Raw genomic sequence first — 56781 nt, 5'->3', positions numbered from 1 at the left:
ACCGCCCATGTGGGCGATCCAGACCTCCAGCCCGGCGCCGGTCCGGCGGTAGAGCAGCAGGCCCGCGCTGTGGACGGTCACTTGGCTGCCGGGTCCGCTTCTTTGCCGGTCCCGTGTTCCGGCGCGGCGTCCTTGAGCGCGGCCACGGCCGACCGCACCGCGTCGGGCATGGTGGTGGCCGGCCGCCCGATCAGGGATGCGAGCTGGCCGGAGGTGACCAGAAGGTCGCCGCGGGCAATGCCGACGTCGGAGTCGGCGAGGATGCCGACGAAGTCCGCGGGGACCCCGAATCCGGCGAGCATCGCGGCGTAGTCCGCGGCAGGGAGGTCCTGGTAGGCCACAGGTTGTCCGGCCACCGCGCTGATCTCGGCCGCCAGTTCCGCCATGGTGAAGGCCTGGTCGCCGCCGAGTTCATAGACCTTGCCGGCCTGGTCATCGGCCAGGAGCACGGCTGCGGCCGCGTCCGCGTAGTCGGCACGGGCGGCGGCGCTGACCTTGCCGTCACCGGCGCCGCCAGCGAAGCCGCCCTGGGCCAGGGTGCCCGGCAGCTGTTCGGTGTAGTTCTCCAGGTACCAGCCGTTGCGGAGGAGGACGTGGGGCAGTCCGGACTCGGCGAGGAGCTTCTCGGTGGCCTGGTGTTCGGCGGCGAGCTTCATCCCCGTGCTGTCCGCGTTGGCGATGCTGGTGTAGGCGAGGAGTTCCACGCCCTCGGCCCGGGCGGCGTCGATGACGGTCCGGTGCTGTTCGAGGCGCTGCCCGACGGCGCTGCCGGAAATCAGCAGCACCCTGGACGCACCCTTGAGGGCCGCCGCGACCGACCCGGCGTCGTCGTAGTCCATGGCCCGGACCTGGACGCCGCGGCCGGCAAAATCGTCCAGTTTGTCGACGGCGCGGCCGACGGCGACCAGCTCGCCGGCGGGGGCGCCGCGGCGGAGCAGGGATTCCAGGACGAGGCGGCCCAGGTGGCCGGTGGCGCCGGTGACAACGATGCTCATGATGGTTCCTCTCGGGTGGTGTGCTCTTCCGAGGGCTTCAACACGCGGGTGGCACCGGATCATCCCGGCGCCTCACGCAGTCCAACCATCCGGCCCGGGGGAGCGGCTGACCCGGGAGGCCGGGCCCGGACCGCTACCAGTTCTGCGGGTCGTTGAGCCGGCACAGCTGCGAGCTGCACTGCCGGTCGCTGACCTGCCAGTCGGGTTGCCGGGCGGACGCCTGCCGCTGGTCGGTCCAGTTCGGAACCACCCGGGATCCGCACGCCGGACAGGGCGGCTCCACGTGGGCGCGTCGCTGTGCCTTATTCATATTTCCCCCAAGAAATGTTGAAACGTACCCGCCACGGTAGCAATAACTCCAGTGACGTTACAAAACCCGGGGGCGGGGGTGGGTCCTATGCGTCGTCGTCGGTGAGGCGGCGGAAGTCGCGGGAGAGATAGAACGCCAGTGCGGCGAAGTTGCCGCTGTCCACCGTAACCGCCACCGTGTTGCGGCCCTGTATCTGGAGGGTGTCGAGGCAGTGGCTCAGCAGTTCGTCGGCCAGGCCCTGGCGGCGGAAGTCGGGGTGGGTGAAGAGTTCGGCGATCACGGCGTCCCATTCCCCGTCGCTGCCGGGGGCCGGTTCGGTGACGATGATGGCCGCGGTCAGCTGGCCCTCTGGTCCGGTCAGGACAGCGGAGGCCTCGGGGAGGTGGGCGCCCTCCGCTCCGGCGAGGAGCGCGTCGATCCAGCCGGTGGCCCGCTCGGGCGGCTGGGGCAGGCTCTCCGCGTACGACTCGTGGTACATCCGTGAGAGTTCGTCGACGTCGTCGGGCTTGATGGGGCGGAGGGGCACGCCGCGGCGGGTGGAGCCGCCGGCGGCCGTTTCTGCGGTGAGGACGAAGAGGGGATTCACGGCGACCTGCACTCTCTCCTGGGCGGAGTCCGGGGATGCCCGGGCCGGGGCGGTGCGCTCCGGCCTTCCATCCAGACTGTACCGCCAATATTGCGCCCAGGTTTCGGGCCGGTGATATTTGTGGAGATCTTTCGGCTGCCCTGTAGCCCGGACACAGGAACGGCCCGGCGGCACAGGGGATTCCTGCGCCGCCGGGCCGTCTGCCGGCACGGTGGACGGGCCGCGCGCGGCGGACCGTCCCGGGTGGAGGGTGTGCCTAGCTGAGCGTGGCCGTGTCGATGACGAAGCGGTAGCGCACGTCGGAGGCCAGAACCCGCTCGTAGGCCTCGTTGATCTTCTCGGCCGGGATGACCTCGATCTCGGCGCCCAGGTGGTGCTCGGCGCAGAAGTCCAGCATCTCCTGGGTCTGGCGGATGCCGCCGATCATGGAGCCTGCGAAGGAGCGCCGGCCGCCGATCAGGGCGAACGCGTTGACCGGCAGCGGCTCGGCGGGGGCGCCGACGTTGACCATGGTGCCGTCGAGGCGCAGCAGCTGCAGGTAGGAGCTGATGTCGATCGAGGCGCTGACCGTGTTGATGATCAGGTCGAAGCTGCCGGCGAGCTCGCTGAAGGTGTTCTCGTCGCTCGTGGCGTAGTAGTGGTCGGCGCCCAGTTTCAGGCCGTCTTCCTGCTTCTTCAGCGACTGGGAGAGCACGGTCACCTCGGCGCCCATGGCGTGGGCGATCTTGACGGCCATGTGGCCCAGGCCGCCCAGGCCGACGACGGCGACCTTCTTGCCGGGGCCGGCGTTCCAGTGCTTCAGCGGGGAGTAGGTGGTGATGCCGGCGCACAGCAGGGGAGCGGCGACGTCGAGCTCGATGCCCTCCGGGATCCGCACCACGAAGTCTTCGGTGACGACGACGTGGGTGGAGTAGCCGCCCTGGGTGATGGTGCCGTCACGGTCGACGGCGCCGTAGGTGCCGGTGTTGCCCTTGAGGCAGTACTGCTCTTCGCCGGCCTGGCAGTTCACGCACTCGCCGCAGGAGTTGACCATGCAGCCGACGCCGACGCGGTCACCGACGGCGTGCTTGGTGACGGCGGAGCCGACCTCGGTGACAATGCCGGCGATCTCGTGGCCGGGAGCGAGCGGGTAGGACTGGGGGCCCCAGTCGCCGCGGACGGTGTGGATATCCGAGTGGCAGATGCCGGCGAACTTGATCTCGATCAGGACGTCATGGGGTCCGACGTCGCGGCGTTCGATCGTGGTGGGGACCAGGTCGCCGGTGGCGGACGGTGCGGCATAAGCGTTAACGGTAAGCATGTATCTCCAGTGTGTATCTGTGATTCGTTAGCGGTCTGGGGAGAATCAACAACAGCTGCCGGCGGGGGATCAGCCCAAGGCTGCGCCGGAATGTGCCCCCGGCCGGCGAACCGATCGGAGCCACAGTGGGAGACAACAGCGCACCCGGCGGGATTGTTCCGCAGTGTGCTGATTAATTTTTTTGACGTCCGACGCCGGTGCCGCGTGGAAGGCGGGTCAGGCGCGTCCGCGGGCCATGTCCGGGTAGACGCGGACGAACTCGATCCGGTTGCCGGAGTTGGTCCGTGCCTTCGGTGTCCGGGAGAAGCCCTTCGCGTCCAGGTTGTTTCCGGCCCGGAACTCGGCCAGCGACCGGTCGTAGGCGGCGTTGAGGTCCCGTCCGGTGAACTCCGCGGTGGAGCCGTCGCTGAAGGTGATGGTGACGGGGGTGCCGGCCGGAAGGTGCCGAGGCATCCGGATGAAGCCCTCGTCGTCCTGCTGGAAGTGCATCAGGGGGTCTGCTCTCTGTGGGGGACGGGCTCAGCGCCAGCCCAGTTGCGGGGCGACGTGCTTGAGCACGGACTCGATGACGTGGGCGTTGTAGTCGACGCCCAGCTGGTTGGGGACGGTCAGCAGCAGGGTGTCGGCCGCGGCGATCGCCTCGTCCTCGGCCAGTTTGGCGGCAAGTTCGTCCGGGGCTCCGGCGTAGGAGCGGCCGAAGATCGCCCGGGTTTTTTCGTCGATGTTGCCGATCTGGTCCGAGCTGCGCCGGTCACGGCCGAAGTAGTGCCAGTCCCGCTCGTCCGTCAGGGCGAAGATGCTGCGGCTGACCGACACACGGGGTTCGCGCTGGTGGCCGGCGTCCTTCCAGGCCTGCCGGTAAAGCTCGATCTGTTCGGCCTGCTGGATGTGGAAGGGCTTGCCGCTCTCGTCGTCCTTGAGCGTGGAACTCTGCAGGTTCATGCCGAGTTTCGCGGCCCAGACCGCGGTGGCGTTGGAGCCGGAGCCCCACCAGATCCGCTCACGGAGCCCCGCCGAGTGCGGCTCAATCCGCAACAGCCCCGGCGGGTTCGGGAACATCGGCCGCGGGCTCGGCGCGGCGAAGCCCTCGCCCTTCAGTACCTCGAGCAGCCGTTCGGTGTGGCGGCGGCCCATGTCGGCGTCGGATTCGCCGTCCGCCGGGGTGTAGCCGAAGTGCCGCCAGCCGTCGACGACCTGCTCGGGTGACCCGCGGCTGATGCCGAGCTGCAGCCGGCCGCCGCTGATCAGGTCCGCCGCCCCGGCGTCCTCGGCCATGTAGAGCGGGTTCTCGTAGCGCATGTCGATGACGCCGGTGCCGATCTCGATGCGGCTGGTCCTGGCGCCGACCGCCGCCAGCAGCGGGAAGGGAGAGGCGTACTGCTGGGCGAAGTGGTGGACGCGGAAGTAGGCGCCGTCCGCGCCCAGCTCCTCGGCCGCGACGGCGAGGTCGATCGCCTGCAGAAGTGCGTCCGAGGCGCTGCGGGTGCCGGACTCCGGGTGGTCGGTCCAGTGGCCAAAGGACAGGAAGCCAATGTTTTTCACATCAGCCCCAACGCGCCACCGGGGGTTCCTATTCCGTCCGTCGGGCCGTTCTGCGGGTGGGGAACGGCGGCGTGCGGCCCGGTGCGCCGGGGCGGGGAGAATGGAAGCGTGACTGCCCCCGCCAGGAATCCCCGCCTCCATCGCCGTCCCTTTGACATGGGTGCCATCGGCGCGGGCCTGGTATTCGCCGGGTCCCTGGGAGAGCTGACCGGTGCGCTGGCGGCCGGTGGCCCCGGGGCTGCCGCGGTGGTGGAGTCGCCGCCGGGGACCGGAAAGACCACGCTGGTGCCCCCGTTGCTGGCGAACCTGACCCTGGCCGGCGCCGCGGCCGCCGACACGAACGGGGCGGCCGCCCGGATCGTGGTCACCCAGCCCCGCCGGGTCGCCGCCCGTGCCGCCGCCCGCCGCCTCTCCGCCCTGGACGGCAGCCCGCTGGGGGATCGGGTGGGCTACGCGGTACGCGGCGAGCGGCGGACCTGCCCGGACACCCTCGTGGAATTCGTCACCCCCGGGATCCTGCTGCGTCGCCTGCTCGCCGACCCGGGACTGGAGGGGACCGCCGCCGTCGTGCTGGATGAGGTGCACGAACGAGGGCTGGAGACGGACCTACTGCTGGGCATGCTGGCCGAGGTGCGCCAGCTCCGCGGCGATCTGGCCCTGGTCGCGATGTCCGCCACCCTGGACGCGCGCCGCTTCGCCGAACTGCTGGGGGACACCGACGGCGGCCCGGCCGTGCCGGCGCCCGTCGTCGGCTGCCCCAGCGCGCTCCATCCGCTGGAGGTGCAGTGGGCGCCCGCGCCGGGACCGCGGCTGGATGCCCGCGGCGTGACCCGCTCCTTCCTGGACCACGTCGCGGACACGGCGGCCGCCGCGCACGCCGCCGCCGTCGCCGCCGGGGACGATCTCGACGCGCTCGTCTTCATGCCGGGCGCCCGGGAAGTCACGCACGTGGCGTCACGGCTGCGGGGACGGACGACGGCGGAGGTGCTGGAGCTGCACGGCCAGGCCGACCCCGCGACCCAGGACCGGGCGGTGTCCGGGCGCGTCCCCGGCGTGCAGCCGCGGATCATCGTCAGCACCGCGCTCGCCGAATCATCCCTCACCGTCCCGGGCGTCCGCCTGGTGATCGACTCGGGCCTGGCCCGCGAACCGCGCCGCGACGCCGCCCGCGGCATGACCGGCCTGGTCACCGTGTCCTGTTCCCGGGCGTCCGCGGGCCAGCGGGCCGGCCGTGCAGCGCGCCTGGGCCCGGGCCGGGTGGTGCGCTGCTACGACGAGCGCAGTTTCGGTGCCGCCCCCGCGCATGTCACCCCGGAAATCACCGTCGTGGATCTCACCGGGGCCGCCCTGGTGCTCGCCTGCTGGGGTTCCCCCGAGGGCCGCGGCATGGCGTTGCCGGATGCCCCGCCGGCCGCGGCGATGGCCGACGCCGTCGCGGTCCTGCGGGAACTGGGCGCCGTCGGACCCGACGGCCACGCCACCGGCCTCGGCCGCACCCTGGCACGCATCCCCGCCGACCCGCGGCTGGGCCGCGCGCTCCTGGAGGGCGGTACCGCGGTGGGCCCCCGAGCGGCCGCCGAGACCGTCGCCGCCGTGTCCGGCGGCCAGCGCGCCCCCGGGGCGGACCTGCCCGGGCTGCTGGCGGCACTGCGCTCGGGCAGGGATCCCGGCGCGCGCAGTTGGGCCGACGAGGTGCGGCGGCTGGAGTCGATCGCCCGTACCGCGGGCGCGGGTGGCCGAATTGCGCCCGAACCGGCGCCCTCCGCCGCCGCGGAGACCGGGAAGAAACCGGCCGGCCCGAGGGCGGCCGGTGAGGAGGCCGGCCACGTCGTCGCCCTCGCCTTCCCCGACCGGGTGGCGCGCCGGGTGCCCGGCCCCGGCGACCGTTACCTGCTCGCCTCCGGCACCCGCGCCGCCCTTCCCGGCAGCAGCCGCCTCTCCGGGCAGGACTGGCTCGCCGTCGCGGAGGTCAGCCGCGCCGACGGGCATCAGGCCGCGGGCACCGGCGCCGTCATCCGCGCCGCGGCGCCGCTTGTCCCGGCAGATGCCGAAACCGCCGCCGCGCACCTGCTCACCGACACGGTGGTCGCGGCCTTCGACGGCGGCCGGGTGACCGCCCGCCAGGAACGCCGGCTGGGTGCGATCGTGCTGTCCTCCACCCCGGTACGTCCGACGCCGGAAACGGGCCGCGCGGCCGTGGGCCGCGCCCTCGCGGGGGCGGGGCTGGGCGCCATCGGCTGGTCACCGGCCGCCGACGCGCTCCGCCGCCGGCTGGCCCTGCTGCACCGGGAGCTCGGCGCGCCCTGGCCGGATGTCTCGGAGGAGGCCCTGTTGGCCCGGCTGGAGGACTGGCTGGCGCCCGAACTCGAGGCGCTGGCCGCGGGTGGCCGGACTGCCGGCGTCGACCTCCTGGACCCGCTGCGGCGGCTGCTGCCCTGGCCCGAAGCGTCGCGCCTGGCCGAGCTGGCGCCCGAATCCCTGAAGGTTCCCAGCGGCTCGATGGTCCGCATCGATTACCCCGCGGCGGACGACGACGGCGGCCGGCCCGTTGTCGCGGTCAAGCTGCAGGAGTGCTTCGGCTGGGATCGGACGCCCCGGCTGGTGGAGGGCCGGGTGCCGGTGCTTTTCCATCTGCTGTCCCCGGCGCGGCGGCCGCTGGCGGTCACGGACGACCTTGCCTCGTTCTGGTCCGGGCCGTACGCCCAGGTCCGCGCGGAGATGCGCGGACGCTACCCTAAGCACCCGTGGCCGGAAGACCCGTGGACGGCCCCGGCCACCGCGAAGGTCAAGAACCGGATGTAGGCGCCTAGTGGGGCAGGTGCTCCTGGTCCCGGTGGGCCGCCGGTTCGAGCTGGAAGGTGGAGTGCTCCACGGAGATGTCGAAGTGTTCGGCAACGCAGCGCTGCAGGTCGGCCAGGATGGTCGCGGCGTGGCCGTCGGTGAGGCACTCGTCCTCGAGGGTGACGTGCCCGGTAATGACCGGGGTGCCGGACCCCACCAGCGAGGCGTGCAGGTCATGGACGTCGATCACGTGCGGCAGTGCCAGGATGTGGGTCCGCACCTGGCCCAGGTCGAGGCCCTTAGGGGTGCTCTCGAGCAGGACGTGCACGGTCTCCATCAGCAGTTTGAGGGTCCGCGGGATGATCAGCGCACCGATCAGTAGGGACACCAGCGCGTCGGCCCGGGTCCAGCCGGTCCAGGCGATCACCAGGGCGGCGACGATCACCGCCACGGAGCCCAGAGCGTCATTGAGCACCTCGAGGAACGCGGCGCGCATGTTGAAGTTGTGCTTCCGGCCGGCGGCCAGGACCAGCAGGCCCACGGCGTTGCCGGCCAGGCCGATCACGCCGAACCAGAGCATCAGCGAGGATCCCACCTCGGGGGGCTCGAACAGGCGCCGGATGCCTTCGACGATCACGAAGGCGCCCACGATCAGCAGAAGCCCCGCCTGCAGGGCCGCGGCCAGGATCTCGGCGCGCTTGAAACCCCAGGTCCGCTTCATGGTGGCGGGCCTGAGCGCCAGGGACGCCGCGATCAGCGCGATCAGCAGGCCGGCCGCGTCCGTGAACATGTGTCCGGCGTCGGCCAGCAGGGCCAGGCTGCCCGAGAGCACCGTGCCGGTGATCTCCGCAACCATGACCAGGACCGTGATGCCGAAGACCAGCAGCAGCCGGGTGCGGTTGCCGTCGGCGTCGACGGCGTGCGAGTGGTCGTGGTGCCCGCTCACGGCGCGCAGTCCTCGTCCGGGCAGGTGCAGATGGGCTCCACGGTGAGGATGACCTCCAGCAGGTCCCCGAGGGCGTGGGCGAGCTTGACGTCCGAGAGTTCGTAGCGGACCTTGCGCCCGGCCGGTTCGGCGACGACGAGGCCGCAGTCCCGCAGGCAGGCCAGGTGGTTGGAGAGCATCTGCCGGCTTACGCCGAGGGACTCGGCCAGCTCGCCCGGGAACGCCGGCCCGTCCTTGAGCCTCAGCAGGATCGAGGACCGGGTGGGGTCCGCGAGCGCCTTGCCGAACCGGGCCAGGACGCCCGTGCTGGTCAGTGTCTGCATGCGAAAATACTACAGCGATTTCTGTACTGTCGAAGCGGGCGGTGCCTGTGCAGCGTCCGGTGTCGGGGGCTAGCCGGCCTCGGCGCCGTCCCAGGCGACGTGCACCCAGCGCTGTCCCTCGTCGTCCCAGGATTCCGAGTGGCCCAGCAACGCCAGGTCCTGAAAACTGACCTCGATGCCGTCGCGCTGCAGGGTGTCACGGAGTTCGTTGGTGGCCTCGCGGACGGCGGACGTCACCGCCTCCGGGTTGTCGGACTCGATGGGGCGGGACGCTTCATAGGGTTTCGTCATGGGACCCATCATTCAGGCTCGGCGCGGATAAGGGAACAGCTGAAGGACCAGCGCCGTCCCCGATCAGCCGGGCGCCGTTGTCCCAGCACACGGCCCGCAGCCAGGCGTCGTCGAGCCGCGGCTCCCGGTCCCGCAGCCGTTCCAGCGCCTCCAGCTGGTGGGCGTAGGGATAGGGGATGTTGGGGAAGTCGCTGCCCAGCACCACCCGGTCACCGAGGTCCGCCAGCCGGGGGAGCAGGCCCGCCGGGAACGGGGTCACGGACTCGAAGAAGTCGGTGAAGGCCATGGTGGTGTCCAGGTGGACGCCGGGGTAGCGGTCGGCCAGGTCCAGGAACTCGGCGTACTCCGGGGCGCCGAGGTGGGCGACGACGGCGGTCAGGTCCGGGTGGCGGCGCAGCACCCCCTCGAGCTTGTCGGGGCCGGTGAATCCGTGCCGGGGGACGGGGCCGGAGCCGACGTGGATGACGACGGGAATGCCGGCGTCGGCCAGGAGTCCCCAGGCCGGGTCCAGGATGGGCTCGCGCAGGTCGAAGCCGCCCACCTGGGCATGGATCTTGAAGACCCTGGCACCACGGGAGAGGGCCCGCTCCACCTGTCCGACCACGCCCTCCTCCGGGTAGAAGGTCGCGCTGGGGACGCAGTCCGGCTCGGCGGCGGCGAGGTCCAGGGCGAAGTCGGTGAGGTCCGCCGCCATGTCCGGCCGGTGCGCATAGGTCAGGGCGGTGAAGCGGCGGACGCCGAGGGCGCGAAGGGTGGCGAGCCGCTGGTCCTGCGCGGTGCGGTAGGTGATCGGCCAGGGCCGGCCGACCAGGGGGCCGGCCTCGTCGAAGTGGGCCCAGACCCGGCGGAGCATCCGTTCCGGGAGGAAATGCGTGTGGATGTCGATCAGGCCGGGCAGGCCCAGCCGCTGCCACCAGGCCTGGACGTCGGCGTCGGTGAGCGCGGCCGGACCGTGCCCGCCGCTCACTGCCCGGCTCCTTCCGGGGCATGGGACCGGAGGAAGCGGGCCACCGGTTCCGCCAGCCCCGCGCCGATCTGGTCCGCGGGGCGCTTCCTGCCGGCTACGGCGAAGGAGTGGTCCCCGCCGTCGACCCACTGCACCTCGGCGGAGGGCCCGATCCGGGCGGCAACCGTGTCCAACAGGTTCCCGGTGGCGAAGGTGTCCCGGGTGCCCTGCAGGAACAGCATGGGCACGCTCACGCCGTAAAGGTGTTCGTCCCGGAGCTTCTCCGGCTTGCCGGGCGGGTGCAGCGGGTAGCCGAGGTAGACAAGGCCGGCCGCCGGCATCCCCTCGGCCACCGCCATGGACGCCATCCGGCCGCCGAAGGACTTCCCGGCCGCCCAGACCGGCTCGCCGGTGGAGCGTTCGCGTGCGGCAGCCATCGCGCCCCGCCACGTTGCGATGGCGACCGGCGGGCGGTCCGGGAACTTCCGCCCGGCCTCCCGGTAGGGGAAGTTGAAGCGCAGGGTGGCGACGCCGTCGTCGTTCAGGGCGGCGGTGAAGCCGGTCATGAAGGGGTGGTCCATCCCGGCGCCGGCCCCGTGCGCCAGCACCAGCGTGGCCACCGGGTGGTCGGGCCGGGCATAAACGGCGGACACCGCGGTGCCGTCCACGTCGATGCTCAGCGCCTCCTCAACCACGGGCACCTGCCGCCCGCGTTCCGGGGACCAGGGCCCTCAGCGCCCAGCCCGCGGCGCACACCAGGGGCACCGCGGCGGCCATCAGGACCACCGGGTTGGGTCGGAATACGCTCCGGCCATCGCGGCCGCCCGCATACACTCCCAGCGGCAGGACAAACCCGCCCCCGCCTCCGCCGGCCCCGCCGGGTTCCTCCCCGGATGCCGGCGCGCTGCCGCCGCCGAACCCGAAGGACACCAGCGCCACGGGCACCACCCGCTCTCCCGCGAGCTCGATCGGCTCGCCGTACGCCCGGGAGACCCCCACCGTCTTGAATGCGTCCGCCAGGGACGCCAATGCCTCAGCCATGGAAGCCACCCTAGCCAGCGGCGGCAGCCGGAGCCAGACGCCGGGCCGCGGCTCCCGTGGCGACCGGACCGGCGGCGACGCGTTCCCGGCGGGTGTCGCCGGGACCGGGCGCGGGGTAGCCTGCCCTCATGGCAAGGGAAGAGACGATGGTGACGGTTCCGGGTCCGCACGGCGAGCGGGAGGTCCGGATTTCCAGCCCGTCCCGGCTGGTCTGGCCCGCCGCAGGTGTGACCAAGCTGGACCTGGCGCGGTTCATGATCGACGTCGGCGAGGCCTTCCTGGCCGCGAACGGGGACCGGCCCATCACCCTGCAGCGTTTCTCCGGCGACGTCGACGGCGAACAGTTCTTCTCCAAGAATCCGCCCAAGGGGGCGCCGGACTTCGTCAGGTCGGTGCCGGTGGTTTATCCCAGCGGACGCTCCCACCCGCAGCTTGTGATCGACGAAGCAGCTGCCGCGGTCTGGGCGGTGCAGATGAACACCGTGGTTTTCCACCCCTGGGCGTCGCGGGCCGGGAACCCGGACAACCCGGATCAGCTCCGCATCGACCTGGACCCGCAGCCGGGAACCTCCTTCAGGGACGCCGTCCCCGCCGCCCGGGAGCTGCGGAAGGTCCTCGCCGACGTCGGCCTGGAGGCCTTCATCAAAACCTCCGGCAACCGCGGGTTGCACGTGTTCGCGCCGATCGAGCCGGACCACGAGTTCCTGGACGTCCGGCATGCCGTGATCGCCGCGGCCCGTGAACTGGAGCGCCGGATGCCCGAGCAGGTAACCACCGCCTGGTGGAAGGAGGAGCGCGGGGAACGGGTCTTCATCGACTTCAACCAGGCCAACCGCGACCGCACTATGGCCGGGGCCTACAGCCCGCGGGCGCTGCCGGGGGCCACGGTGTCCTGCCCGCTGACATGGGAGGAACTCGACGACGCCGATCCGGCTGCCCTGACCGTGGCGACGGTGCCGGACCGGCTGCGGTCCGCCGGTGACCCCTGGGCCGGGATGCACGCCAACCCCGGCTCGATCGATGGCCTGCTCGGCTGGTGGGAGCGGGATGCCGAGGCCGGCCTCGGCGAGCTGCCGTTCCCGCCGGACTTCCCCAAGATGCCGGGCGAACCGCCGAGGGTACAGCCCAGCCGCGCCAAAGCCAAGGACTAACCGGCGGCCGCCCGCTTCCGCTCCAGGACCACGACGTCCCGCCCGAAGGACAACACCAGCAGGCCGAGTGCGGCCGCGACCGCAGCGGTCGCCGCGGCTCCCGGGATGCCGGGCACCAGGGCGAACAGCAGGGCCGCCGGCTGCAGCGCGCCGATCACCTTCCGGGCGGCCGACGGCGGCAAAGGTGCGCGAAGCGACGGCCGGACCCGGCCCGTGGCCTGGAACACGTAATACAGAAGCCCGGATCCGAGCGCCCAGACGCCAAGGCTGCCCGCCACGGCGCAGGCCAGTACCAGCGTCAGTGCCGCGTCGGTGGCGGTGTCCAGGCGGGCGCCGTCGGCCGAGGCGGTCCCGGTCCGCCGCGCCACCGGCCCGTCCACGGCGTCCAGGGCGAAGGCCGCCGTCCCGACGGCGAGCAGCGGCAGCCCCGAAGGGCCGCCGGTCAGCAGCCCCGACGCGGTGAGCGCGGCGCAGCAAGCCACCAGCACCGCCCGGGCCAGGGTGATCCGGTCCGCGGGGGTGCAGGACGGGACGGCCCGGCCCAGCAGGTTTGCGCCGGCTCCGGTCAGCACCGCCCCGCCGGCGCCCACCGCGAGCAGTGCGCCCCCGCCGACGGGAAGCGACGGGCCGGCGACCACGGCGACGGCACCGAGGTACGCCACGGCGGCCACGGAAACGTCGGCCACCGCCGGATGCGGGGCGGTCCGGAGTTCAGTCATGATGCGGCCATGGTATCGCCGTGGGCCGGTGCGGGGCCGCTGCCGTAATGCCCCGACATCCGGGCACCGTGAGCTCCCTGAGGTCTCTGCACCCTAAAGTCGCGCGCCCCTCGTTCGGTTCAGCCCGCCGTCGTCGCCCGTCCCCGACCGGCCCGGACGAACCCCGCGGCCGCCGCGACGGCCCCGAGGCCCTCGGCGGCGGCGCTGATCGACTTCTCCCAGAACCAGACCGGGTCGTACATCGCGGGGAAGGGACCGAACGCGGGGATATCGACGTACCGGTAGAGCACCACGGCGGCGAAGGCGCTTAGGGAAACGAGGAACGCGACGGCAAACGCCGCCCGGGAACCCCGCCAAAGGACGGCGACGGCGGCGAGCGCGGCGGCGGCCGCCTCGACGACAAAGAGCGTGCCCTGTCCGAGTCCCTGCGGCGAGCCGGCCTGGTAGCCGGGCGCCAGGTGAAGATGGACCCCGGCGTCGACGGCCAGGCAGCCGGCCGTCAGCAGCCGCAGGGCAAGGCCCCGGCTCCGGTGGCCGGCAACGCCCCGGTGTGCGGTGGCGCTCATGTGACCACCAGCGTTCCGTGCATGTTGGGGTGGAAGGTGCAGTGATAGGTGTAGGTGCCGGGCGTCCCCGGCGCGGTGAAGGTGGCCGTGCCGCCGCTGCCCTTGACCGTGACGTCGAAGGCGCCGCCCTGATCGGCGGTGACGGTGTGCGCGGCGCTGTCCGTGTTTGTGACCGTGACGGTGCTGCCCGCCGCCACCTCAAGGGTCGGGCCGTAGGCGAAGTTCTTGATGGTTATGGCGGCCCCGGCGGACGGTGACGTCGACGCGCCGGAAGAGGCAGTGGTGGCGGACGCGCCCGTGCTTGTTGAGGCGGCTGTGCTCGTCGAGGTGCCGGCGGTGTCCATCGGCATGGCGGCGCTCGCGGAGGTGCCGGACGGGGGAGCCGTGCCGCCTCCCGAGCCGCAGCCGGCCACACCCAGCACCAGGGCCGCGAGCGCAGCGACGACGCCACATTTTCTTCCGGTGACCATGACCCACCTCCGGCGAATCAGTTGACCTTAGCAACCCGCCTTAATTCTGCTCCTCATCGGTGCGGATGGCGCCGGGCATTTTGGCGGGTATTGCGGTGAGGGGGGCCGCCGCCGAGACGGCCTCGGTCCTAGCGTGACCCCGAGCGGGTGGCCTCCCACTCGCCGCGAAGGATCGAGAAGACTTCCTTGTCGTAGCGGGACCCGTCGAACACCCAGCTGCTGCGGAGCACGCCCTCCGAACGCATGCCGAGCCGCCGGGCGATGGCGACGCTGCGCAGGTTGTCGGTCCGGCACCGCCACTCCACCCGGGACATGCCGCGTTCCTCGAAGGCCCATTCCATCAGCAGGGCGACCGAGCGGGTGACGAGTCCGCGGCCCACCGCGCCGGGTTCCAGCCAGCAGCCGACCTCGCAGATGCCCCAGCCGGCGTCGAAGGCCACGAACATGACGCCGCCAATGATGCGCTCCCCGTCCCAGAGGCCGTAGATGCGGGCGCCGTCGCGGGCGGTAGCCGTGGCGTAGCGCTGCAGGGTGGCCCGGGCGCCCTCGACGGTGTCGGTGACGAAAGCCGGTCCCACCCAGGGGCGGATGTGGTCTCGGGCCCGGTCCATGTGCTCGGCGAAGGCCGGGGCGTGCCACGGCTCCAGGGGTTTCAGGACAACGCCGTCCCGGACGGCCGTTTCAAACAGTGAAGAAGGCATGCCGGGAGCTTAGCTGATAGGCCGGCGCGGTCAGGCGGCCTTGACCAGGGGGAGTTCATCCCAGTGGGTGGTGTAGCGGGGGGAGAGCATGTCCCGCCTCATGCTCCAGTCCGGTCCGCCCCGTATGCCGCCGAAGCCCAGTCCGATGGAGCCGCGGCCGTAGCGGCGTGTGATGTCCTCCACCAGGCTCCCGATGTGGCGTTCCTCGTGCGGATTTTCGAACGGGGACAGCGGTGCCTGGTTCCCGGTGGGCCGAAGGTCGGTGACCATGATGCCGGCCTTCGCGTACTTCACGCCGTCCACGATGCGCGGCAGCAGCGCATGCGCCGCCCGCGTCAGGATCACCGGATCCGCCGTCGGCATCGGCAGGACCACACTGACCGTGGGGAACGAGACGTCCCGGGCGTTGAAGTGCGAGGTGCCCGCGAACGCGGTGAGGAGCTTCGCCTGCAGTCCGTGCCGGGACAGCCGGGCGGAGGCCTGTTGCCCGTAGACGCTCAGGACCTGCCGGAACCCGGCTGCCGAAGTCAGCGGGGTGGAGAAGGAACGGGAGAAGATCAGTTGGTCCCGTCCGATGCGTTCCTCTTCCAACGGGATGCATGGGGTGCCCTGCAGTTCCAGGACGGTGCGCATCATGACCACGGAGAACCGGTCGCGGATCATCACCGGGTCCGCGCGGGCCAGGTCCAGGATCGAGTGGATGCCGAGGGCGTTGAGCCGCTTGGTCAGCCGGGTGGCGACGCCCCAGATTTCGATCACCGACAGGCTTCGCATCAGGCGCTCGCGGGCGGCGGCGGGCACGGACTCCCAGTGGCAGACGCCGTCGAAGGCAGGATTGTTCTTGGCCCACTTGTTGGCCAGCTTCGCCAGCGTCTTGGTGGGGGCGATGCCGACGCAGACGGGCACGCCGACGTTGCGCCGCACCGCCGTCTTCATCTGTCCGCCCAGCTCCAGCAGTTCCGCGGGGGTGCCCTTGACCCCCAGGAACGCCTCGTCGATGCTGTACACCTCCAGCCAGGCGGAGAATCGGCCCAGCAGTTCCATCACGCGGGCGCTGATGTCGCCGTAGAGTTCGTAATTGCTGGACAGGGCCACCAGTCCCCACTCCCTGGCCCGAGGGGCGAGTTTGAACCACGGCTCGCCGAGGGCAATCCCCAGCCGCTTCGCCTCGGGTGACCGCGTGACGGCACAGCCATCGTTGTTGGATAGCACGACGACGGGACGGCCCTCCAGTGCGGGGTTGAAGGCGCGCTCGGCGGAGGCGTAGAAGCAGTTGACGTCCACGTGGGCGATCTGGGGCAGCTGGCGCATCGGGGCGGGCCTGGCCATGACGGCGCCCTAGACCACGTGGAGGCAGCGCGTGGCGACGCCCCAGACCACGAGTTCGGACAGGGACGGCACCCTGATGTCCGGGTAAGCCGGGTTCTCGGCCTGCAGCACCACGCCGTTGCGGGTGATCCTTAACCGCTTGATGGTCAGTTCGCCGTCCAGGACCGCGACGACGACGGATCCGTCCACTGGGGTCAGCGCCCGGTTGACGATCAGTTCGTCCCCGTCGCTGATCCCGGCGCCCTCCATGGAGTCCCCGGAGACCCGGACCACGTAGGTGCTGGTGATGTCCTTGATCAGGTGTTCGTTCAGGTCGATGCGGCCGTCGAAGTAATCCTGCGCGGGCGAGGGATAGCCGGCCGCCACCGGGACCGGCGAGATCAGCACGGAGAGGAGGGAAGTGCCCGCGTCTATCACGCGGGGTCCGATAATTGCGCCCACAACACACCTTAGTTCGAATATATGTTCGAATCTAAGTGTAAACCCGGGGGCGGACACTGGACCGGGGGAAACCCTTCGGTAGTAGGCTTCGGGGGTTGGCCGCGCCGGGCGGCCCGCTGTTTGGGGGTAGTGGTGGCACGAGCACGTTGGCTGGCGGTTGTGGCTGTGGGAGCTGCCCTGTGCGGCGGGGCTGGGCAAGCCGTCGCGGCCCAGGATGTCGCGGCGCCGGCCGCCTTGGCGCCGGCGGAGGTGGTATCGACGGGCGGGACGCCGGTCGACGTCGTCGTTGGCCCGGATGGTACGGCCTACATCGGCGGCTACGACGGCCCCGGCGGGGTCCTGGTGATTCCGCCGGGCGAGCCGGGCCCTACGCGCCGGATAACGACCGGCCCCAACGTGGCCGGACTGGCTCTGGCGCCGGACGGAACGCTCTACGTGGCCCAGCAGCAGGGTGGCTCCGTCGGCGGGGCCGAGATCGGCGTCGTGCCTCCTGGTGCCGCGGCCGTCGCCCGGACCATCCCGGTGTCGAGGGGCAACCACCTGATTGCCGCCGGCCCTGACGGCACAGTGTATGTGCCGAACCCGGAGAACAAAACGGTGCTTGTCCTTGCCGCCGGGGGCACGGCGGTGGACCATGTCATCGGGGTCGGGGCGGGACCGGTGGAAGTCGCCGTCGGCGCGGACGGCACCGCCTACGTGGTCAACCAAATCGAGGGCACGGTCTCGATCGTTCCCGCCGGCCAGGCCGCGGCATCCCACACGATTCCCACCGGGACGGTGGCCGGCACCACGGAGAATCCCCACGGCATCGCCGTCGCCCCGGACGGCACGGTCTACGTCACGAACATCAGCACGAACAAGGTTGCGGTCATCGGGACGGGGGCGGACCGGGTGGGCTACACCATCTATGTCCCCGGCGGCCCCACCGAGGCGGCGCTCGGACCCGACGGGACGCTTTACGTTTCGAGTGTCCTCACCGAAGGGATATCGGTGATCAAGCCAGGCTCCCGGACCGTCGATTCCACCATCCCGACCGAGGGACGCCCCGGGCACCTCGCGGTGGCCCCGGACGGCAGCATCATCGCGGCGACGCCGGGCACCGGCCTGGGCAACGGGTCGGTCTCCCGCTACGCACCGCCGGCGCCGGCCTCTGCTCCTGCGGGCCCGGCCGGCCCCGGGCTAGGGAACGGGACAGGAGTCGGTAACGCGTTGGGGAATAGTGCCGGGCCCTCACTGTGGAGCTCGCCCGGCGTCGTTGCGGGTGCCGGCGGAGTGGCGGTGATCGTCGTCGCCGCCCTGGTGCTGTTGCTGGGCCGACGCCGTTCCCTCAGAGCCGACGGAGCAGACGGCGACGTCACCGCCGAACAGGCGTAGGCCTAGGCCGTCTCGATCCAGTAGCGGCGCTTGCCGTTCCGGGTGTCCTCGTAGGCGCCGCCGTTCTTTTCGATCGTGGCGCGGGAGCCCGCGTTGTCTTCGTCGCAGGTCAAGAGTGCCCGCTCGATTCCCAGACCGCGGGCGATCGGCAGTGCCTCCGCCAGTGCTCCCGCGGCATGTCCGCGCCGCCGCGCCGACGGGCGGACGCTGTAGCCGATGTGCCCCACCTCGTTGAGCAGGGACTCGTTCAGGTGGTGGCGGACCGCGAGTGAACCGACGAATTCGCCGCCCTCGACAATCCACAGATACGTGCAGGGAACGTAGCCGGGTTTCCGCGGAGTCTCCGGTCGCGCGTCCCGGCGCAGAGCCTCCACAAAATCGGCGAACGCGGCGGAACCCGCCAGGTCCGCGTCGGGCCGGTGCTCTATCCCGCCGCCATCCTGGTGCGCGCCGTCGAACTCGGCAAAGGCCTCCAGCCAGGAGGCGTGGTAGGTGGTGTCGGGTGCGGTAAGCCGGGCCATGCCCCGATCCTAGCCGGGCCGGGGTCTAACGCTGTGGACCCGTGCGGCTACTCGAAGCGGGACGGGTCGCCCATGCCGCGGCGGACCACCTCGGCGGCGCCGCCGGAGAAGTCAATCACGGTGGTGGGCTCCGCGCCGCACTCGCCGGAGTCGATGACGGCGTCGACCACGTGGTCCAGCCGCTCCTTAATCTCCCAGCCCTGCGTCAGCGGCTCCTCCTCGTCCGGCAGCAGCAGCGTGCTGGAGAGCAGCGGTTCGCCCAGCTCCGCCAGGATGGCCTGGACCACGGTGTGGTCCGGGATGCGCACCCCCACGGTTTTCTTCTTCGGGTGCAGCAGCCGCTTCGGGACCTCCTTGGTGGCCGGCAGGATGAAGGTGTAGCTGCCGGGGGTCACCGCCTTGATGCTCCGGAAGACGTCGTTGTCGATCTGGACGAATTGACCCAGCTGCGCGAAGTCCCTGCAGACCAGGGTGAAGTGGTGCTTGTCGTTCAGGTGCCGGATGGCCCGGATCCGGTCCAGCGCCTCCCGGTTGCCCAGCTGCGCGCCGAGGGCGTAGCAGGAGTCCGTGGGGTAGGCGATCAGGCCCCCGGACTTGAGCAGCTCCACCACCTGGGTGATGGAACGCGGCTGCGGGTTGTCGGGGTGGACATCGAAGAATCTCGCCATGGCATGAGCTTACGCCCGGCCGCGCGGGGCACATCCATTCCGGCCCGGGGGCTGTGTCGCGTTTCATTTGGGCCCGGATCGGTGCTACCCCTTGAGGGACAGCGCGCGACGGACGCACCGATGCAGCACCGACGAAGAGGAGTAGTACATGACTTTGCCCCGGGATGAAGACAGCTCACTGCGGCACTGGAGCGCGCGCCTGATCCAGGCCCTGCAGATCCTCGACCTGGAGGTGGACCACGAGAAGCTGGTGCAGCTCGCCGACGAATCGGTCAAGGCCGTGGGTCCGCACGCCGACGCCGTCAGCGCCTTCATCGTCGGCTTCGCCGCCGGAACGGCGTCCACCCACGGGCGCAAGAGCGTCGACGAGGCCGTCACGGCCGCCGCGGACAGGGTGATCGAGCTGTGCGAGCACGGCGAAGAGGGCGGCCCGGACGAAAAGGGCTGGACCAAACGGGCCCAGTAGCCCGCACAAAACGCACAGGCAACAGCCGGCAGGCCGCATCCCCGAGGGGACGCGGCCTGCCGGCTTTTCCGGAGAGATGCTAGGCGGACACCGTCGCGCCGGGGGCGTCGTGCAGGCGTCCCGGGCCGTCGGCCTCCTGGTCCGCGCTGGCCTCGAGCCGTACGATCACGGCCTTCGAGATGGGCGTGTTGCTTCCCTCCGCGGTGTGGTTCAGCGGCACCAGGACATTGGCCTCCGGGTAGTACGCTGCGGCACAGCCGCGCGACGTCGGGTACGAGACCACGCGGAACTTGCGCAACACGCGCTCCTCGCCGTCGTCGTGCACGCCGTGAATGTCCACATAAAGACCGTCCGCGAGCCCCAGCTCGGCGATGTCGTCCGGGTTGACGAACACCACGTGGCGGCCCTTCTTGATGCCGCGGTACCGGTCGTTGTGCCCGTAGATGGTGGTGTTGAACTGGTCGTGGGAGCGCATGGTCTGCAGGATCAGCGTGCCCTCGGGGCTTTCGACGTGTTCGAGGTAGTTCACCGTCAGTACGGCCTTGCCCGTGGGCGTGGCGAAGGTGCGCGAATCGCGGGGACCGTTCTCGAGGATGAAGCCGCCTTCCTGGCGGATCCGCTCGTTGTAGTCCTGGCAGCCGCCCACCACCCGGGAGATGTGGTCCCGGATCAGGTCGTAGTTCTTCTCGAAGCCGTCCCAGTCCGCCGCGATCCTGTCGCCCACCAGGGCCTTGCCCAGGCGGCTGAGGATCGCGGGTTCGGAGAGCAGGTGGTGGGAGACCGGTTCCACGCTGCCCCACGAGGGGTGCACGGCGCAGACGGTGTCCTCAACGGAAACGAACTGCTCGCCGGATTCCTGGATGTCGATCTCGGTCCGGCCCATCGTGGGCAGGATCAGCGCCTCGGCGCCGGTCACCACGTGCGAGCGGTTGAGTTTGGTGGAGACCTGCACGGTCATCTCCGTGCCGGCCATGGCGGCCTCCGCAGCGTTGGTGTCCGAGACGGCGGCCACGAAGTTGCCGCCCATCGCCATGAAGAACTTGATCCCGCCCTCGCGCATCTTGTTGATGGTTTCGACGGCGTCCACGCCGTGTTCGCGCGGCGGCTCGAAGTCGAACTCCTTGCCGAGCGCCTCCATGAAGGACTGCGGCATCTGCTCCCAGATGCCCATGGTCCGGTCACCCTGGACGTTGCTGTGGCCGCGGATCGGGGAGGCGCCGGCCCCGGGCTTGCCCATGTTGCCGCGCAGCAGCAGGAGGTTGATGATCTCCTTGATGGTGGCCACGCCCTTCTTCTGCTGCGTGACGCCCATGGCCCAGGTGATGATGACCTTGTCCGCCTTCAGGTACCGGGCGGCCAGCTCGTCGATCTCCTCGGAACGCAGCCCGGTGGCCTCCAGGACCTCCCGCTCGTCCAGCTGCGCAAGGTGTTCCTTCAGTTCGTCCAGGCCCTCGCAGTGCTCGGCCAGGAACGCGTGGTCCAGGACCGTCCCGGGGTTGCGGGTCTCGGCGTCGAGGACGCGCTTGGAGACGGCCTGCAGCAGGGCCATGTCCCCGCCGATCCGGATGTGCATGAACTGGTCCGCGATGGAGGTCCCGTGGCCGATCACGCCGCGGACCTTCTGCGGGTTCTTGTAGCGGTGCAGCCCGGCCTCCGGGAGCGGGTTCACGGCCACGATCTCGCCGCCGTTGTGCTTGCAGTTCTCCAGCTCGGTCAGCATGCGCGGGTGGTTGGTACCCGGGTTCTGGCCCATGATGATGATCAGGTCGGCGTCGGCGTAGTCGTCGAAGTTCACGGTCGCCTTGCCGATGCCTATGGTCTGGCCCATCGCCCAGCCGGAGGACTCGTGGCACATGTTGGAGCAGTCCGGCAGGTTGTTGGTGCCGTAGCCGCGCACCAGCAGCTGGTAGAGGAAGGCCGCCTCGTTGGAGGTGCGACCGCTGGTGTAGAAGGACGCCTCGTCCGGGGAACCCAGGCCGTGGAGCTTGTCCGTGACGATCCGGATTGCCTCATCCCAGGAGACGGGGCTGTAGTGGTCTTCGCCGGCGGCCTTGAACACCGGTTCGGTGAGGCGGCCCTGCATGCCGAGCCAGTAGTCGGACCGGTCGCGCAGTTCGCTGACCGAGTGCTCGGACCAGAACGACGACGGAATCACCAGCGGCGTCGCCTCCCAGGTGACGGCCTTGGCGCCGTTCTCGCAGAACTCGAACGCCTTGCGGTGGTGCGGGTCCGGCCAGGCGCAGCTTGGGCAGTCGAAGCCGTCCTTCTGGTTCATCTTGAGGACCGTTTTGCGGGTCCGGTTGGGACCCATCTGCTTGATCGCCGGCTCCATGGAGTGGTAGACGCCGGGAACTCCGGCCGCCCAGTGCTTGGGCCGGTCGCCGACCTCCAGGTCCTTTTCGTTCGGTTCCTGTACCTCAGGTGTCTTGCGAGCCACGACAACTTCCCTTCTGCAGACGCCGCCGTTAGCCCGGCGGCGGGCACAACTCCTCTACGCACCCTACCCGCCTACGTGAGACACGACTCTCAGCCGGACCGGAGCGCCGCGGGGAATCGGCGGGGGCGGCCTATTCGGCGGCGCGTTCGGCGAGCGTTGCCTGGATCTCCCGGCGCAGGACCTTGCCGATCAGCGAGCGCGGGAGCCTCTCCATGACCACCACCTGCCGCGGCACCTTGTACGCGGCCAGGTGTTCCCGCGCGAAGTCCCGCAGGGCTCCGGGGTCCACGGTGCCGCCGGCGTCGGGCACGACGGCGGCCACCACGTCCTCGCCGCCGCCGGGCCGGGGGACGCCCACCACGGAGACCTCCGCGACGCCGGGGAACCTGGCCAGGACGTCCTCGACCTCGGTGGGCGAGACGTTGAAGCCGCCGGTGATGATCAGCTCCTTGATCCGGTCCCTGATGGTCACGAAGTGGTCCTTGTCGACGGAGACGATGTCACCGGTCCGGAACCAGCCGCCCTCCAGCAGGGCCTCCTCGGTGTCCTGCGGGCGGTTCCAGTAGCCGGCGAAGACCTGCGGGCCGCGGATCAGCAGTTCGCCTTGTTCGCCGGGCGCCCGGTTGACGGCGACGTTCCGGGGATCGGCCACGCGGATGTCGGTGAGCGGGAAGGGGACCCCCACGGTGCCGGGTTTGCGGCTCGGGCCGAAGGGGTTGCCCACGGAGATCGGCGAGGTCTCGGTCAGGCCGTAGCCTTCGATCAGGTACCCGCCGGTGGCCTTTTCCCAGGTCTCCACCGTGGCCACCGGGAGGTTCATGGCTCCGGAGATGGAGTACCGGATGCCGCGCAGACTCACGCCCCGGCGCTCGGCCTCCGCGGCGAGCCGGTCGTAGATCGGCGGGACGGCGGGCAGGAACGTCGCCGGCGAGCGCCGGTGCGCCTTCAGGACCAGGCCGGCGTCGAACTTCGGGAAGAGCACCAGCCGCGCCCCGATGCTCAGCGAAAAGGTCATGCAGAGCGTGAGCCCGTAGGCATGGAACATCGGCAGGACGGCGTAGACGGTTTCCTTGCCGTCCTGGAGGCCGGGTACCCAGGCGCGGCCCTGCGCGGCGTTGGCCTGCAGGTTCGCGTGCGTGAGCATGGCACCCTTCGGTGCGCCGGTGGTGCCGCTGGTGTATTGCAGGACCGCCAGGTCCCCGGGCGCGGGCCGCTGGTGGCGCCGCTTGAGCCGCCCGGCGTCCAGCAGCCGGCGCCATGGCAGCACCTGCCGTTGAACGACGGCGGCCCGGGTTCCGCGCGCGGGCTTCCCGGCGGCCAGGGCGGCGCGTGCCTTCCGTGCGGAGGGCAGTGGAAGCCGCAGCGCCAGCCGTTTGCCCAGCGGCATGGCCGGGATCAGCTCGACCGACACCACGGTGCGGACGCCGATGTCCGCCGGCAGCCGCAGCACCCGGTCCACGGCCTTGTCCCAGACGATCGCGACGGTGGCGCCGTGGTCCTCGAACTGATGGCGCAGCTCGCGGTCCGTGTACAGGGGGTTGTGTTCGACGACGACGGCGCCCAGGCGCAGCACCGCGTAGAAAGCAATGACGTGCTGCGGGCAGTTGGGCAGGACCAGGGCCACCCGGTCCCCGGCGGCCACCCCCAGCTTCTGCAACCCGGCGGCCACACGGTCGATCTGCGCGCCGAGCTCCCGGTAGCTGGTCCGCGCCCCGAAGAACTCCAGCGCCGTCCGGCTGCCGTAGCGCCGAACGGACGCCTCCACCATGTCCACCAGCGACCCGGTGGGCAGCACCAGGTCGGCCGGAACGCCGTCGCTGTAGTGGGCGGTCCAGGGGCGGTCCGCCCACGGGAGGCCCGGCACCTGTGGCTCCGGGAGATTCTTCTGCTTCATGCCTGGTCCTTGCCGTGGGGAGGGGGTCCGGCCGCTGACGGGTCGGGGCAGTGGTTCGCGGAGGCTGCGGGACAAGTCGGCCGCCCCGAAAAAGCCTACTGCCCGGTACCGGGTCCCGGAGACAGCCGTGCCCGATGGGCGCTCCCAGTGGGCGGTCACGGCGGGCTGTCCGCATGGTGGCGAGGGGCGCCGCGGCGCCGTGACTTTCGGCCCTAGGGAGCGTGGGCGATTGCGCGGAAGGTGGGGGTGACGGACTCGGGAACGGAACGCACCATGACACACGACCGGCCTTCCCTGCGGTTCCTCGGTGCGACAGACACCGTGACCGGTTCCCGGTACCTGCTCGAATCCGGCGGCCGCCGCGTCCTGGTGGACTGCGGGCTGTTCCAGGGCTACAAACGCAGCCGGGAACGCAACCGGGCCCCGTTTCCCGTACCGCCGCACTCCATCGACGCCGTCGTCCTCACCCATGCCCACCTGGACCACACGGGCTATGTCCCGGCCTTGGTCCGGGACGGCTTCAAGGGTCCCGTCTACGCCACCGACGGCACCACGGAACTGTGCAAGCTGATCCTGCCGGACAGCGGATACCTCCAGGAGGAGGAGGCCAAGTACGCCACGCACCGCGGCTCGGCCAGCCATTCACCGGCCCTCCCGCTCTACACGGCGGCCGACGCGGTCCGGTCGCTGAACAGCTTCAAGGTCAGGGAGTTCGATGACCCGCTGGACCTCGGCGGCGGCATGGAACTGACCTTCGTCCCGGCCGGCCACATCCTCGGCGCCGCCCAAGTGCACGTGCGGTTCGGCTCGCAGACGGTCCATTTCACCGGGGACCTCGGCCGGAGCGATGATCCGTTCATGTACCCGCCCCGGCCGCTGGGAGAGGCGGACGTCCTGGTCACCGAGTCCACCTACGGGAACCGGAAGCACGCGGAGGCGGACCCGGAAGAGCAGCTGGGGGAGATCGTCCGGCGGGTGGCCAAACGCGGGGGAGTGGTCCTGTTCGCCGCGTTCGCCGTCGGCCGCGCCGAGACCCTGATGCTGTACCTCTCCAGGCTGCGGCGGAAGAATGCCATCCCGGACATCCCCATCTATCTCAACAGCCCCATGGCCATCGACGCCTCGGACATGTACCAGCGCCACCCGGAGGAACACCGGCTCCGGCCCGAGGAGTACCGGGGCATGTACACCGTAGCCACCTTTACCCGCAGCGTGGACGACTCGAAGCTGCTGAACCTGCGCGGCGGACCGATGATCATCATCTCCGCCAGCGGCATGCTCACCGGCGGCCGGGTGCTGCACCACCTCGCGGCCTACGGAACGGACCCGAGGAACGCCGTCGTCCTCAGCGGCTACCAGGCCGGCGGGACGCGGGGAGCGGCGCTCGCCGCCGGCGAGCGCAACGTGCGGGTCTACGGCGAGGACCTGACCATCCGGGCCGAGGTCATCCAGATGGAGAACCTCTCCGCCCACGCGGACACCGACGGGCTGATCGCCTGGATGAAGGCCGCGCCGCGTGCCCCGCGCATCGCGTATGTCACCCATGGCGAGCCGGACGCCGCGGACGCCTTGCGGCTGCGGATCAAACGGGAGTTGGGCTGGCGGGCCCGGGTGCCGGAGTACCTGGAACGGGTCGACCTGGGGAACCCGCGGTGAGCGCGCAGGTCACCCGCTCCGCGGTGCTGAGCGAGATCCACGCCCTGGCCCGGCCGCTGCGCAGCGACCGGGACCTCGACGCCGTCGTCCGCCGCGCGGCCGGCTGCCGGTTCACCGCCATCGGGGAGGCCTCCCACGGCACCCACGACTTCTATACCTGGCGGGCCACGTTGAGCCGCCGGCTGATCGAGGAGCAGGGCTACACCTGGATCGGGGTGGAGGGGGACTGGCCGGACTGTTGGCGGATCAACCAGTGGGTGCGCGGCATCACGGGGGCGGAACAGGGCGTGCATTCGCTGCTGGCGGGGTTCCAGCGCTGGCCCACCTGGATGTGGGCGAACGAGGAGGTGGCGGCGTTCCTGGACTGGCTGCGGACCTGGAACCTGCACCGGCCGTTGTCCCGGCGCGTGGGCTTCTACGGCTTGGACGTGTACTCGCTCTGGGACTCGCTGCGGGAGATCATCGCCTGGCTCCAGGCCCACCAGCCCGACGCCGTCCCCGCGGCGATGCGCGCCTGGCAGTGCTTCCTGCCCCACCACGAGGACCCGCACCAGTACGCGTGGAGCACACGCCTGGTCCCGCAGTCCTGCGAGGCCGACGTTGTCGCCCTTCTCCGGGAGATCCGCGCCCGGGCCTTCGACGCCGCGGAGCACGAGGACGACGACGCGTTCGATGCCGTCCAGAACGCGGAGGTCGCCGCCAACGCCGAGCACTACTACCGGATCATGGTCCGCGGCGACCGGCAGTCCTGGAATGTCCGGGACCATCACATGGCGGACAGCATCGACCGGCTGAGCCACCACCTGGGGCCAGAGTCCCGCGGCATCGTCTGGGCCCACAACACGCACGTGGGCGACGCGCGGGCCACGGACATGGCGGTGGACGGGCTGGTCAATGTGGGGCAACTGCTGCGGGAGCGGCACGCCGCCGACGGGGTGGCGCTAGTGGGCTTCGCCGGCCACCGCGGCACCGTGCTGGCCGCCGGGGCCTGGGGGACCCCGGAACGGATCCTGGAAGTCCCGGTCGCCCGGCCGGACAGCCACGAGGCGTTCCTGCACGAGGCGCTGGGTGTGCCCGCGGTGCTGGACTTCGGCGAGGACCGCACCGGCCCGTGGCTGGGCACCTGGCTGGGGCACCGGGCGATCGGCGTCGTCTACAACCCGGAGCGCGAGCGCGGCAATTACGTGCCCACACGGATGGGGGACCGCTACGACGCCCTGATCTGGCTCGAGGAGACCTCCGCCGTCCGGCCGGTCCACCACGAGGGACCGCCGCGCGAACCCGAATTCGAGACCGAGCCCAGCGGCTTTTAGCCCCTGCCGCAGCGGCGTGCCTGCCCCGAAAAGGTGCGGGGCTTAAGGCCCTAACCCGCCCCGCGGACCCGGGCCACACTGAGGTGTCGGCGGCTCCCAGGGGCGGCCGGCGCGTCATGCCAGACAGCAGCGGCCACGGCAGCGGCTCGTGCGGCGTCCGGGCGCAGCGGTCACAGAAGGGTGCGCTGCCGGGACCGCCGCGGCGGGGCGGCCAGCCTGGCCTACGACGGAAAAGAGCGATCAGCATGAGTAAACCAATCGTCGTCGGCGTCAACGGGTCCGCGGGCAGCGAAGCCGCGCTGGCCTGGGCGCTGGAACGGGCCGCCGCGGACAACGCCCCGGTCCTCTGCGTCCACGCCGTGGACGACCGCTGGATGTCCCCGGACTTCCAGTACCACGAGCTGATCCGCCAGTCCGGGATGGAGCTGCTGGAGAAGGCCAAGGCCGCCGCCGCCAAGCAGGCCCCGGACGTCACGGTCGACACCGAACTGCGGCACGGCAGCCCGGGCGCGGCGCTGCGCGAGGCGTCCCAGTCTGCCGCCCTCGTGGTGGTGGGCGGCCACGACAAGCACTGGCTCGACGGCGGCCCCATGACGGACCGCGCGCTGCAGGTGGCGTCCGCCTCCGAATGCCCGGTGGCGGTCATCCCCACCCAGCGCGGCACCGGCAACCGGGGCGTGGTGGTCGGCGTCGACGGCTCCGAGGAATCCCTGCAGGCCGTGGCCTACGCCGCTGCCGAGGCGGACCGCGGCGGCGACGAACTGACCGCGGTCCTCGCGTTCCGGAACCCGGCCCGCTGGGTGGAACGGCAGCTGCCCGAGAGCGGCCTGGCCGAGACGATCGTCGAGGAGGACCGGGTGGTGCTGGCCGAATCCGTCGCCGGGCTGCACGACAAGTACCCGGACCTGGTGGTCCATCAGCGCCTGGAAACAGACACCGACCCCGCGAAGGCCCTCTCGGACCTGGCGGGGGAGGCGCGCCTGCTGGTGATCGGAAGCCGCGGACGCGGCGGCTTCTCCCGGCTGGTGCTCGGCTCGACCGCACACGCGGTGCTCCTGAATGTCCCGTGTCCCACCGTCGTGACACGGGTCCACAAGGTCAAGCACGGCGACTGAGCGGTCCTGCCGACGGGAAGCCCCCTCCACGGAGGGGGCTTTTCCCGTGTCCGGGCCGGTGCGAGGATGGGGCGGTGGATTCGATACTGACCTTCGTGGGCCATTACTGGTGGCTGGTGTTCCCGCTCAGCGCCCTGGGCGGCAGCTGGGCCGGCGCCTGGCGGAAGGCCGCCGAACGGCGGCACCGGCGCCGGGTGGAGCTGTACCAGCTGAAGAACCGGCAGGCCGAGGCGGAGCAGAGCAGCCGGGCGGAGGTGCAGCAGGTCCTGGACGCCCATGACGCCGTCAACCGCCGCTGGCTGGACTACGAGCTCGACGTCGGCAAACTCATCGACTTCCCCGCCATGACGGACGTCCGGGAACCCCTCACGGTGGCGTTCCTGCGCGCCAAGCGGGACGCGGACGGCCTCCGCCCGGCGGGAACGGAGCCGCCGGCCGCCGCCCGGCTCGCCGAGTACCGGAACGCCGTCAACGCCTTCGAGGTGGCCTTCGACGTCGCCGAACGCGAGGCCCGGCGGATCCGCGACAGCAAGTTCACCGGCCCGGAACGCGACCGGCTCGCCACCGCCCGGAAACTGCTCCGGATCGCCTCCGACGCCGGGTCCACCCCGGCCGAACGGCAGACGGCGTACAAGCGGGCGCGGCGGGAACTGGACGGGCTGATCGTGCTTCCGGACGCGACGACGGCGGCCCTGGAGGCCAGGATCGCCGTCGCGCTCGACGCCGGGACGAGCGAAGACCTTCCCCGCCCCTGAGCTGGCGGCGCCGCTTCGGCCGCCCCCGGGCGCCGGGGCAGGCTTCCCCGCTGTTTTGCCGTGCCCCCGTTGGCACGTACGATCTATAGGGTTTCAGGACAGCTTTGGTGAACCGCGCAAGTGGCACCTGCCAACCGGCGGGTGAACAGTGAATGACAAGGCCGCCACGGGGAATGAAACTGCTGACCGTCGACTCTGCAGATTGGGCAACAGGTGGAAATCACCGTAATGGTGGCGCTAGTCATAGCACTGGCGCTGTTCTTCGACTTCACAAACGGGTTCCATGACACCGCCAATGCGATGGCCACGCCCATCGCCACCGGTGCCATCAAGCCCCGCACCGCCGTCGCACTCGCCGCGGTCCTGAACCTCGTGGGCGCGTTCCTGTCCACCGAGGTGGCCAAGACCGTCTCCGGCGGCATCATCCGTGAGGGCTCGGACGGCATCCAGATCACCCCGGACATCATCTTCGCCGGCTTGATGGGCGCGATCCTCTGGAACATGATCACCTGGCTCAAGGGCCTGCCCTCGAGCTCCTCGCACGCGCTGTTCGGCGGCCTCATCGGCGCGGCGATTGCCGGCATCGGGCTGCACTCGGTCAACTTCACATCCGTCCTGCAGAAGGTGCTCCTGCCCGCCGTGTTCGCGCCGGTGATCGCCGCTCTCGTCGCCTACATCTGCACCCGGCTGGCCTACGCCCTGACCGCCCGACACGATCCCGAGACCGGGAACAAGCTGACCCAGAAGCGCGGCGGCTTCCGCACCGGCCAGATCTTCACCTCCAGCCTGGTGGCCCTCGCCCACGGCACCAACGACGCACAGAAGACCATGGGCATCATCACCCTGGTCCTCATCGCCGCCGGCAGCCAGGCACCGGGCACCGGACCCCAGCTCTGGGTGATCGCTGCCTGCGCCCTCGCCATCGCCATCGGCACCTATTCCGGCGGCTGGCGGATCATCCGCACCATGGGCTCGGGCCTGACCGAGGTCAAGCCCGCGCAGGGCTTCGCGGCCGAGACCAGCACCGCCGCCGCCATTCTGGCCTCCTCGCACCTGGGCTTCGCGCTCTCCACCACGCACGTGGCCTCCGGTTCCGTCATCGGCTCCGGCATGGGCCGCCGCGGCACCACCGTGCGCTGGGGCACCGCCGGCAAGATCGTCATTGGCTGGCTCTTCACCCTCCCCGCCGCCGGCATCGTCGGCGCCCTCACCGCCCTCCTCGTGCACACCGGAACGGTCGGGTTCATCATCGCCGCCGTCGCCGGCACGGCCGCGGTGGTCTACATGTTCGTCGCCTCCCGGAAGTCCCACGTCGGCAGCCATAACGCCGTCGAGGTCGAAGAGGCCGGCCAGGCCATCCGGTTCGCGAAGAAGAAGGCAGCAGCGGTCAGCCGCGGCAACAAGTCCAAAGGTGGCCGTAAGTAAATGAAATGGCTTGAACTCTTCCAGGTGGCCGGCGCGACCCTCGTCGCCGCGGTGCTCATCACCGTTTTGTACTCACTCGGGGTGCGGCTCACGGCCATCGCCGGCGACAGCAGGACCGAGCAGCCCGGCTGGGTCCGGCCGCTGTCCTACGCCTGCTTCGGCCTCTGCGGCATCGCCGTCCTGGCCGGGCTGTACCTGATCATTCCCTACTTCTCCAAGTAGCGGCTCCAAGTAGCGGCGGGGTCCGGGCCCCCGCGGGACTGGGAACCCCGGCGGGCGCTTGGCTACGCTGGGCCCATGGCTGAATTCCAGTACTTTGTCGCGGCATCCCTGGACGGTTACATCGCCACGGACGCGGACGGTCTCGACTGGCTGCTGCAGTTCGACGGGTTCGACGGCGGCGCCGAGAGCTACGATGCGTTCTTCGCCGGCGTCGGGTGCGTCGTCATGGGCGGCGGGACCTACGCGTGGCTGCTGGACCACCTGTCCGAGGGCTGGCCGTACCCCGGCATCCCGTGCTGGGTCTTCACCCACCACGAACTCGGGCCCGTGCCCGGGGCGGACATCACCTTCGTGCGGGGTCCCGTCACCGAATTCGCCGACGACCTCAGCTCCGCCGCAAAGGGCCGGAACGTCTGGGTGGTGGGCGGGGGAGTGCTCGCCGCACAGTTCGCCGACGCCGGGCTCCTGGGCGAGCTGATTCTCTCCGTCATCCCGGTGGTCCTGGGCCGGGGCAAACCGCTGCTGCCCCTCGCCGGTCCGACGGCGCCGCTGGAGCTCCTGGAATCCCGGACGATGGGCCGGGGCGTAGTGGAGCTGCGCTACCGGCTGCCCGCCCATTCCTGAGCCGACCGGCCCGGCGGCTACTGGCCTGCGTCGGGGGCGGCGTCGGGGGCGTTGTCGCGCAGCAGGTTGGTGATCCGGGCGGTGGAGAGCCGGCGGCCCTGCTCGTCCGTCATGACAATCTCATGCGTGGTGAGGGTGCGGCCCAGGTGGATGGCCGTGCACGTTCCGGTCACGGTGCCGGAGGCGATCGACCGGTGGTGCGTCGCCCCGACGTCGACGCCGAGGGCGTGCCGGCCCGGGCCGGCGTGCATCGCCGCGGCGAACGAACCCAGGGTCTCGGCGAGCACCACATGGGCTCCGCCGTGCAGGATCCCGGCCACCTGGGTGTTGCCCTCCACGGGCATGGTGGCCACGGTGCGTTCCGGGCTCAGTTCCACGAACCGGATTCCCATCTTCACCACCAGGGAGCCGACGCCCATCCGGCCCAGCCAGCCGTGCAGTTCCGCGGGAATGCCGGCGGCTTCCAGTTCGGCGGCGTACGGCGCCGGCGTGAAATTGTCGATCATGCCAACTAGGCTGGCACCTGTGAGCGAAACTACCAAACCGGCCCCTTCCGCGTCCGCAGTGGACACCCTTCAGCCAGCCGCACCGGCGGCGGAGACCCCCGCCGGGAAGGCGCCGGCGAAGGCGCCGGCGAAGGCGGCCGGCCACGGCCTCGCCGACCACCCCTCGGCCACCGAAGCCCCCGTCATCCCGATCACGGACCAGCCCCGGCTCCTCGTGCTCGACGGCCACTCCATGGCGTTCCGCGCCTTCTTCGCGCTGCCCGCGGACAAGTTCTCCACGGCCACCGGCCAGCACACCAACGCCATCCACGGCTTCACCTCCATGCTGATCAACCTGATCAAGGAGCAGAAGCCCACGCACATCGCCGTCGCCTTCGACGTCTCCGACGACACCACCCACCGCAAGGCCGAATACGACGGCTACAAGGGCGGCCGCAACGAGACCCCGCGGGAAATGAGCGGGCAGATCGACCTGATCGACAAGGTCATGGGCGCCTGGGGCATCAAGACCATCAAGCTGCCGGGCTGGGAAGCGGACGACATCCTGGCCACCCTCGCCGCCCAGGGCGAGGCGGCCGGCTTCGAGGTCCTGCTCGTCTCCGGCGACCGCGACGCGTTCCAGCTCATCACCGACAACGTCTTCGTCCTCTACCCGCGCAAGGGCGTCAGCGACATTCCCCGGATGGACGCGGAGGCCATCCAGGAGAAGTACTTCGTCAGCCCCGCCCAGTACTCCGACCTGGCCGCCCTGGTGGGCGAAACCGCCGACAACCTCCCCGGCGTCCCCGGCGTCGGACCCAAGACCGCGGCCAAGTGGATCAACCTCTACGGCGGCCTCGAGGGCGTCCTGGAGAACATCGACTCGATCGGCGGCAAGGTCGGCGACGCCCTCCGCGAGAACGTCGACGCCGTTAAACGCAACCGCAAGCTCAACCGCCTGCGGACCGACCTGGAACTGCCCGTCACTCTCGAGGACCTCGCCGACCCCAGGCCGGACCAGGCCGCGCTCGAGGACCTCTTCGACACCCTCGAATTCAAAACCATCCGCACCCGGCTCTTCGCCCTCTACGGCAGCGAGGTCACCGAGGCCGAACGCGAAACCCTGGCCACCCCGGACTACACCGTCCCGGCCGCGGCAGAAGAACTCGCCGCGTTCCTCGCCGGCACGGAGGGCAAGCGGGCCGCCGTCGCCGTGGACCTGGTCCCCGGCCGGATCGGCGAGGACGCGGCCGCCGTCGCGATCGTCCACGGCGAATCCGCCGTCTACCTCGACCTCACCACCCAGGACGCCGACACCGAGAACGTCCTCGCCGCCTGGCTCCGGGACCCCTCGGCCGCGAAGGTGATGCATGGGTTCAAGGGTGCCCTCAAGGCGCTCTCCGCCCGCGGCATGGAGCTGGACGGCGTGGTCGATGACACCGCCATCTCCGGCTACCTTATCCAGCCGGACCGCCGCAGCTACGAGCTCGCCGAACTGGCCCAGCACCACCTGAACCTCACCGTCTCCAAGGAGGAGGCGAAGGCGGGGCAGCTGGAGCTGGCGTTCGACGGCGACGACGAGGCCTCGGCCGGCGCGTTGGTGCACGTCGCCGCCGTCGTCCAGGCCCTAAGCCGATTCTTCGAAGACGAACTCAAGGACCGCGGCGCCCTGGACCTGCTGACCACCCTGGAACTGCCGGTCAGCCGCGTCCTGGCGGACATGGAACTCGCGGGCATCGGCATCGACATGCAGCGCATGGACGAGCAGCTCTCCGACCTGGCCCGGGTGATCGACAACGCCCAGCAGCAGGCCTTCGCCGCGATCGGCCACGAGGTGAACCTCGGCTCGCCCAAGCAGCTGCAGACGGTGCTGTTCGAGGAACTCGGCCTGCCCAAGACCAAGAAGATCAAGTCCGGGTACACCACGGACGCCGCGTCGCTGAAAAACCTGCTCGAGAAGACCGGCCACGAGTTCCTGGTCCAGCTGATGGCGCACCGCGAATCCTCCAAGCTCCGGCAGATGCTCGAGTCGCTGAAGAAGTCCGTGGCGGAGGACGGCCGGATCCACACCACGTACGCGCAGAACGTCGCCGCCACCGGCCGGATCTCCTCGAACAACCCGAACCTGCAGAACATCCCGATCCGCAGCGAGGAGGGCCGGCGCGTGCGCGGCATCTTCGTGGTCAGCGACGGGTATGAGTGCCTGCTCTCCGCCGACTACTCGCAGATCGAGATGCGCATCATGGCGCACCTCTCCGGCGACGCCGGCCTGATCCAGGCGTACAAGGACGGCGAGGACCTGCACCGCTTCGTCGGCTCCAACATCTTCCACGTCCCCACGGACCAGGTCACCAGCGCCATGCGCTCCAAGGTCAAGGCCATGTCCTACGGCCTGGCGTACGGGCTGACCTCCTTCGGCCTGTCCAAGCAGCTGGAGATCTCCGTGGACGAGGCCAGGACCCTGATGAAGGACTACTTCGACCGGTTCGGCGCCGTCCGCGACTACCTCCGCGGCGTGGTGGAGAAGGCGCGGGTGGACGGCTACACGGCCACCATCGAGGGCCGGCGCCGGTACCTGCCGGACCTGACCAGCACGGACCGGCAGCTGCGCGAGAACGCCGAACGCATCGCGCTGAACTCGCCCATCCAGGGTTCCGCGGCGGACATCATCAAGCGCGCCATGCTGGGCGTCTCCGGGGCCCTGGCGGAGCAGGGGCTGAAATCCCGGATGCTGCTGCAGGTCCATGATGAACTGGTCCTGGAAGTCGCAGCCGGCGAACGCGACGCCGTCGAGAAGCTGGTCACCGAGCAGATGGGCGCCGCCGCGCAGCTGTCGGTGCCGCTGGAGGTCCAGATCGGCATCGGCACCAGCTGGTACGAGGCCGGACACTAGCCGGAGCGCCGCGGGCAGCCGGCCACCGTCAGGCAGCCACCGGCAGGCGGCCGCAGGGTTTACGTTTCACACAGTCATCAGGGGGAGTAGCACGTGTCAGAACAGTATGAGATCCGGCGGTTCACGCCCGCGGCCAAGGGCGAGACGGCCTACCCGGAGGCGGTTGCCTGGACGCGCGCCGTCGCCTTCGGCTTCCACGACGACCGCCGCACGGAGGAACGCGTGGACCGCGGCATCGCCATGCAGCGGACCGACGGCCGGGTGATGACCGGCGCCTACCAGACCGGCCGGGTCGCCGCGCACTCGCTCGACGCCGACATCCCGGTGGCCACCTTCGGCACCATGAACAAAACGCTCAACATCGGGTTCGGCCGCCTGCTCGACGCGCGGCTGGTGACGGCCGTGACGGTCCGGACCTCGCACCGCCGGCGCGGGCTGCTGCGCCGCATGATGGTGCAGGAAACGGAACTCGCCCGGAAGGAAGGCCTCGCCGTGGCGGCGCTGACCGCCTCGGAGGCGTCCATCTACGGCCGCTTCGGCTACGGGGTCGCCACGGCGGAACAGTCCATCAAGGTGGACACCAGCGCGCGCTTCGTCCTCAACCACGTGCCCGTGGGCAGCGTGGAGGTCGCCGATCCCAAGGTCCTCCTGGAGCTCGCCCCGCAGATCTTCGACCGGGTCCACCGCCAGACGCCCGGCTCCGTGGGCCGGCATGAGTTCTACCGGCAGTTCGTCTCCGGTGAGGTCAGCCGGGAAGCCAACGAGGACCCGAAGATCAAGACCGCGCTGCACTATGGCCCGGACGGGACCGTGGACGGGTACGTCTCGTACAAGTTCGGCGGCTGGTCCAGCACGCCGGCCACCATGGAGGTCGTGGACCTGGTGGCCGCCACCCGTGACGCCTACCTGGAACTGTGGCAGTACCTCGGCGCCATCGACCTCGTGGAGCGCGTCACGTGGCAGGAGGCTCCCGTGGACGACCCGCTGCCGTGGGCGCTCAAGGACCCCCGCTGCGTGGAGGCCTCGGAACCCCGCGACATGCTCTGGCTGCGCATCCTGGACGTGCCCCGGGCCCTGGCGGCCCGGCACTACCCGGCCGACGGCCGCCTGGTGCTGGCGGTCGCCGACGGCCTTGGGATCGCCGGCGGCACGTTCGCCCTCGACGTCGACGGCGGGACCGCCACGGTCGCCGACGTTACCGGGCAGGGCGCTGACCTGCCCGCGGACCTGGAACTGGACATCGCCGACCTGTCCTCGATGTTCGTCGGCGGCGTCAACCCGGTCACCCTCGCGGCCGCCGGCCGGATCCGGGAGCTCACGCCGTCGGCCGCGTTCCGCGCCGCCCGGATGTTCGCCGTCGAACGCCCCCCGCACTGCCTCACGCACTTCTAAGCGGGCCGCCCGTGGAGGGGCTGTTCAGGATCTCGCGCAGCCCGGCACCCGCCCTGGGCCGGGTTGCTGCGCACCCGCACGCGCTTTGACCGGGCTTGGCGGATGGCACTAGACTAAACGGGCGTGTACTACGTGTGCGCAACCAAATCCACAGAATCAGGATGACCCGGCAGATCGCCTGCGATCTGCCGTGCTTTCTCCCCGTGTCGCCGATGCGGGCTGGACGGTCTGCCTGACCGACTCACTATCCACAACGGAGCCCCTACTACATGACCATCACCTCTACCGAGAAGTCCGGTACCCCTGTCGTCGCGATCAACGACATCGGGTCCGCTGAGGATTTCCTCGCAGCTGTCGACGCGACCATCAAGTACTTCAACGACGGAGACCTCGTTGAAGGCACCGTCGTCAAGGTCGACCGCGACGAAGTCCTGCTCGACATCGGTTACAAGACCGAAGGTGTCATTCCCTCCCGCGAGCTGTCCATCAAGCACGACGTTGACCCCGGAGACGTTGTCTCCGTTGGCGATCAGGTCGAAGCCCTGGTGCTCACCAAGGAAGACAAAGAAGGCCGTCTGATCCTCTCCAAGAAGCGTGCTCAGTACGAGCGTGCCTGGGGCGACATCGAGAAGGTCAAGGAAGAAGACGGCGTCGTCACCGGTACTGTCATCGAAGTTGTCAAGGGTGGTCTTATCCTCGACATCGGTCTGCGCGGCTTCCTGCCCGCATCCCTCGTCGAGATGCGCCGCGTGCGCGACCTCGCTCCGTACATCGGTCAGCAGATCGAAGCCAAGATCATCGAGCTGGACAAGAACCGCAACAACGTTGTGCTGTCCCGCCGTGCATGGCTCGAGCAGACCCAGTCCGAGGTCCGCTCCACGTTCCTCAACAAGCTGGAAAAGGGCCAGGTCCGTCCCGGCGTCGTTTCCTCGATCGTCAACTTCGGTGCCTTCGTGGACCTGGGCGGCGTCGACGGCCTGGTTCACGTTTCCGAGCTGTCCTGGAAGCACATCGACCACCCGTCCGAGGTTGTCGAAGTCGGCCAGGAAGTCACCGTCGAGGTTCTCGAGGTCGACCTGGACCGCGAGCGCGTTTCCCTGTCGCTCAAGGCTACGCAGGAAGATCCGTGGCAGACCTTCGCCCGCACCCACGCCCTCGGCCAGGTTGTTCCGGGTAAGGTCACCAAGCTCGTTCCGTTCGGTGCGTTCGTTCGCGTCGAAGACGGCATCGAAGGCCTGGTCCACATCTCCGAGCTCGCCGTGCGCCACGTTGAGCTGGCCGAGCAGGTCGTCTCCGTTGGCGACGAGCTCTTCGTCAAGGTCATCGACATCGACCTCGAGCGCCGCCGCATCTCGCTGTCCCTCAAGCAGGCCAACGAGGGCGTCGACGCCGACAGCACCGAATTCGACCCGGCTCTGTACGGCATGGCCGCAGAGTACGACGAAGAGGGCAACTACAAGTACCCGGAGGGCTTCGACCCGGAGTCCAACGAGTGGCTCGAGGGCTACGAGACCCAGCGCGCCGCCTGGGAGCAGCAGTACGCTGACGCCCAGACCCGTTGGGAAGCCCACAAGAAGCAGGTTGCCCAGCACGCTGCCGACGACGCCGCTGCTGCGACGTCCGGTGACAGCGATTCCGGCACCACCAGCTACTCCTCGGAGCCGGCTGCGTCCGAGTCCAACACCGGTGGCGGCACGCTCGCTTCCGACGAGGCTCTCGCCGCCCTGCGTGAGAAGCTGACCGGCAACTAATTGCCAGCGGCCCGGGTTTCCCGGGCCACACACCGAGGGCCCCTGCACCATGCAGGGGCCCTTGGTGGTTTAAGTGGCGTCTTCAGCCGGCGAGGATCCGGTCCGTGGCGTCGTCCGCCGTGCCGTCGAAATACCGGTCGAGCAGTTGCTGGAATTCCGGTTGCCCGGGATCGGCCCGGAGGAACAGGGTCGCCGAGGACTGCAGCTTGCGGGCGTCGATGCCGCCGAAGATCTGCACGGCGCTGCGGCCGTCCACTTGGAGCACGGCGCGGGCACACTCCAGCAGCCGGGGGCCGAGCACCGGATGGGCCAGATAGGCGCGGGCCTCGTCCAGCGACGCGATGGCATACATGCGCGACGTCGCGCTCATGCCCATGCCGGCGACCTGCGGGAAGACGAACCACATCCAGTGGCTGCGCTTGGCCCCGGCCTCCAGCTCGGCCAGCGCCTGCCGGTAGGTGCCGCCGGAGTCCTGCGCCGTCACGAACCGCTCCAAATCATAGTTGCCGCTCATGCCGCTGCTCCCGTCCTTTGCCCTCGGCTGTTTCCTCCCATCGTGGCACACCCAACTGACTCGCAGCTGGGGCTGTTATCAGTGCTCACAACGGCCTCGGCTGCCAGTCAGTTGGGTTGAGATCCTAGGGGAGCGGGATCCGGGCCGTGACCCGGGTACCGACGTCGGCGAGCGTCGCACCTTGGGCCGCCAGCAGGGACCGGGCCGCGGCGTTGCCGGTGGCGGTGTCCGCCGTGAGGACCGCGGCCCCGGTGGCCGCCGCCTGCACCGTGACCAGCCGCAATGCCTCCCGGCCGATGCCCCGGCCGCGCAGGCTACGGCGCAGCCAGATCCCGGTTTCAAGCACCAGGGAGCCCCCGGCGGTCCCCGGTACCGAAATGGCCTTCAGTCGCACGGCGCCGGCGAGGTTACCGCCGGCCGTCACCGCCCAGGTTTTCTCCCGGGCCGGGCCGTCCAACCCGGCTGCCGCGGCGCGATGGTATGCGCGGAACCATCGGACGCGGTCCGCATTCCAGCCCGGAGACCCGCCCCCCGGTGGGGTTACCTCGTCGGCGTCCGCATCGTCCTGAGCGACGGCCAGCAGCCGCTTCAGCACGGCCTCCGTAACGTCGAGAAGTGCTACGTCGATGGGTGCCAGGTCAATGGGCGGCACGTCGGTCGGCTCTGCGGCGTCAGGGGAGCGCGACATCGACCCACTCCGTCCCGCCCGGTTGCAGGGAGGCCCCGCCGGCGGTGAGGGCGGCCACCCGCTCCGCGGCCCGGTCCAGCCCGGCGGGATCGTCCGGCAGCGCCAGCCGCAAGACGGTGGCGTGCTGCTCGTAGGCTGCCTCCGTCATCACGAACCCGGCGGCGCGGAGGTCGCTCTCCAGCCTTCCGGCGGTGGCGTGCGGCGCGGCGACGGAGCAGATCCTGAGCCGCTGCCGGCGCACCATTGGCGCCAGGTCCAGGGCGGCGGACACCGATTCGGAGTAGGCGCGGACCAGGCCGCCGGCGCCCAGCAGGATACCGCCGAAGTAGCGGACCACGACGGCGGTGACGTCGCTGAGGTCCGCGGCGCCTGGGACGGTTTCGCGTTTCAGAAGGGCCTCCAGCATCGGGATTCCGGCGGTGCCGGACGGCTCGCCGTCGTCGCTGGAACGCTGGACGTCCCGGTCGGGGCCCAGCACGAACGCCGAGCAGTGGTGCCGCGCGTCGTGGAATTCCCGCCGCAGCCCGGCGACCACGGACCGGGCCTGGTCCTCGTCGGCGGTGCGGGCGATCACCGTGATGAAGCGTGAGCGCTTGATCTCCAGCTCGTGCCGGAACTCCGGACCGGCGGGGACGGTGTAGGCGGTGGCCCGGCTCTCCTGGAATTCGGCGTCGTCAGGCACCCGTTCAGTTTAGTCTTGAGGTGTGCTGAAGATCGGTTTGACCGGCGGGATCGCCTCGGGAAAGTCAATGGTGGCTTCACGGCTGCGCGAGCTCGGCGCCGTCCTGGTCGACGCCGACGCGCTGGCCAGGGAAGTGGTGGAGCCGGGCACGCCGGGGCTCGCGAAGGTGGTGGAGGCGTTCAGCTCCGCGGTGCTGGGACCCGACGGGCGTCTGGACCGGCCCCGCCTCGGCAGCCTCGTGTTCGGCGATCCGGAGCGGCTCGCCGTGCTCAACGGCATCATCCACCCCCTGGTGCGGGAACGGGCGGCTGCCCTCACCGCCGCGGCCCCCGCCGGCGCCGTATTGGTCCAGGACATCCCGCTGCTGGTGGAGACGGGACAGGGCGCCCACTTCCACCTCGTGGTGGTGGTCGATGCGCCCGAACCCGTCCGGGTCCGGCGGATGGTGGAGCACCGGAAGATGACCGAGGATCAGGCCCTCAGCCGGATCGCCGCGCAGGCCGGCCGGGAGGAACGCCTGGCCGCCGCCGACGTCGTGCTCGAGAACGCCGGCTCCAAGGAAGAACTCCGGGACGCCGTGGACCGGCTCTGGAAGTTCCGCCTCACCCCCTACGCCGACAACCTCAACCGGCGCCGCGTGGCGGCCCGCACCGGTGGCCCCGCGCTGACCCCTGCCAACCCGGACTGGCCGGCGCAGGCCGCCCGGATTATCGCCCGGCTCCGGGTGGCGGCGGGGGAGGAGGCCCAGACGCTGGACCACGTGGGGTCCACCGCCGTGCCCGGTCTGGCGGCCAAGGACGTGCTGGACCTGCAGCTGGGCGTCGCGGACATGGCCGCCGCCGACCGGCTGGCAGCCGCCCTGACCGGCGCGGGTTTCCCGGTCTGGCCGGGCGTCCTCGCCGACCACCCCAAATCCGCGGACGCGGACCCCGGCCAGTGGGGGAAGCGACTGCACGGCAGCGCCGACCCCGGCCGGGCCGTGAACCTCCACCTCCGGGCCGCCGGCTCCCCGGGCTGGCGGTTCGCGCTGTGCTTCCGCGACTGGCTGCGCGACGACGACGGCGCCCGCGCGGCCTACCTCGCGGAGAAGCGCCGCGCCGCGCGGCTGCACGAGGTGGACCGGTCGACCGCCGGGTACGCCGCGGACAAGGAGAACTGGCTGGCCGCGTACGCCGTTCCCCGGATGGAGGAGTGGGCGGCCCGCACCGGCTGGCAGCCGCCGTCGTACGGCCTCCCCGGGGGCGGCCGTACCGCCCAAAGCTGAATCCGCTGTTCCTGTCGCTGCCCGGCGGTAAATTAGATTCATGAGCCTTGCCCAGGAAATCAACCGTGTCGTGGCGCCCTTTGAAGTCATCAGCGAGTTCAAGCCCGCCGGTGACCAGCCCGCGGCGATCGCCGAACTCACCGAACGGATCACCAACGGCGAGAAGGACGTGGTGCTCCTGGGCGCCACCGGTACCGGTAAGAGCGCGACGACTGCCTGGCTGATCGAGCAGGTCCAGCGGCCCACCCTGGTGCTGGTCCAGAACAAGACCCTCGCCGCCCAGCTGGCCAACGAGTTCCGCGAACTGCTGCCCAACAACGCGGTGGAGTATTTCGTCTCCTACTACGACTACTACCAGCCCGAGGCCTACGTCGCACAGACGGATACCTTCATCGAAAAGGACTCCTCCATCAACGAGGAGGTCGAACGGCTCCGGCACTCGGCCACCAACGCGCTGCTGACCCGGCGCGACGTCATCGTGGTCGCCACCGTCTCCTGCATCTACGGCCTCGGCACGCCGGAAGAGTACATCTCCGGGATGGTCACGCTCCGCCGGGGCGCCGAGATGAACCGCGATGATTTGCTGCGGAAGTTCGTCTCGATGCAGTACGCCCGCAACGACATCGACTTCCACCGCGGCACCTTCCGGGTCCGCGGCGATACCGTCGAGATCATCCCGATGTATGAGGAACTGGCCATCCGGATCGAGTTCTTCGGCGACGAGATCGAGAACATCCAGACCCTGCACCCGCTCACCGGCGAGGTGCTCCGCGACGAGGATGAGATGTACGTCTTCCCCGCCTCGCACTACGTCGCCGGGCCGGAGCGGATGGGCCGCGCCATCAAGCGGATCGAGGACGAACTCGCCGACCGGCTCAAGGTCCTGGAGAGCCAGAACAAGCTCGTCGAGGCCCAGCGTCTCCGGATGCGCACCACCTACGATCTGGAAATGATGCAGCAGATGGGATTCTGCAACGGCATCGAGAACTACTCCGCCCACATCGACGGCCGTGAACCGGGCACCGCCCCGCACTGCCTCCTCGACTACTTCCCGGACGACTTCCTGCTGGTCATCGACGAATCCCACGTCACGGTGCCGCAGATCGGCGCCATGTACGAGGGCGACATGTCCCGCAAGCGGAACCTGGTGGACTTCGGCTTCCGGCTGCCCTCCGCCATGGACAACCGGCCGCTGAAGTGGGACGAGTTCCTCGAACGCGTCGGCCAGACCGTGTACCTCTCGGCCACGCCGGGCAAGTATGAACTCGGCAAGGCGGACGGCTTCGTCCAACAGATCATCCGCCCCACGGGCCTCATCGACCCCGAGGTGATCGTGAAGCCCACCAAGGGCCAGATCGACGACCTGCTCGGCGAGATCAAGACCCGCACGGCCAAGAACGAGCGCGTCCTGGTCACCACGCTGACCAAGCGCATGGCCGAGGACCTCACCGACTACCTCGTGGGCCACGGCGTGAAGGTGGAGTACCTGCACTCCGACGTCGACACGCTGCGCCGCGTCGAGCTGCTGCGCGAGCTGCGGATGGGCGTGTTCGACGTCCTCGTCGGCATCAACCTGCTCCGTGAGGGCCTCGACCTACCCGAGGTGTCCCTGGTCAGCATCCTGGACGCGGACAAGGAAGGCTTCCTCCGCTCCGCCACCTCACTGATCCAGACCATCGGACGTGCCGCGCGTAACGTCTCCGGCGAGGTGCACATGTACGCGGACAAGATCACCGACTCGATGGCGCAGGCCATCGACGAGACGAACCGCCGCCGCGCCATCCAGGTCGCCTACAACAAGGAACACGGCATCGACCCGCAGCCGCTGCGGAAAAAGATCGCCGACATCACGGACCAGCTGGCCAAGGAGGACGCGGACACCCGCGAACTGCTCGCCAGCGCCGGCAAGGGCAAGGGCAAGAACGGCGGCAAGGGCGGAGCGAAGGTCCGCGCCGACGGCCTCGCCGCGGCACCCGCGGAGGACCTGGTGGGCCTGATCGAACAGCTCACCGAGCAGATGCACGCCGCCGCCGGCGAGCTGCAATTCGAGCTCGCCGCCCGGCTCCGCGACGAGGTCGGCGACCTCAAGAAGGAGCTCCGGCAGATGCAGTCGGCAGGTCACGCCTGAGGTAAACTGGAAGGCACGTAGGGGAGTATCCCAAAGCGCTACGATCGTCAGCACGCATGGCACGGACGCCATGCCGGACGTAGCGGGCACCACGCCAGATCCAGGAATCCGTTCCTGGCCGCCGTGGGGCCGGAGAGACTTACACCGCTAAGTCATGCCCTCCGAAAGGTTTCTACGTGCCTGAACTTCCCCTCTGGTTTGAGATCGGCTCCTTCGCCGTCCTCGGCCTGATCCTTGCCATCGACCTGCTGCTGGTCCTCAAGCGGCCGCACGAGCCGTCGATGAAGGAAGCCGGCCTCTGGGTCTCGTTCTACATCGGCCTGGCGCTGCTGTTCGCGGGCGCCATGTTCCTCTTCACCGGCCCCGAGTACGGCGGCCAATTCGTCGCCGGCTGGGTCACCGAGTACAGCCTGAGCATCGACAACCTGTTCGTGTTCATCATCATCATGGCGCGCTTCTCGGTGCCCCGGAAATACCAGCAGGAAGTCCTGATGGTGGGCATCATCATCGCCCTGATCCTGCGCGGCATCTTCATCATGCTCGGCGCGATCGTGATCGAGCAGTTCAGCTGGGTGTTCTACATCTTCGGCGCGTTCCTTCTCTGGACCGCCTGGAAGCAGGCCCAGGACGAGGGCGAGGATGAAGAGGACCGGGAGAACCCGCTGATCGCAAGAATCCGCCGCGTCCTGCCGATGTCCGAGAAGTTCGACGGCGGCAAGATCCGCACCGTGGTGGACGGCAAGAAGGTCTTCACCCCCATGGTGATCGTCTTCGTCACCATCGGCCTGACCGACCTGCTCTTCGCGGTGGATTCCATCCCGGCGATCTTCGGCCTGACGCAGAGCGCGTTCATCGTCTTCACCGCCAACCTGTTCGCCCTGATGGGCCTGCGGCAGTTGTACTTCCTGCTGGGCGGCCTGATGACCCGGCTGGTCTACCTCAAGCACGCGCTCTCGGTGATCCTGGCCTTCATCGGCGTCAAGCTGGTCCTGCACGCCATGCACGTCAACGAGTTGCCCTTCATCAACGGCGGGCGGCACATCGAGTGGGCCCCGGAGATCCCCACCTTCGTCTCCCTCGGCGTCATCGTCGGCACCATCATCGTCGCCGTCGTCGCCAGCCTCTACAGCTCCAAGGCCACCACGGCCAAGCTGGACGCCCGGCTCGAGGAAGACTCCCGCAGGAGCCTCACCGACGCCGAGTAGCGCCGGCCAGTACCGGCTAGCGCCGGTCGCGCAGACAATAAATGCCCGGGGAAGCGAACGCTTCCCCGGGCATTGTTGTCGCAGGCTGTGCTGTGCGGTCTGAGGCGGTGTCAGGCCGTGTGGGCCCGTGCCATCCCCAGCAGGCGGCCGAAGATCGCCTCGCCGTCGTCGGCAATGCCGTCGTGGTGGAACTCGTCCGCCTCCCAGACCTGCAGCCCGCGCACCGCGCGGGCGGTTTCCAGCGACAGGTCCCGGTCCACGTAGATGTCGTCGGTGTAGACGGCGGCCGCGACCGGCACCGTGGTGGCGGCCAGTCGATCCAGGTCGTAGAGCGGCGCCCAGTCGTCCTTCTCTGCCAGTAGGGCGGCGACGGCGCGCAGCGGCTCGAGCGCAGGGTCCTGTTCGAAGTACCAGGGGTAGACCATCTCGCCGGTGAGCAGCGGGGCCGGCACGTCCGGGCGGAACTCCGGGTGGTCCTGCAGCACGCGCAGCGCCGCCCAGTCCGTCGCCTCACCCTGGCCGTAGATGGATTCGTGCATCAGCGCGTAGAGCGGGTTGGCGGCGCGGGTGACCAGGCCGCGGACCTGCTCCAGGAAGGTGTCGGAGAGCCGGTCGCCGTCGGGAGTGGCGGTGAAGGCGTCCTCCAGCAGGTGGTGGAGGGCGTCCACGCGGGTGTTGCCGCCCAGGAAGGAACCCACCATCTGGAACCGCTCCACCGTCAACGGGCTGCCATCCGGCAGCACCTCCGGCGTCTCCCGCAGGTGCCGGGCGATCCGGTTCACGGTCTCCCGGTCCTCCGGGTACCAGCCGAAGTATTCGGCGTTGCGGGCGGCGACCCGGCGGAACGTGGCCTGGTAGACCCGGTCCGCGGGGCCGGTGAGGGGTGCGAGGCCCCCGGTGATCAGCACCTCGCGCAGACCCTCCGGGGCGAAGGACAGGTAGGTCAGGGCGCAGAAGCCCCCGTAGCTCTGCCCATAGATGGTCCACGGTGCCGCGCCGAGGGTCCGGCGGATGGCCTCGGCGTCGGCCACGATCGAGTCGGCGCGGAAGTGGGTGAGGTACTCGGCCTGGTCCCTGTCGCTGCCCCGCAGCGGCAGGGTGTGCCGGTCCGCGGGGCAGGACAGGCCGGTGCCGCGCTGGTCCAGCATGAGGATCCGGAAGTCCTTGGCCGCGGCCTTGCTCCAGCCGCCCAGGGACGGGAACCGGTTGCCGCGGCCGCCGGGGCCGCCCTGCAGGAAGAGCAGCCAGGGCAGCTCCTGAGCCTGCTCCTCGGTGTGGTCGGCGGAGACGTACTCGCGGGCGAAGACAGTGATGGTCTCGCCCTCGGGATCCGCATGGTCCAGGGGGACCTCGAAGTAGTGTTCGGTGGTGCGCATCCCCCGGTAGCTGTGCCGGCCCTTGACCACGTGCGGGACGGAGCCGGACTCGAGGACGGGCAGCGGGGCGTGCGCGGCGGGTGCCGGGGCCACGGTGTCAGCCACGGGCCGCCTCCGCGCGGGAACCGAACGCCGCCAGGGCGTCGCCGGTGAGCCGGAAGGTGGACCATTCGTCCATCGGCGCCGCACCGAGGTTCCGGTAGAACGCGATCGAGGGCTCATTCCAGTCCAGGACGCTCCACTCCACCCGGGCGTAGCCGCGTTCGACGGCGGTGGCAGCCAGGTGCTGCAGCAGGGCCTTGCCGTGCCCGGCGCCGCGGGCCTCCGGCTTGACGTACAGGTCCTCGAGGTAGATCCCGTGGACGCCCTCCCAGGTGGAGTAGTTCAGGAACCACAGAGCGAATCCCTGAACCTCGCCCGCCTCGTTCTCGGCCATGCTGGCGAAGACCCGTGGGTTCTCCCCGAATAGCACTTCGGTGAGCATGTCAGGGGTGTTCCGGACCGCGTCCGGCTCCTTTTCGTAGATGGCCAGGTCGTGGATCATCTGCAGGATGGCGGGGACGTCGGAGGCGGCCGCGGGCCGGATTACAGTCATGGACTGCAGTTTACTAGCGGCTACAGACGGTTAACGTCGGTCACTCGCACCACCGCGCTGCCGGCCTCGTCGGAGGCGGCGAGGTCCACCTCGGCGGAGATGCCCCAGTCGTGGTTGCCCTCCGGGTCGTCGAAGATCTGCCGGACCTTCCAGCGGCCCGGCTCCTCGGTGATGATCAGCAGCCCGGGTCCGCGCGCGTCCGGCCCGGTGCCGATGTCGTTGTGTTCGTCGAAGTAGTCGTCCAGGGCGTCCTCCCAGCGCTCGGCGTCCCAGCCGGCGGCGCCGTCGAGCTCCCCGAGGTCGGTGGCGGCCTCGTCCGCGAAGAGCTCAACGCGGCGGAACATCTCATTCCGCACCATCACGCGGAAGGCCCGGACGTTGGATGTGAGCGACGGCGGCGGGGGAGGGGGAGCGTCGTGCGGGGTGGGCGCGGCGCCGGAGGTGAGTTCCTCCCATTCGTCCAGCAGGCTGGAGTCGACCTGCCGGACCAGCTCGCCGAGCCAGGCGATCAGGTCCTCGAGGTCCTCGCGCAGGGCATCCTGAGGCACGGTCTGGCGGAGCGCCTTGAAGCCGTCCGCCAGGTAGCGGAGCACGATCCCCTCGGAGCGGGCCAGGCCGTAGAACTGGACGAACTCGCCGAAGTTCATGGCCCGTTCGTACATGTCGCGGATGACGGACTTGGGTGCGAGTTCGAAGTCCCCGATCCAGGGCGCGGCCTTGCGGTAGACCTCGAACGCCTCACCGAGGATCTCTGCCAGCGGCTGCGGGTAGGTGACCTCCTCCAGCATGGCCATCCGCTGGTCGTAGTCGATCCCGTCCGCCTTCATCGCGGCGACGGCCTCGCCGCGGGCCTTCTTCTGCTGCGCGGAGAGGATCTGCCGCGGCTTCTCCAGCGTCGATTCGATCACCGAGACAACGTCCAGGGCGTACGACGGCGACTCGGGGTCCAGCAGGTCCAACGCCGCCAGGGCGAAGGGGGAGAGCGGCTGGTTCAGTGCGAAGTTGGCCTGCAGGTGCACGGTCAGCCGGACCGACCGGCCGTCCGGGCCCTGCTCTGCGGCCGGGATGCGCTCGACGACGCCCGCCGCCAGGAGCTCGCGGTAGATGCCGAGGGCGCGCTTCATCAGCTTCAGCTGCGCGGGCCTCGTTTCGTGGTTCTCGGTCAGCAGCCGGCGGGCGGCCTGGAAGGGATCGCCGGGGCGTTCCATCAGGTTCATCAGCATCGCGTGCGTGACGGTGAAGCTGGAGACCAGGGGATCCGGCACGGACTCGACCAGCCGCTGGAAGGTCGGCTCACCCCAGGACACGAAGCCCTCGGGCGGCTTCTTCTTGACCACCTGGCGGAGCTTCTTCTGGTCGTCGCCGAACTTGGCGGTGGCCTTGGCCATCGCCTTGACGTTCTCGATCACGTGCTCGGGCGCCTGGACCACCACGGTGCCGGCGGTGTCGTAGCCAGCGCGGCCCGCGCGTCCGGCGATCTGATGGAATTCGCGCGGGTTCAGCAGGCGGGTGCGGACGCCGTCGTACTTGCTCAAGGCGGTGAGCAGCACGGTGCGGATGGGAACGTTGATGCCCACGCCCAGGGTGTCTGTGCCGCAGATGACCTTCAGCAGCCCGGCCTGCGCCAGCTGCTCCACCAGGCGGCGGTACTTGGGCAGCATGCCCGCGTGGTGGACGCCGATGCCGTGCCGGACCAGCCGGTTCAGGGTCTTGCCGAACCCGGGCGCGAACCGGAAGCCGGCGATGAGTTCCGCGATCCGGTCCTTTTCCTCCCGGGTGCAGACGTTGATGCTCATCAGCGTCTGGGCCCGGTCGATCGCCTCCAGCTGGCTGAAGTGCACCACGTACACCGGGACCTGTTTCGTGGAGAGCAACTCCTCCAGGGTCTCGTGCACCGGCGTCTGCTGGTAGTAGAAGTGCAGCGGGATGGGCCGCTCCGCGGAGCTGACCGTGGTGGTGGGGCGGCCGGTCAGGTCGGTGATGCCGGTTTCGAAGCGGCTGACGTCGCCGAGGGTTGCGGACATCAGCAGGAACTGGGCCTGCGGCAGTTCCAGCAGCGGCACCTGCCACGCCCAGCCGCGCTGGGGGTCCGAATAGAAGTGGAACTCGTCCATGATCACGGAGCCGAGTTCGGCGGCGGAGCCCTCCCGGAGGGCAATGTTGGCCAGGATTTCCGCCGTGCAGCAGATGATCGGGGCGTCCTGGTTGACGCCGGAGTCACCGGTGATCATGCCGACGTTCTCGGCGCCGAAGATCTCGCAGAGCGCGAAGAACTTCTCGGAGACCAGGGCCTTGATCGGGGCGGTGTAGTAGCTGCGCTGTCCGCGGGCCATCGCCTGGTAATGGGCGGCAATCGCTACCAGCGATTTACCCGAACCGGTGGGGGTGGCGAGGATGACGTTGGCCCCGGAGGCCAGTTCCATGACGGCCTCGTCCTGGGCGGGGTAGAGGGCGATTCCGCGGCTCTCCGTCCACTCGACGAAGCGGGTGTAAAGCTCGTCCGGGTCCACACCCGCGCCGCCTGAAACGCGGGCGGCCGGGGCGGGGAGCTGATCTACGAGTTTCATTGCCTTCCAGCTTAGTGCCGCGGCCGTCAGGCAGGATTCCGCACCGGCGCAGCAAACACTTGAACATTCAACTGCAGCGGCGTAGTTTTAGTTGTAGCTTCAACTTATCAATTCGATCCCGGCAGAACAGAACCCCATGAAAAACCTCCTGGCACGCCTCTTTGGAAAGAAGAACCCCATGACTGACATCACCATCATCGGCAACGGCTCCATGGCCCGTGGCATTGCCACCCGCGCCCTCGCTGCCGGCCGCACCGTCGAAATCCTTGGCCGGGACGCGGACAAGGCCCGGACGCTGGCTGGTGAACTCGGCGCAGGCGTCGGCCACGGCAGCCTCGGGAGCGCCCCCGCCGGCGGCCTCCTCGTCCTCGCGGTTCCGTTCGACGCCGCCAGGGACGTGGTGGAGAGCTATGGCGCCGCCCTGGCCGGCAAGGTCATCGTTGACATCACGAACCCCGTCAACTTCGAGACCTTCGACTCCCTCATGGTCGCCCCGGGCAGCTCCGCGGCCGAGGAAATTGCCGCCCTGGCCCCCGCCGGTGCGCCCGTCGTCAAGGCCTTCAACACCACCTTCGCCGGAACCCTCATGACCGGCCAGTCCGCCGGGCAGCCGCTGGACGTCTTCATCGCCGGCGACGACGAGGCGGCCACCGCCGCCGTCGCCCGCTTCGTCAGCGACGCCGGCATGCGGCCCCTCGCCGTCGGACCGCTCAAGCGCGCCCGCGAACTCGAAGGCTTCCAGTTCGTCCTCATGACCATGCAGGCCAGCCCCGCGTTCCCCGACTTCACCTGGGACACCGGCCTGAAGGTGACGAAGTAAATGACGGACACCTATCCGGCGCCGGTGGTGGCGACCGCAGGGTCCGCAGACCCGAAGGCACCACTCGTGGTCCTGCTGCACGGCCGGGGATCGAACGAACGCGACATCCTGGGCCTGGCCGGCGCGTTGCCCGAGGGCGCCGCCTATGCCGCCGTGCGGGCCCCCATCGCCGAGGGCGGCGGCTATGCCTGGTTCGCCAACCGCGGCATCGGACGGCCCGTAGCCGAATCCCTGGCCGGGACCATGGCCTGGTTCCGGACATGGTTGGACGGGGCCGCCCCGGCCGGCCGCCCCGTGGTGCTGGTGGGCTTCAGCGGCGGCGCCGCCTTCGCCGGCGGGCTGCTGCTCTCCGACCCGGGCCGCTACGCCGGCGCGGCCATCCTCTACGGGACGCTGCCCTTCGACGCCGGAGTCCCCGTGACCCCTGGCCTGCTCGACGGGACGCCCGTCTTCGTGGCCCAGGGCGAGCAGGACCGGGTGATCCCCGCCGAACTGCTCGACCGCACCTGGCGGTACCTGCGGGGCGAATCATCCGCTGCCGCCCGCTCCCGGCGCGACCCGGGCGGCCACGGCATCTCGGCCCGGACCCTGGCGGAGCTGGGCTCCTGGATCGCGGACCTCGCGGCGGGCGCCGCGCGGACGGCGGGCCATGAGGCCCTGGAGGCCCCCGCCCGGGCTTAGGCTTCCCCTGAAAGAACACTGCGGGTGAAAGAACACTGCGGTTAAAGAGCATTGCGAGGCGGGGGAACTCATGAAGTGGGATGCGGCCAAGTATGCACAGTTCGGCGACCACCGGGACCGGCCCTTCTTCGACCTGACCGGGCGGATCCGGGCCGAAGCGCCGCGGCAGGTGGTGGACCTCGGCTGCGGACCGGGCAACCTGACGGCTGCCCTCGCCGCCCGCTGGCCAGGTGCCGACGTGGTGGGTATCGACTCCTCATCGGAGATGCTGGAACGTGCGGCGGCGCTGGCCGGCGGCGGCCTCAGCTTCGAACGGGCCGACATCGCCGGCTGGCAGCCCGGTCCGGAAACCGACGTCGTGGTCACCAACGCGGCCCTGCAATGGGTCCCGGGCCACCGCGCGCTGCTGGAGGGCTGGCTGGCCGCGCTCCGCCCCGGCGCGTGGTTCGCCCTCCAGGTCCCGGGCAACTTCGATGCCCCCTCGCACGCGCTGATGCGCTCCCTGGCCGGGACGGGGGAGTGGGCCGTGCCGCTCGCCGGAGTCCTCCGGCACGACGACGTTGTGGGCCAGCCCGCCGACTACCTGAAGCTGATGCTCGATGCCGGCTGCGACGCGGACGTCTGGGAGACCACCTACCTGCAGGTGCTTCAGGGTCCGGATGCCGTCCTGGAGTGGGTCCGCGGCACCGGACTGCGGCCGGTCCTCGCCGCACTCGACGGCCCGGACGCCGAACGCTTCGAGGCGCAGTACGGTGCGATGCTCCGGGAGGCCTACCCGCGGGGGCCGCACGGGACGGTCTTCGAGTTCCGCCGGGTCTTCGCGGTCGCCCGCAAGCGCGGCGGCTCCCTCCTCGATTGACGGATGTGACACGCCGCGTGACAACTTCCGGTGAGTCGTAGGCATACAATGACAAAGCGGTCTGGGGGCGGCCGCCTGACTCTCCGCTTCCGGGTACCTTTCCGCCGCCAGGCCGGGGACGGTACCGGCCCGGCGGGCGACGGCTACGACGTCCGCCATCACGCTGCGTGACCCGACGTTGGAGGTTCTATGCTGTTTGCCCTGATCAGACGGGCGTTGGCCGCGCATCGGGGCGCGGTCGCGGCCATCATCGGGCTCCAGCTGCTCCAGACCACCGCCAACCTGCTCCTTCCTACCCTGAATGCGGCGATCATCGACCAGGGGATCGTCGCCGGCGACACTCCGGCCATCCCGCGCCTGGGGGCCGTCATGGCCGCCGTCGCCGCAGTGCAGGTGGTCACGGCCCTCGCCGCCGGCTACCTCGGCGCCGTCGTCGCCATGCGGGTCGCCCGGGACCTGCGCAGCGACCTCTTCGCCACCGTGCAGACCTTCTCCTCGCAGGACATCGCCGGCTTCGGCGCGTCCAGCCTGGTCACCCGGGCCACCAACGACGTCGTCCAGATCCAGAACCTCACCCTGCTGGTCCTGACCATGCTGGTGGCGGCGCCCGCCAGCTTCGTCGGCGGCATCGTGCTGGCGGTTCACCAGGACGTGGCGCTTTCCGGCATCGTGGTCGCCGTCATCCCGCTCCTGGCAGCGATCATGTTCCTGATCGTCCGCCGGCTGATCCCGCTCTACCGGGCCGGCCAGCAGCTCATCGACCGCGCCGGCCGGACGCTGCGGGAGCAAATCATCGGTGCCAACGTGATCCGCAGCTTCGTGCGGCAGGAGCACGAGATGCGGCGCTTCGGCGCGGTCAACCGGGACCTCACCCGCAACAACCTGGATTCGGCGCTGCTGGTGGCCGGGATGAATCCCCTGATCATGATCGTGGTGAACCTGTCATCCGTGGCGGTCGTCTGGTTCGGCGGGCACCGGATCGCCGCCGGGCAGATGAAGATGGGCGCCCTGGCCGCGTTCATCGCCTACATTCTGCAGATCATGATCGCGATCGTCATGGCCATGTATGTGTTCACTACGGCGCCCCGGGCTGCCGTCTGCGCCGAACGGATCCGGGCGGTGCTGGACACCGAGCCGTCCATCGCCGACCCCCGCACCGCCGTCGTCCGCGCTGCAGTCCGGACGGTCGAACCCCGCGCCGCCGCCGGGACGGTCGAGTTCAGCGACGTCGGCTTCGCCTATCCGGGGGCCGAGAAGCCCGTGCTCTCCGGGATCAGCTTCACGGCCCGCCCCGGCACCACGACCGCGGTCATCGGCGCCACCGGCAGCGGGAAGACCACGCTGGTGAACCTGCTGCCACGCTTCCTGGATCCGACGCACGGCACTGTCTTCCTGGGCGGGGCCGACATCGCCACGCTGCCCTTGGACCTGCTGCGCGGCAGGATTTCGCTGGTGCCGCAGCACTCCCACCTTTTCGGCGGGACCGTGGCGCGGAACCTCCGGGTGGGCGGGCCCGACGCCACCGACGCCGAACTGTGGGAGGCGCTGGAGGCCGCGCAGGCCGACGTCTTCGTCCGCGAACTCGACGGCGGGCTCGACGCCCCGCTCAGCCAGGGCGGCGCCAACCTCTCCGGCGGCCAGCGGCAGCGGCTCTGCATCGCCCGGGCCCTGCTCCGCCACGCCGACGTCTACCTCTTCGACGACAGCTTCTCGGCCCTGGACTACGGCACCGACCACCGGCTGCGCCGCGCCCTGCAGCCCCTGCTGGCGGACGCCACCGTGCTGGTGGTGGCCGAACGGGTGGCCAGCATCACGGACGCGGACACCATCCTGGTGCTGGAGGAGGGGCGGGTAACCGCGCAGGGCGGCCACGACGCGCTGCTGGCCGGCTCCGCGGCGTACAGGGACATTGCCGCCTCCCAGCTGATCCTGGCGGACAGCCTGTGACCGCCGACGGCGCCGCCGGCACGGCCGAAACCGATACGGCCGTCACCCCGCCGCCCCCGCCGCGGCGGCGGACGGCAGCCCGGCTGCTCGGACTGCTCCGGCCCGTGCGGCTCAGGATGGCAGGCGTCGTCGCGGCAACCTGCGGCTTCGCCGCCCTGAACGTCGCCGCACCGAAGTACCTGGGCGACGCCACCGACATCGTGGTCCGCGGCGTCATGGGCCGGGGCTTCGACGAGGCGCACCTGGGCCGGCTGCTGCTGGCGGTGTCGCTGATGTACCTCGGCGCCTCCGTCTTCAGCTGGATCCAGGGCGCCCTCACCGCCACCGCCGTGCAGCGGCTCAGCTACGGCCTCCGGGCCGCCGTCGAACGCAAGGTCCACGTCCTGCCGTCCGCCCACTTCGAGGGCCAGCACCGCGGCGACGTGCTGAGCCGGGCCACCAACGACGTCGACAACGTCTCCCAGTCCCTGAACCAGCTGCTCAACCAGCTGATCATGTCCGTCCTGATGCTCACCGGCGCGCTGACCATGATGATCTGGCTTTCGCCGCTGCTGGCGCTCATCGCGCTCGTTTCCGTGCCGGTGTCCACCCTGGTCACCGTCCTGGTGGCACGCAGGTCGCAGGCGCACTTCGGCGAACAGTGGAGCAGCACCGGTGCCGTCCAGGCCCACCTCGAGGAATTCTTCTCCGGGCACGAGGTGGTCAAGGCCTTCGGCCGCCAGGAGGCCGCCGCCACGGTCTTCCGCGCCGGGAACGAGCGGCTCTACCGGGCCGCCTCCAGCGCCCAGTACCTCTCCGGGATGGTGCAGCCGCTGATGCTGTTCGTCGCCAACCTCAACTACATCGCTGTCGCCGTCATCGGGGCGCTCCAGGTGGCCGCGGGAACCATGAGCATCGGCGGTGTCCAGGCCTTCATCCAGTTCAGCCGGCTCTTCAGCCAGCCGATGGGGCAGATCGGCGGCATGCTCACCCTGATCCAGTCCTGCCTGGCGTCCGCCGGGCGCGTCTTCGCCCTGCTCGACGCGGACGAAATCCCCGCCGACACCGCCGGAGGCGCCGACCCCGCCGATACCGCAGGCACCGGCAACGCCGCCCTTCCGGCCGGACGGATCCGCTTCGAGGGGGTCAGCTTCGGCTACCGCCCGGACGCACCGGTGGTCCGCGACCTCAGCTTCACGGCCGAACCCGGCCAGACGGTGGCGATCGTCGGCCACACCGGCGCCGGGAAGACCACGGTGGTCAACCTCCTGATGCGCTTCTACGAGCCCGACGCCGGCCGCATCACCATCGACGGCGTCGACATCGCGGAACTGCCCAGGGACGTCCTCCGGGCGGGCATCGGAAGCGTCCTGCAGGACGCCTGGCTCTTCACCGGCACCATCCGAGACAACATTGAGTACGGCCGGCCCGGCGCCCCCGACGCGGACATCATCACCGCCGCGCAGGCCAGCCACGTCGACCCGTTCGCCCGCGCCCTCCCGGACGGGTACGCCACCGTCCTCGGCAACGACGGCGGATCGCTCAGCCGCGGCCAGCGCCAGTTGATCTCGATCGCCCGCACCCACCTGGCCGGCGGCAGCATCCTGGTCCTGGACGAGGCCACCAGCTCCGTGGACAGCCGGACCGAGCTGCAGATCCGGGAAGCGATGGCACGGCTCCGGGAGGACCGGACCAGCTTCGTGATTGCCCACCGCTTGTCCACCGTCCGGGACGCTGATCTAATTCTCGTCATGGACCAAGGACGCATCGTTGAGCAGGGCACCCACCAGGAACTGACCGGACGGGGAGGCCACTACGCCGCGCTGTGCCGCGCCCAGTTCGCCGGGCTGCCGGCCGCCGCGGACGCCCTGGAGTCCGGCCGGTGACGCCTCCCGCCGCCGGCCCGGCCGCCTTTCCGGGCACCTGGAAGCCCAGCACCGCCAGCTCCGTCCCGCTGTTCGAGCAGCTGCGGCTGAACATCATCGAACGGGCCGACGACGGCACGCTCGCCCCCGGAACCCGGCTCCCCGCCGTCCGCAGCCTGGCCGCCGAGCTGGGCGTCGCGCCGCACACCGTGGCCCGCGCCTACAAGGAACTCGAGGCCGCCGGCGTCGTCAGCACCCAAGGCCGCAACGGCACGGTGGTCTGCGCGCGGGACGAGGCCTGGGGGTCCCTCGCCGAGTCCGCCGCCGACTACGCCGCCGCCGCGCGGGCCAAGGGCGCCAGCTTCGCCGAGGCGGTCCAGCTGCTCGCCGCCGCGTACGACCGCCACTGAGCCGCGCTGAGCGCCCCTGACCGGGGTGCCCTAGCACACGCACCGCCCGAATAGCGATTCGAAGAAGTTTTCGATTAGCATGGTGAGCGTGCCTAAAGCCGTAGCTGAAGAACCCGCCGTCGTTATCCAGCCTGACGCCACCGCGCCGGAGCCCGGAAAAGCCGTGTCCCGGACCGAAGGAAAGACGGCCCGGGCGGCCACCGCGGTGCCGGAACGGCCCGACCTGTCCCGCCTGGTGGTGAAGGGCGCCCGCGAGCACAACCTGCGCAACGTTGACCTGGACCTGCCGCGCGACGCGATGATCGTCTTCACCGGCCTCTCCGGCTCCGGCAAGTCCTCCCTGGCGTTCGACACCATCTTCGCCGAGGGACAGCGCCGCTACGTCGAGTCGCTCTCCGCCTACGCCCGGCAGTTCCTGGGCCAGGTGGACAAGCCCGACGTCGACTTCATCGAGGGCCTCTCGCCCGCGGTCTCGATCGACCAGAAGTCCACCAGCAAGAACCCCCGCTCCACCGTGGGCACCATCACCGAGATCTACGACTACATGCGCCTGCTCTGGGCCCGTGTAGGGCGTCCGCACTGCCCGGTCTGCGGTGAGCCCGTCACCAAGCAGACCCCGCAGCAGATCGTGGACCAGCTGCAGGAACTGCCCGAGGGCACCCGGTTCCAGGTCCTCGCGCCCGTGGTCCGCGGCCGCAAGGGCGAATTCGTCGAGCTCTTCAAGGAGCTCAGCGCCAAGGGCTACTCCCGCGCCCGGGTGGACGACAAGCTGGTCCAGCTCAGCGACCCGCCCAAGTTGGGTAAGCAGTTCAAGCACACCATCGAGGTGGTGGTGGACCGCCTGGTGGTCAAGGAAGGCATCCGCCAGCGCCTGACCGACTCGGTGGAGACCGCCCTGGGGCTCGCCGAGGGCCGCGTCCTGGCAGAGTTCGTAGACCTCGACGCCGACGATCCCGAGCGGATCCGCGCGTTCTCCGAGCACCTCGCCTGCCCCAACGAGCACCCCCTCGCCCTGGACGAGATCGAGCCCCGCTCCTTCTCCTTCAACAACCCGTTCGGCGCCTGCTCGGTCTGCAGCGGCATCGGCACCCGGCTCGAGGTGGACGAGGAACTCATCGTCCCCAACCCCGAGCTGTCCCTGGCCGAGGGAGCCATCGCCCCCTGGTCGATGGGCGCCGCCACCACCGAATACTGGATTCGTCTCCTCAGCGGCCTCGCCAAGGACGTCGGCTTCTCCATGACCACGCCCTGGGAGAAACTCTCCAAGGATGCCCGCCAGACCGTCCTGCACGGCAAGGACCACAAGGTGGTCGTGCAGTACCGCAACCGCTTCGGCCGGGAACGCAAGTACAGCACCGGCTTCGAGGGCGTCGTGCAGTACGTGCACCGCAAGCACACCGAGACGGATTCCGACTCGGCCCGCGACCGGTACGAGGAATACATGCGGCAGGTCCCGTGCCCGGCCTGCAACGGCGCCCGCCTGAACCCGGCGTCGCTGTCCGTGCTGATCAACGGCAAGTCCATCGCCGAGGTCGCCGCCCTGCCGATGCGCGAGTGCGCCCACTTCCTGGACACCTTGGTGCTCACCGGCCGCGAGGCCCAGATTGCCAACCAGGTGCTCAAGGAGATCCAGGCCCGCCTGACCTTCCTGCTGGACGTCGGCCTCGAATACCTGAACCTGGAGCGGTCCTCGGGCACCCTGTCCGGCGGCGAGGCCCAGCGCATCCGGCTGGCCACCCAGATCGGCTCCGGCCTGGTGGGCGTTCTCTACG

Annotated in this window: 53 protein-coding genes (2 of these 53 only partly in view); 24 read left to right on the top strand and 29 right to left on the bottom strand. The window is 70.2% G+C overall.

All coding sequences use genetic code 11. The annotated features are described in order from the left end of the window. The 6 genes from ACFUCU_RS03495 to ACFUCU_RS03470 all read right to left on the bottom strand — a co-directional run. Positions 1 to 81, bottom strand: partial view of an NUDIX domain-containing protein gene (locus tag ACFUCU_RS03495; protein WP_377970674.1) — the 5' end (the start) only. It extends 399 nt beyond the left edge of the window; 81 of the gene's 480 nt are visible here — the first part of the coding sequence; the start codon lies at positions 79 to 81; its stop codon lies off the left edge, out of view. Next, a complete protein-coding gene (locus tag ACFUCU_RS03490; protein ID WP_377970673.1) occupies positions 78 to 995 on the bottom strand; it encodes an NAD(P)H-binding protein in 918 nt (305 codons plus the stop codon). The genes ACFUCU_RS03495 and ACFUCU_RS03490 overlap by 4 nt, the downstream gene beginning before the upstream one ends. A 395-nt stretch (positions 996 to 1390) precedes the next feature. Continuing rightward, a complete protein-coding gene (locus tag ACFUCU_RS03485; protein ID WP_377970672.1) occupies positions 1391 to 1891 on the bottom strand; it encodes a GNAT family N-acetyltransferase in 501 nt (166 codons plus the stop codon). A gap of 256 nt (positions 1892 to 2147) precedes the next feature. Next, positions 2148 to 3191 carry an NAD(P)-dependent alcohol dehydrogenase gene (locus tag ACFUCU_RS03480; RefSeq protein ID WP_377970670.1) on the bottom strand — a complete coding sequence of 348 codons (1044 nt, stop codon included), beginning with the start codon at positions 3189 to 3191 and terminating at the stop codon, positions 2148 to 2150. 216 nt (positions 3192 to 3407) lie between these two features. Next, complete coding sequence (locus ACFUCU_RS03475) at positions 3408 to 3680, bottom strand: hypothetical protein (RefSeq protein WP_377970668.1); 273 nt, start codon at positions 3678 to 3680, stop codon at positions 3408 to 3410. Between the two features lie 30 nt (positions 3681 to 3710). After that, complete coding sequence (locus tag ACFUCU_RS03470) at positions 3711 to 4733, bottom strand: LLM class flavin-dependent oxidoreductase (protein ID WP_377970666.1); 1023 nt, start codon at positions 4731 to 4733, stop codon at positions 3711 to 3713. A 156-nt stretch (positions 4734 to 4889) separates the two neighbouring features. Here ACFUCU_RS03470 and hrpB point away from each other — a divergent pair, with 156 nt between their 5' ends. Then, positions 4890 to 7535: an ATP-dependent helicase HrpB gene (gene hrpB / locus ACFUCU_RS03465; RefSeq protein ID WP_377970805.1), complete on the top strand. Its 2646-nt coding sequence runs from the start codon at positions 4890 to 4892 to the stop codon at positions 7533 to 7535. A 4-nt stretch (positions 7536 to 7539) separates the two neighbouring features. Here hrpB and ACFUCU_RS03460 read toward each other — a convergent pair whose 3' ends face one another. The 6 genes from ACFUCU_RS03460 to ACFUCU_RS03435 all read right to left on the bottom strand — a co-directional run bounded on the left by ACFUCU_RS03460 (position 7540) and on the right by ACFUCU_RS03435 (position 11061). Continuing rightward, a complete protein-coding gene (locus ACFUCU_RS03460; RefSeq protein ID WP_364137515.1) occupies positions 7540 to 8460 on the bottom strand; it encodes a cation diffusion facilitator family transporter in 921 nt (306 codons plus the stop codon). After that, complete coding sequence (locus ACFUCU_RS03455) at positions 8457 to 8783, bottom strand: ArsR/SmtB family transcription factor (protein WP_377970664.1); 327 nt, start codon at positions 8781 to 8783, stop codon at positions 8457 to 8459. Before ACFUCU_RS03455 ends, ACFUCU_RS03460 begins: the two co-directional genes overlap by 4 nt. Before the next feature lie 69 nt (positions 8784 to 8852). Next, entirely contained in the window at positions 8853 to 9074 is a 222-nt protein-coding gene (locus tag ACFUCU_RS03450; protein WP_290257971.1) for a hypothetical protein, read from the bottom strand. Then, positions 9058 to 10041 carry an amidohydrolase family protein gene (locus ACFUCU_RS03445; protein WP_377970663.1) on the bottom strand — a complete coding sequence of 328 codons (984 nt, stop codon included), beginning with the start codon at positions 10039 to 10041 and terminating at the stop codon, positions 9058 to 9060. Before ACFUCU_RS03445 ends, ACFUCU_RS03450 begins: the two co-directional genes overlap by 17 nt. Beyond that, the gene (locus ACFUCU_RS03440) at positions 10038 to 10721 is read right to left on the bottom strand and encodes an alpha/beta family hydrolase (protein ID WP_377970661.1); all 684 of its coding nucleotides are present in this window, start codon (positions 10719 to 10721) and stop codon (positions 10038 to 10040) included. The genes ACFUCU_RS03445 and ACFUCU_RS03440 overlap by 4 nt, the downstream gene beginning before the upstream one ends. After that, entirely contained in the window at positions 10708 to 11061 is a 354-nt protein-coding gene (locus ACFUCU_RS03435) for a hypothetical protein (protein WP_377970660.1), read from the bottom strand. The genes ACFUCU_RS03440 and ACFUCU_RS03435 overlap by 14 nt, the downstream gene beginning before the upstream one ends. A gap of 128 nt (positions 11062 to 11189) precedes the next feature. On the opposite strand from ACFUCU_RS03435, the gene ligD reads away from it, so the two are divergent. Next, positions 11190 to 12212: a non-homologous end-joining DNA ligase gene (gene ligD / locus ACFUCU_RS03430; RefSeq protein WP_377970659.1), complete on the top strand. Its 1023-nt coding sequence runs from the start codon at positions 11190 to 11192 to the stop codon at positions 12210 to 12212. On the opposite strand, the gene ACFUCU_RS03425 is transcribed toward ligD, so the two are convergent. The 6 genes from ACFUCU_RS03425 to ACFUCU_RS03400 all read right to left on the bottom strand — a co-directional run bounded on the left by ACFUCU_RS03425 (position 12209) and on the right by ACFUCU_RS03400 (position 16438). Further along, on the bottom strand, positions 12209 to 12931 hold the full coding sequence (locus tag ACFUCU_RS03425) for a CDP-alcohol phosphatidyltransferase family protein (protein WP_377970658.1): 723 nt from the start codon (positions 12929 to 12931) through the stop codon (positions 12209 to 12211). The two genes, ligD and ACFUCU_RS03425, sit on opposite strands and share 4 nt — an antisense overlap. Positions 12932 to 13050: 119 nt before the next feature. Continuing rightward, positions 13051 to 13497, bottom strand: a complete 447-nt coding sequence (locus ACFUCU_RS03420; protein ID WP_377970656.1) for a hypothetical protein — start codon at positions 13495 to 13497, stop codon at positions 13051 to 13053. Next, positions 13494 to 13967 (bottom strand): cupredoxin domain-containing protein, encoded by a 474-nt coding sequence (locus ACFUCU_RS03415; protein WP_377970654.1) that lies wholly within the window; start codon positions 13965 to 13967, stop codon positions 13494 to 13496. The genes ACFUCU_RS03420 and ACFUCU_RS03415 overlap by 4 nt, the downstream gene beginning before the upstream one ends. Before the next feature lie 128 nt (positions 13968 to 14095). Beyond that, entirely contained in the window at positions 14096 to 14668 is a 573-nt protein-coding gene (locus ACFUCU_RS03410; RefSeq protein ID WP_377970652.1) for a GNAT family N-acetyltransferase, read from the bottom strand. A 30-nt stretch (positions 14669 to 14698) separates the two neighbouring features. After that, on the bottom strand, positions 14699 to 15997 hold the full coding sequence (locus ACFUCU_RS03405) for a Y-family DNA polymerase (protein ID WP_377970650.1): 1299 nt from the start codon (positions 15995 to 15997) through the stop codon (positions 14699 to 14701). Between the two features lie 9 nt (positions 15998 to 16006). Next, positions 16007 to 16438 (bottom strand): translesion error-prone DNA polymerase V autoproteolytic subunit, encoded by a 432-nt coding sequence (locus ACFUCU_RS03400; protein ID WP_364137493.1) that lies wholly within the window; start codon positions 16436 to 16438, stop codon positions 16007 to 16009. Positions 16439 to 16597: 159 nt separating this feature from the next. On the opposite strand from ACFUCU_RS03400, the gene ACFUCU_RS03395 reads away from it, so the two are divergent. After that, positions 16598 to 17812 carry a hypothetical protein gene (locus tag ACFUCU_RS03395; protein WP_377970649.1) on the top strand — a complete coding sequence of 405 codons (1215 nt, stop codon included), beginning with the start codon at positions 16598 to 16600 and terminating at the stop codon, positions 17810 to 17812. A gap of 2 nt (positions 17813 to 17814) precedes the next feature. Here ACFUCU_RS03395 and ACFUCU_RS03390 read toward each other — a convergent pair whose 3' ends face one another. Next, positions 17815 to 18333, bottom strand: a complete 519-nt coding sequence (locus tag ACFUCU_RS03390; RefSeq protein ID WP_377970647.1) for a GNAT family N-acetyltransferase — start codon at positions 18331 to 18333, stop codon at positions 17815 to 17817. Positions 18334 to 18380: 47 nt separating this feature from the next. Continuing rightward, positions 18381 to 19001, bottom strand: coding sequence for an L-threonylcarbamoyladenylate synthase (locus tag ACFUCU_RS03385; RefSeq protein ID WP_377970646.1), 621 nt, complete (start codon positions 18999 to 19001; stop codon positions 18381 to 18383). 148 nt (positions 19002 to 19149) lie between these two features. Here ACFUCU_RS03385 and ACFUCU_RS03380 point away from each other — a divergent pair, with 148 nt between their 5' ends. Next, complete coding sequence (locus ACFUCU_RS03380) at positions 19150 to 19467, top strand: DUF6457 domain-containing protein (protein WP_377970644.1); 318 nt, start codon at positions 19150 to 19152, stop codon at positions 19465 to 19467. Between the two features lie 79 nt (positions 19468 to 19546). Here the strand turns inward: ACFUCU_RS03380 and ACFUCU_RS03375 are convergent, their stop codons facing one another. Both ACFUCU_RS03375 and ACFUCU_RS03370 read right to left on the bottom strand, forming a co-directional pair. Further along, the gene (locus tag ACFUCU_RS03375) at positions 19547 to 21904 is read right to left on the bottom strand and encodes an FdhF/YdeP family oxidoreductase (protein ID WP_377970642.1); all 2358 of its coding nucleotides are present in this window, start codon (positions 21902 to 21904) and stop codon (positions 19547 to 19549) included. A 130-nt stretch (positions 21905 to 22034) separates the two neighbouring features. Further along, positions 22035 to 23798 carry a long-chain-fatty-acid--CoA ligase gene (locus ACFUCU_RS03370; RefSeq protein WP_377970641.1) on the bottom strand — a complete coding sequence of 588 codons (1764 nt, stop codon included), beginning with the start codon at positions 23796 to 23798 and terminating at the stop codon, positions 22035 to 22037. A 273-nt stretch (positions 23799 to 24071) separates the two neighbouring features. Between ACFUCU_RS03370 and ACFUCU_RS03365 the strand changes: the two genes are divergently transcribed. From ACFUCU_RS03365 to ACFUCU_RS03335, 7 genes are all read left to right on the top strand, one after another. Continuing rightward, entirely contained in the window at positions 24072 to 25454 is a 1383-nt protein-coding gene (locus tag ACFUCU_RS03365; RefSeq protein WP_377970640.1) for an MBL fold metallo-hydrolase, read from the top strand. Beyond that, positions 25451 to 26767 carry an erythromycin esterase family protein gene (locus ACFUCU_RS03360; protein WP_377970638.1) on the top strand — a complete coding sequence of 439 codons (1317 nt, stop codon included), beginning with the start codon at positions 25451 to 25453 and terminating at the stop codon, positions 26765 to 26767. The genes ACFUCU_RS03365 and ACFUCU_RS03360 overlap by 4 nt, the downstream gene beginning before the upstream one ends. A gap of 245 nt (positions 26768 to 27012) precedes the next feature. Continuing rightward, positions 27013 to 27882 (top strand): universal stress protein, encoded by an 870-nt coding sequence (locus ACFUCU_RS03355; RefSeq protein ID WP_290257951.1) that lies wholly within the window; start codon positions 27013 to 27015, stop codon positions 27880 to 27882. A gap of 74 nt (positions 27883 to 27956) precedes the next feature. Then, positions 27957 to 28637 carry a hypothetical protein gene (locus tag ACFUCU_RS03350; protein ID WP_364137479.1) on the top strand — a complete coding sequence of 227 codons (681 nt, stop codon included), beginning with the start codon at positions 27957 to 27959 and terminating at the stop codon, positions 28635 to 28637. 213 nt (positions 28638 to 28850) lie between these two features. Then, positions 28851 to 30062: an inorganic phosphate transporter gene (locus ACFUCU_RS03345; protein ID WP_290257949.1), complete on the top strand. Its 1212-nt coding sequence runs from the start codon at positions 28851 to 28853 to the stop codon at positions 30060 to 30062. Next, on the top strand, positions 30063 to 30284 hold the full coding sequence (locus ACFUCU_RS03340) for a hypothetical protein (protein ID WP_364137475.1): 222 nt from the start codon (positions 30063 to 30065) through the stop codon (positions 30282 to 30284). A 75-nt stretch (positions 30285 to 30359) separates the two neighbouring features. Then, positions 30360 to 30908, top strand: coding sequence for a dihydrofolate reductase family protein (locus tag ACFUCU_RS03335; protein WP_377970636.1), 549 nt, complete (start codon positions 30360 to 30362; stop codon positions 30906 to 30908). Positions 30909 to 30925: 17 nt separating this feature from the next. On the opposite strand, the gene ACFUCU_RS03330 is transcribed toward ACFUCU_RS03335, so the two are convergent. Beyond that, positions 30926 to 31414 carry a hotdog fold thioesterase gene (locus ACFUCU_RS03330; RefSeq protein WP_377970634.1) on the bottom strand — a complete coding sequence of 163 codons (489 nt, stop codon included), beginning with the start codon at positions 31412 to 31414 and terminating at the stop codon, positions 30926 to 30928. 232 nt (positions 31415 to 31646) lie between these two features. Here ACFUCU_RS03330 and polA point away from each other — a divergent pair, with 232 nt between their 5' ends. From polA to rpsA, 3 genes are all read left to right on the top strand, one after another. After that, a complete protein-coding gene (gene polA / locus ACFUCU_RS03325; protein ID WP_377970804.1) occupies positions 31647 to 34286 on the top strand; it encodes a DNA polymerase I in 2640 nt (879 codons plus the stop codon). A 93-nt stretch (positions 34287 to 34379) separates the two neighbouring features. Further along, entirely contained in the window at positions 34380 to 35678 is a 1299-nt protein-coding gene (locus ACFUCU_RS03320) for a GNAT family N-acetyltransferase (protein WP_377970632.1), read from the top strand. A 269-nt stretch (positions 35679 to 35947) separates the two neighbouring features. Then, entirely contained in the window at positions 35948 to 37429 is a 1482-nt protein-coding gene (gene rpsA, locus ACFUCU_RS03315) for a 30S ribosomal protein S1 (RefSeq protein ID WP_290257943.1), read from the top strand. 82 nt (positions 37430 to 37511) lie between these two features. On the opposite strand, the gene ACFUCU_RS03310 is transcribed toward rpsA, so the two are convergent. The 3 genes from ACFUCU_RS03310 to ACFUCU_RS03300 form a co-directional block, all read right to left on the bottom strand. After that, positions 37512 to 37943 carry a DUF1810 domain-containing protein gene (locus ACFUCU_RS03310; protein WP_377970630.1) on the bottom strand — a complete coding sequence of 144 codons (432 nt, stop codon included), beginning with the start codon at positions 37941 to 37943 and terminating at the stop codon, positions 37512 to 37514. 124 nt (positions 37944 to 38067) lie between these two features. After that, on the bottom strand, positions 38068 to 38595 hold the full coding sequence (locus ACFUCU_RS03305) for a GNAT family N-acetyltransferase (protein ID WP_377970628.1): 528 nt from the start codon (positions 38593 to 38595) through the stop codon (positions 38068 to 38070). 19 nt (positions 38596 to 38614) lie between these two features. After that, entirely contained in the window at positions 38615 to 39313 is a 699-nt protein-coding gene (locus ACFUCU_RS03300) for an IMPACT family protein (protein WP_377970626.1), read from the bottom strand. A gap of 22 nt (positions 39314 to 39335) precedes the next feature. Between ACFUCU_RS03300 and coaE the strand changes: the two genes are divergently transcribed. The 3 genes from coaE (at position 39336) to ACFUCU_RS03285 (ending at position 43910) form a co-directional block, all read left to right on the top strand. Continuing rightward, positions 39336 to 40577 carry a dephospho-CoA kinase gene (gene coaE, locus ACFUCU_RS03295; RefSeq protein ID WP_377970624.1) on the top strand — a complete coding sequence of 414 codons (1242 nt, stop codon included), beginning with the start codon at positions 39336 to 39338 and terminating at the stop codon, positions 40575 to 40577. Positions 40578 to 40617: 40 nt separating this feature from the next. Further along, the gene (uvrB, locus tag ACFUCU_RS03290; protein ID WP_377970622.1) at positions 40618 to 42705 is read left to right on the top strand and encodes an excinuclease ABC subunit UvrB; all 2088 of its coding nucleotides are present in this window, start codon (positions 40618 to 40620) and stop codon (positions 42703 to 42705) included. Positions 42706 to 42881: 176 nt separating this feature from the next. Then, a complete protein-coding gene (locus tag ACFUCU_RS03285) occupies positions 42882 to 43910 on the top strand; it encodes a TerC family protein (protein ID WP_377970620.1) in 1029 nt (342 codons plus the stop codon). A gap of 110 nt (positions 43911 to 44020) precedes the next feature. Here the strand turns inward: ACFUCU_RS03285 and ACFUCU_RS03280 are convergent, their stop codons facing one another. From ACFUCU_RS03280 to ACFUCU_RS03270, 3 genes are all read right to left on the bottom strand, one after another. Continuing rightward, on the bottom strand, positions 44021 to 45286 hold the full coding sequence (locus ACFUCU_RS03280; RefSeq protein ID WP_377970802.1) for an alpha/beta fold hydrolase: 1266 nt from the start codon (positions 45284 to 45286) through the stop codon (positions 44021 to 44023). Positions 45287 to 45383: 97 nt separating this feature from the next. Further along, on the bottom strand, positions 45384 to 45881 hold the full coding sequence (locus tag ACFUCU_RS03275; protein ID WP_377970618.1) for a GNAT family N-acetyltransferase: 498 nt from the start codon (positions 45879 to 45881) through the stop codon (positions 45384 to 45386). 20 nt (positions 45882 to 45901) lie between these two features. Continuing rightward, positions 45902 to 48448: a DEAD/DEAH box helicase gene (locus tag ACFUCU_RS03270; protein ID WP_377970616.1), complete on the bottom strand. Its 2547-nt coding sequence runs from the start codon at positions 48446 to 48448 to the stop codon at positions 45902 to 45904. 178 nt (positions 48449 to 48626) lie between these two features. Here ACFUCU_RS03270 and ACFUCU_RS03265 point away from each other — a divergent pair, with 178 nt between their 5' ends. From ACFUCU_RS03265 to uvrA, 7 genes are all read left to right on the top strand, one after another. Further along, positions 48627 to 49268 (top strand): NADPH-dependent F420 reductase, encoded by a 642-nt coding sequence (locus ACFUCU_RS03265; protein WP_377970614.1) that lies wholly within the window; start codon positions 48627 to 48629, stop codon positions 49266 to 49268. After that, positions 49269 to 49949 carry an alpha/beta hydrolase gene (locus ACFUCU_RS03260; protein ID WP_377970612.1) on the top strand — a complete coding sequence of 227 codons (681 nt, stop codon included), beginning with the start codon at positions 49269 to 49271 and terminating at the stop codon, positions 49947 to 49949. Positions 49950 to 50019: 70 nt separating this feature from the next. Next, complete coding sequence (locus tag ACFUCU_RS03255) at positions 50020 to 50808, top strand: trans-aconitate 2-methyltransferase (protein WP_377970611.1); 789 nt, start codon at positions 50020 to 50022, stop codon at positions 50806 to 50808. A gap of 189 nt (positions 50809 to 50997) precedes the next feature. Beyond that, complete coding sequence (locus ACFUCU_RS03250; protein WP_377970609.1) at positions 50998 to 52755, top strand: ABC transporter ATP-binding protein; 1758 nt, start codon at positions 50998 to 51000, stop codon at positions 52753 to 52755. A 116-nt stretch (positions 52756 to 52871) separates the two neighbouring features. Then, positions 52872 to 54620, top strand: coding sequence for an ABC transporter ATP-binding protein (locus tag ACFUCU_RS03245; RefSeq protein WP_377970800.1), 1749 nt, complete (start codon positions 52872 to 52874; stop codon positions 54618 to 54620). Continuing rightward, complete coding sequence (locus ACFUCU_RS03240; protein ID WP_377970607.1) at positions 54617 to 55009, top strand: GntR family transcriptional regulator; 393 nt, start codon at positions 54617 to 54619, stop codon at positions 55007 to 55009. Before ACFUCU_RS03245 ends, ACFUCU_RS03240 begins: the two co-directional genes overlap by 4 nt. 88 nt (positions 55010 to 55097) lie before the next feature. Continuing rightward, positions 55098 to 56781 carry the 5' portion of an excinuclease ABC subunit UvrA gene (gene uvrA / locus ACFUCU_RS03235; protein WP_377970605.1) on the top strand. 1292 nt of this gene lie beyond the right edge of the window, so 1684 of the gene's 2976 nt are visible here — the first part of the coding sequence; the start codon lies at positions 55098 to 55100; its stop codon lies beyond the right edge, outside the window.

Source organism: Arthrobacter sp. NPDC057259 (genome assembly GCF_042668995.1).
Classification (GTDB): domain Bacteria; phylum Actinomycetota; class Actinomycetes; order Actinomycetales; family Micrococcaceae; genus Arthrobacter.
The sequence above is the reverse complement of the archived record's forward strand: the minus strand, read 5'-3'. Positions and strand labels throughout refer to the sequence as shown.

Coding starts and splice junctions, on each gene's coding strand:
- ACFUCU_RS03490 (WP_377970673.1), bottom strand. CDS start 995: ATGAGCATCGTTGTCACCGGCGCCACCGGCCACCTGGGCCGCCTCGTC.
- ACFUCU_RS03480 (WP_377970670.1), bottom strand. CDS start 3,191: ATGCTTACCGTTAACGCTTATGCCGCACCGTCCGCCACCGGCGACCTG.
- ACFUCU_RS03475 (WP_377970668.1), bottom strand. CDS start 3,680: ATGCACTTCCAGCAGGACGACGAGGGCTTCATCCGGATGCCTCGGCAC.
- hrpB (WP_377970805.1), top strand. CDS start 4,890: ATGGGTGCCATCGGCGCGGGCCTGGTATTCGCCGGGTCCCTGGGAGAG.
- ACFUCU_RS03455 (WP_377970664.1), bottom strand. CDS start 8,783: ATGCAGACACTGACCAGCACGGGCGTCCTGGCCCGGTTCGGCAAGGCG.
- ACFUCU_RS03450 (WP_290257971.1), bottom strand. CDS start 9,074: ATGACGAAACCCTATGAAGCGTCCCGCCCCATCGAGTCCGACAACCCG.
- ACFUCU_RS03435 (WP_377970660.1), bottom strand. CDS start 11,061: ATGGCTGAGGCATTGGCGTCCCTGGCGGACGCATTCAAGACGGTGGGG.
- ligD (WP_377970659.1), top strand. CDS start 11,190: ATGGCAAGGGAAGAGACGATGGTGACGGTTCCGGGTCCGCACGGCGAG.
- ACFUCU_RS03425 (WP_377970658.1), bottom strand. CDS start 12,931: ATGACTGAACTCCGGACCGCCCCGCATCCGGCGGTGGCCGACGTTTCC.
- ACFUCU_RS03420 (WP_377970656.1), bottom strand. CDS start 13,497: ATGAGCGCCACCGCACACCGGGGCGTTGCCGGCCACCGGAGCCGGGGC.
- ACFUCU_RS03415 (WP_377970654.1), bottom strand. CDS start 13,967: ATGGTCACCGGAAGAAAATGTGGCGTCGTCGCTGCGCTCGCGGCCCTG.
- ACFUCU_RS03410 (WP_377970652.1), bottom strand. CDS start 14,668: ATGCCTTCTTCACTGTTTGAAACGGCCGTCCGGGACGGCGTTGTCCTG.
- ACFUCU_RS03405 (WP_377970650.1), bottom strand. CDS start 15,997: ATGGCCAGGCCCGCCCCGATGCGCCAGCTGCCCCAGATCGCCCACGTG.
- ACFUCU_RS03390 (WP_377970647.1), bottom strand. CDS start 18,333: ATGGCCCGGCTTACCGCACCCGACACCACCTACCACGCCTCCTGGCTG.
- ACFUCU_RS03385 (WP_377970646.1), bottom strand. CDS start 19,001: ATGGCGAGATTCTTCGATGTCCACCCCGACAACCCGCAGCCGCGTTCC.
- ACFUCU_RS03380 (WP_377970644.1), top strand. CDS start 19,150: ATGACTTTGCCCCGGGATGAAGACAGCTCACTGCGGCACTGGAGCGCG.
- ACFUCU_RS03370 (WP_377970641.1), bottom strand. CDS start 23,798: ATGAAGCAGAAGAATCTCCCGGAGCCACAGGTGCCGGGCCTCCCGTGG.
- ACFUCU_RS03365 (WP_377970640.1), top strand. CDS start 24,072: ATGACACACGACCGGCCTTCCCTGCGGTTCCTCGGTGCGACAGACACC.
- ACFUCU_RS03355 (WP_290257951.1), top strand. CDS start 27,013: ATGAGTAAACCAATCGTCGTCGGCGTCAACGGGTCCGCGGGCAGCGAA.
- ACFUCU_RS03340 (WP_364137475.1), top strand. CDS start 30,063: ATGAAATGGCTTGAACTCTTCCAGGTGGCCGGCGCGACCCTCGTCGCC.
- ACFUCU_RS03335 (WP_377970636.1), top strand. CDS start 30,360: ATGGCTGAATTCCAGTACTTTGTCGCGGCATCCCTGGACGGTTACATC.
- ACFUCU_RS03330 (WP_377970634.1), bottom strand. CDS start 31,414: ATGATCGACAATTTCACGCCGGCGCCGTACGCCGCCGAACTGGAAGCC.
- polA (WP_377970804.1), top strand. CDS start 31,647: ATGGCGTTCCGCGCCTTCTTCGCGCTGCCCGCGGACAAGTTCTCCACG.
- rpsA (WP_290257943.1), top strand. CDS start 35,948: ATGACCATCACCTCTACCGAGAAGTCCGGTACCCCTGTCGTCGCGATC.
- ACFUCU_RS03310 (WP_377970630.1), bottom strand. CDS start 37,943: ATGAGCGGCAACTATGATTTGGAGCGGTTCGTGACGGCGCAGGACTCC.
- uvrB (WP_377970622.1), top strand. CDS start 40,618: ATGAGCCTTGCCCAGGAAATCAACCGTGTCGTGGCGCCCTTTGAAGTC.
- ACFUCU_RS03280 (WP_377970802.1), bottom strand. CDS start 45,286: ATGCGCACCACCGAACACTACTTCGAGGTCCCCCTGGACCATGCGGAT.
- ACFUCU_RS03275 (WP_377970618.1), bottom strand. CDS start 45,881: ATGACTGTAATCCGGCCCGCGGCCGCCTCCGACGTCCCCGCCATCCTG.
- ACFUCU_RS03270 (WP_377970616.1), bottom strand. CDS start 48,448: ATGAAACTCGTAGATCAGCTCCCCGCCCCGGCCGCCCGCGTTTCAGGC.
- ACFUCU_RS03265 (WP_377970614.1), top strand. CDS start 48,627: ATGACTGACATCACCATCATCGGCAACGGCTCCATGGCCCGTGGCATT.
- ACFUCU_RS03260 (WP_377970612.1), top strand. CDS start 49,269: ATGACGGACACCTATCCGGCGCCGGTGGTGGCGACCGCAGGGTCCGCA.
- ACFUCU_RS03255 (WP_377970611.1), top strand. CDS start 50,020: ATGAAGTGGGATGCGGCCAAGTATGCACAGTTCGGCGACCACCGGGAC.
- ACFUCU_RS03250 (WP_377970609.1), top strand. CDS start 50,998: ATGCTGTTTGCCCTGATCAGACGGGCGTTGGCCGCGCATCGGGGCGCG.
- ACFUCU_RS03245 (WP_377970800.1), top strand. CDS start 52,872: ATGGCAGGCGTCGTCGCGGCAACCTGCGGCTTCGCCGCCCTGAACGTC.